The sequence below is a fragment of the Nocardiopsis sp. KDC1DS13DA1 genome, from assembly GCF_055632325.1.
In genome coordinates this window covers 171,140-218,178 of sequence record NZ_JBVMUY010000030.1, presented here as the reverse complement: position 1 = coordinate 218,178, position 47,039 = coordinate 171,140, and the positions used below count along the sequence as shown (strand labels likewise).

Annotated in this window: 43 protein-coding genes and 2 riboswitches (1 of these 45 cut by a window edge); of the genes, 11 read left to right on the top strand and 32 right to left on the bottom strand. The window is 73.4% G+C overall.

Annotated elements, in window-relative coordinates; genetic code table 11:
- Nucleotides 1-110 precede the first annotated feature (110 nt).
- The 4 genes from ACTVAJ_RS20370 to mraZ all read right to left on the bottom strand — a co-directional run bounded on the left by ACTVAJ_RS20370 (nt 111) and on the right by mraZ (nt 4,269).
- Nucleotides 111-2,069, bottom strand: coding sequence for a peptidoglycan D,D-transpeptidase FtsI family protein (locus ACTVAJ_RS20370; RefSeq protein ID WP_470389784.1), 1,959 nt, complete (start codon nt 2,067-2,069; stop codon nt 111-113).
- Nucleotides 2,066-2,503 (bottom strand): cell division protein FtsL, encoded by a 438-nt coding sequence (gene ftsL, locus ACTVAJ_RS20365; protein ID WP_470389783.1) that lies wholly within the window; start codon nt 2,501-2,503, stop codon nt 2,066-2,068. Before ftsL ends, ACTVAJ_RS20370 begins: the two co-directional genes overlap by 4 nt.
- 16 nt (nt 2,504-2,519) lie before the next feature.
- Entirely contained in the window at nt 2,520-3,557 is a 1,038-nt protein-coding gene (gene rsmH / locus ACTVAJ_RS20360; protein WP_470389801.1) for a 16S rRNA (cytosine(1402)-N(4))-methyltransferase RsmH, read from the bottom strand.
- Nucleotides 3,558-3,837: 280 nt separating this feature from the next.
- On the bottom strand, nt 3,838-4,269 hold the full coding sequence (mraZ, locus tag ACTVAJ_RS20355) for a division/cell wall cluster transcriptional repressor MraZ (RefSeq protein ID WP_470389782.1): 432 nt from the start codon (nt 4,267-4,269) through the stop codon (nt 3,838-3,840).
- Between the two features lie 408 nt (nt 4,270-4,677).
- On the opposite strand from mraZ, the gene ACTVAJ_RS20350 reads away from it, so the two are divergent.
- The 3 genes from ACTVAJ_RS20350 to ACTVAJ_RS20340 all read left to right on the top strand — a co-directional run bounded on the left by ACTVAJ_RS20350 (nt 4,678) and on the right by ACTVAJ_RS20340 (nt 9,304).
- Nucleotides 4,678-5,670, top strand: a complete 993-nt coding sequence (locus tag ACTVAJ_RS20350) for an AAA family ATPase (RefSeq protein WP_470389781.1) — start codon at nt 4,678-4,680, stop codon at nt 5,668-5,670.
- 65 nt (nt 5,671-5,735) lie between these two features.
- A complete protein-coding gene (locus ACTVAJ_RS20345; protein WP_470389780.1) occupies nt 5,736-6,938 on the top strand; it encodes a DUF58 domain-containing protein in 1,203 nt (400 codons plus the stop codon).
- A 17-nt stretch (nt 6,939-6,955) separates the two neighbouring features.
- On the top strand, nt 6,956-9,304 hold the full coding sequence (locus ACTVAJ_RS20340; protein ID WP_470389800.1) for a transglutaminase TgpA family protein: 2,349 nt from the start codon (nt 6,956-6,958) through the stop codon (nt 9,302-9,304).
- 260 nt (nt 9,305-9,564) lie between these two features.
- On the opposite strand, the gene ACTVAJ_RS20335 is transcribed toward ACTVAJ_RS20340, so the two are convergent.
- The 11 genes from ACTVAJ_RS20335 to ACTVAJ_RS20285 all read right to left on the bottom strand — a co-directional run bounded on the left by ACTVAJ_RS20335 (nt 9,565) and on the right by ACTVAJ_RS20285 (nt 18,787).
- On the bottom strand, nt 9,565-9,969 hold the full coding sequence (locus ACTVAJ_RS20335) for a DUF3040 domain-containing protein (protein WP_470389779.1): 405 nt from the start codon (nt 9,967-9,969) through the stop codon (nt 9,565-9,567).
- Between the two features lie 243 nt (nt 9,970-10,212).
- Nucleotides 10,213-11,499 carry a DNA polymerase IV gene (gene dinB, locus ACTVAJ_RS20330; protein WP_470389778.1) on the bottom strand — a complete coding sequence of 429 codons (1,287 nt, stop codon included), beginning with the start codon at nt 11,497-11,499 and terminating at the stop codon, nt 10,213-10,215.
- 37 nt (nt 11,500-11,536) lie between these two features.
- Entirely contained in the window at nt 11,537-12,328 is a 792-nt protein-coding gene (locus tag ACTVAJ_RS20325; RefSeq protein WP_470389777.1) for a methyltransferase domain-containing protein, read from the bottom strand.
- Between the two features lie 54 nt (nt 12,329-12,382).
- Nucleotides 12,383-12,796, bottom strand: a complete 414-nt coding sequence (gene nusB / locus ACTVAJ_RS20320; protein ID WP_470389776.1) for a transcription antitermination factor NusB — start codon at nt 12,794-12,796, stop codon at nt 12,383-12,385.
- Nucleotides 12,796-13,356: an elongation factor P gene (gene efp / locus ACTVAJ_RS20315; protein ID WP_470389775.1), complete on the bottom strand. Its 561-nt coding sequence runs from the start codon at nt 13,354-13,356 to the stop codon at nt 12,796-12,798. Before efp ends, nusB begins: the two co-directional genes overlap by 1 nt.
- A gap of 168 nt (nt 13,357-13,524) precedes the next feature.
- Nucleotides 13,525-14,607 carry a 3-dehydroquinate synthase gene (gene aroB / locus ACTVAJ_RS20310; RefSeq protein ID WP_470389774.1) on the bottom strand — a complete coding sequence of 361 codons (1,083 nt, stop codon included), beginning with the start codon at nt 14,605-14,607 and terminating at the stop codon, nt 13,525-13,527.
- Complete coding sequence (locus ACTVAJ_RS20305; RefSeq protein ID WP_470389799.1) at nt 14,604-15,119, bottom strand: shikimate kinase; 516 nt, start codon at nt 15,117-15,119, stop codon at nt 14,604-14,606. The genes aroB and ACTVAJ_RS20305 overlap by 4 nt, the downstream gene beginning before the upstream one ends.
- Nucleotides 15,120-15,330: 211 nt before the next feature.
- On the bottom strand, nt 15,331-16,512 hold the full coding sequence (aroC, locus tag ACTVAJ_RS20300) for a chorismate synthase (RefSeq protein ID WP_470389773.1): 1,182 nt from the start codon (nt 16,510-16,512) through the stop codon (nt 15,331-15,333).
- Between the two features lie 45 nt (nt 16,513-16,557).
- Nucleotides 16,558-17,484: a prepilin peptidase gene (locus tag ACTVAJ_RS20295; RefSeq protein WP_470389772.1), complete on the bottom strand. Its 927-nt coding sequence runs from the start codon at nt 17,482-17,484 to the stop codon at nt 16,558-16,560.
- Between the two features lie 72 nt (nt 17,485-17,556).
- Nucleotides 17,557-18,264, bottom strand: a complete 708-nt coding sequence (locus ACTVAJ_RS20290) for an SseB family protein (RefSeq protein WP_470389771.1) — start codon at nt 18,262-18,264, stop codon at nt 17,557-17,559.
- 43 nt (nt 18,265-18,307) lie between these two features.
- A complete protein-coding gene (locus ACTVAJ_RS20285) occupies nt 18,308-18,787 on the bottom strand; it encodes a MarR family winged helix-turn-helix transcriptional regulator (protein ID WP_470389770.1) in 480 nt (159 codons plus the stop codon).
- Nucleotides 18,788-18,930: 143 nt separating this feature from the next.
- Here ACTVAJ_RS20285 and ACTVAJ_RS20280 point away from each other — a divergent pair, with 143 nt between their 5' ends.
- The 3 genes from ACTVAJ_RS20280 (at nt 18,931) to ACTVAJ_RS20270 (ending at nt 22,871) form a co-directional block, all read left to right on the top strand.
- A complete protein-coding gene (locus ACTVAJ_RS20280) occupies nt 18,931-19,473 on the top strand; it encodes a YceI family protein (RefSeq protein WP_470389769.1) in 543 nt (180 codons plus the stop codon).
- A 245-nt stretch (nt 19,474-19,718) separates the two neighbouring features.
- A complete protein-coding gene (locus ACTVAJ_RS20275; protein ID WP_470389798.1) occupies nt 19,719-19,973 on the top strand; it encodes a DUF2470 domain-containing protein in 255 nt (84 codons plus the stop codon).
- Nucleotides 19,974-20,174: 201 nt separating this feature from the next.
- Nucleotides 20,175-22,871, top strand: a complete 2,697-nt coding sequence (locus ACTVAJ_RS20270) for a protein kinase domain-containing protein (RefSeq protein ID WP_470389768.1) — start codon at nt 20,175-20,177, stop codon at nt 22,869-22,871.
- 85 nt (nt 22,872-22,956) lie between these two features.
- Here the strand turns inward: ACTVAJ_RS20270 and ACTVAJ_RS20265 are convergent, their stop codons facing one another.
- The 10 genes from ACTVAJ_RS20265 to fmt all read right to left on the bottom strand — a co-directional run bounded on the left by ACTVAJ_RS20265 (nt 22,957) and on the right by fmt (nt 32,980).
- Nucleotides 22,957-23,529: a nucleotidyltransferase family protein gene (locus ACTVAJ_RS20265; RefSeq protein WP_470389797.1), complete on the bottom strand. Its 573-nt coding sequence runs from the start codon at nt 23,527-23,529 to the stop codon at nt 22,957-22,959.
- Nucleotides 23,530-23,702: 173 nt separating this feature from the next.
- Nucleotides 23,703-24,863, bottom strand: a complete 1,161-nt coding sequence (locus ACTVAJ_RS20260) for an XdhC family protein (RefSeq protein ID WP_470389767.1) — start codon at nt 24,861-24,863, stop codon at nt 23,703-23,705.
- Between the two features lie 114 nt (nt 24,864-24,977).
- Nucleotides 24,978-25,439 (bottom strand): PH domain-containing protein, encoded by a 462-nt coding sequence (locus tag ACTVAJ_RS20255; protein ID WP_470389766.1) that lies wholly within the window; start codon nt 25,437-25,439, stop codon nt 24,978-24,980.
- Between the two features lie 110 nt (nt 25,440-25,549).
- Nucleotides 25,550-26,023 carry a 6,7-dimethyl-8-ribityllumazine synthase gene (gene ribH / locus ACTVAJ_RS20250; RefSeq protein WP_470389765.1) on the bottom strand — a complete coding sequence of 158 codons (474 nt, stop codon included), beginning with the start codon at nt 26,021-26,023 and terminating at the stop codon, nt 25,550-25,552.
- A gap of 92 nt (nt 26,024-26,115) precedes the next feature.
- On the bottom strand, nt 26,116-27,408 hold the full coding sequence (locus ACTVAJ_RS20245; RefSeq protein WP_470389764.1) for a bifunctional 3,4-dihydroxy-2-butanone-4-phosphate synthase/GTP cyclohydrolase II: 1,293 nt from the start codon (nt 27,406-27,408) through the stop codon (nt 26,116-26,118).
- Nucleotides 27,409-27,487: 79 nt separating this feature from the next.
- Nucleotides 27,488-28,120 carry a riboflavin synthase gene (locus ACTVAJ_RS20240; RefSeq protein WP_470389763.1) on the bottom strand — a complete coding sequence of 211 codons (633 nt, stop codon included), beginning with the start codon at nt 28,118-28,120 and terminating at the stop codon, nt 27,488-27,490.
- Between the two features lie 111 nt (nt 28,121-28,231).
- Nucleotides 28,232-28,362: riboswitch (FMN riboswitch) on the bottom strand.
- A gap of 76 nt (nt 28,363-28,438) precedes the next feature.
- Nucleotides 28,439-29,479 carry a phosphatase PAP2 family protein gene (locus tag ACTVAJ_RS20235; protein ID WP_470389762.1) on the bottom strand — a complete coding sequence of 347 codons (1,041 nt, stop codon included), beginning with the start codon at nt 29,477-29,479 and terminating at the stop codon, nt 28,439-28,441.
- A gap of 177 nt (nt 29,480-29,656) precedes the next feature.
- A complete protein-coding gene (gene rpe / locus ACTVAJ_RS20230) occupies nt 29,657-30,328 on the bottom strand; it encodes a ribulose-phosphate 3-epimerase (RefSeq protein WP_470389761.1) in 672 nt (223 codons plus the stop codon).
- Nucleotides 30,329-30,492: 164 nt separating this feature from the next.
- Nucleotides 30,493-31,959 carry an RsmB/NOP family class I SAM-dependent RNA methyltransferase gene (locus ACTVAJ_RS20225; protein ID WP_470389760.1) on the bottom strand — a complete coding sequence of 489 codons (1,467 nt, stop codon included), beginning with the start codon at nt 31,957-31,959 and terminating at the stop codon, nt 30,493-30,495.
- 85 nt (nt 31,960-32,044) lie between these two features.
- A complete protein-coding gene (gene fmt / locus ACTVAJ_RS20220; protein ID WP_470389759.1) occupies nt 32,045-32,980 on the bottom strand; it encodes a methionyl-tRNA formyltransferase in 936 nt (311 codons plus the stop codon).
- Nucleotides 32,981-33,159: 179 nt separating this feature from the next.
- On the opposite strand from fmt, the gene ACTVAJ_RS20215 reads away from it, so the two are divergent.
- Nucleotides 33,160-35,253: a primosomal protein N' gene (locus tag ACTVAJ_RS20215; RefSeq protein WP_470389758.1), complete on the top strand. Its 2,094-nt coding sequence runs from the start codon at nt 33,160-33,162 to the stop codon at nt 35,251-35,253.
- 35 nt (nt 35,254-35,288) lie between these two features.
- On the opposite strand, the gene ACTVAJ_RS20210 is transcribed toward ACTVAJ_RS20215, so the two are convergent.
- The 3 genes from ACTVAJ_RS20210 to ACTVAJ_RS20200 form a co-directional block, all read right to left on the bottom strand.
- Nucleotides 35,289-35,831 carry a DinB family protein gene (locus tag ACTVAJ_RS20210; protein WP_470389757.1) on the bottom strand — a complete coding sequence of 181 codons (543 nt, stop codon included), beginning with the start codon at nt 35,829-35,831 and terminating at the stop codon, nt 35,289-35,291.
- Nucleotides 35,831-36,532, bottom strand: coding sequence for an SAM-dependent methyltransferase (locus ACTVAJ_RS20205; protein ID WP_470389756.1), 702 nt, complete (start codon nt 36,530-36,532; stop codon nt 35,831-35,833). The genes ACTVAJ_RS20210 and ACTVAJ_RS20205 overlap by 1 nt, the downstream gene beginning before the upstream one ends.
- Nucleotides 36,533-36,750: 218 nt before the next feature.
- On the bottom strand, nt 36,751-38,088 hold the full coding sequence (locus ACTVAJ_RS20200; protein WP_470389755.1) for an aminotransferase class V-fold PLP-dependent enzyme: 1,338 nt from the start codon (nt 38,086-38,088) through the stop codon (nt 36,751-36,753).
- Between the two features lie 58 nt (nt 38,089-38,146).
- Nucleotides 38,147-38,261: riboswitch (SAM riboswitch) on the bottom strand.
- 216 nt (nt 38,262-38,477) lie between these two features.
- Here ACTVAJ_RS20200 and ACTVAJ_RS20195 point away from each other — a divergent pair.
- The 4 genes from ACTVAJ_RS20195 to ACTVAJ_RS20180 all read left to right on the top strand — a co-directional run bounded on the left by ACTVAJ_RS20195 (nt 38,478) and on the right by ACTVAJ_RS20180 (nt 41,935).
- Nucleotides 38,478-38,861 (top strand): DUF3870 domain-containing protein, encoded by a 384-nt coding sequence (locus tag ACTVAJ_RS20195; RefSeq protein WP_470389754.1) that lies wholly within the window; start codon nt 38,478-38,480, stop codon nt 38,859-38,861.
- Nucleotides 38,862-38,869: 8 nt separating this feature from the next.
- Entirely contained in the window at nt 38,870-40,117 is a 1,248-nt protein-coding gene (locus tag ACTVAJ_RS20190; protein WP_470389753.1) for a CaiB/BaiF CoA transferase family protein, read from the top strand.
- A 76-nt stretch (nt 40,118-40,193) separates the two neighbouring features.
- A complete protein-coding gene (locus ACTVAJ_RS20185; protein WP_470389752.1) occupies nt 40,194-41,387 on the top strand; it encodes an acyl-CoA dehydrogenase family protein in 1,194 nt (397 codons plus the stop codon).
- An 80-nt stretch (nt 41,388-41,467) separates the two neighbouring features.
- On the top strand, nt 41,468-41,935 hold the full coding sequence (locus ACTVAJ_RS20180; RefSeq protein WP_470389751.1) for a nitroreductase/quinone reductase family protein: 468 nt from the start codon (nt 41,468-41,470) through the stop codon (nt 41,933-41,935).
- A gap of 57 nt (nt 41,936-41,992) precedes the next feature.
- On the opposite strand, the gene ACTVAJ_RS20175 is transcribed toward ACTVAJ_RS20180, so the two are convergent.
- From ACTVAJ_RS20175 to ruvB, 4 genes are all read right to left on the bottom strand, one after another.
- Entirely contained in the window at nt 41,993-44,170 is a 2,178-nt protein-coding gene (locus ACTVAJ_RS20175) for a RelA/SpoT family protein (protein WP_470389750.1), read from the bottom strand.
- A gap of 638 nt (nt 44,171-44,808) precedes the next feature.
- Entirely contained in the window at nt 44,809-45,363 is a 555-nt protein-coding gene (locus ACTVAJ_RS20170) for an adenine phosphoribosyltransferase (RefSeq protein ID WP_470389749.1), read from the bottom strand.
- Between the two features lie 94 nt (nt 45,364-45,457).
- Nucleotides 45,458-45,823 (bottom strand): preprotein translocase subunit YajC, encoded by a 366-nt coding sequence (yajC, locus tag ACTVAJ_RS20165; RefSeq protein ID WP_470389748.1) that lies wholly within the window; start codon nt 45,821-45,823, stop codon nt 45,458-45,460.
- 287 nt (nt 45,824-46,110) lie between these two features.
- On the bottom strand, nt 46,111-47,039 hold the 3' portion of the coding sequence (gene ruvB, locus ACTVAJ_RS20160) for a Holliday junction branch migration DNA helicase RuvB (protein ID WP_470389747.1). The gene runs 139 nt beyond the window's last position; only the last 929 of its 1,068 coding nucleotides appear in the window; its start codon lies off the right edge, out of view; its stop codon occupies nt 46,111-46,113.

Sequence of the window (47,039 nt, the reverse complement as noted above, 5' to 3'; positions counted from 1 at the left end):
CCGTCAGGCGTCCGTTGAGGGCGGTGGCGGGCGACGGGCGGGCAGCACCCCTGCCCTGAGGACACCCGAACCCGGTCCGAAGCGCAGCGCGGAACCAGAACAGGCGCACCCTAGCCCTCCTCGTCACCGAAGAGGCGGATGGCGGGCGGTTCGGTGTCCGTGGGCGGGACGCGCATCGACCGCAGCGCGAAGGACATGATGTCGTTGAAGACGGGTCCGGCCGCCTCGCCGCCGTAGTAGGACTCCTGCGGGTTGTGCAGGACCACCTGGACGACCAACGAGGGATCGTCGGCGGGGGCGAACCCGGCGAACGTCGCGGTGTAGGCGCCGCGCTGGTAGCGGCCGGTCTCGGGGTCGATCCGGTTGGCGGTACCGGTCTTGCCGGCCACGCGGTAACCGTCGATGCGGGCCTGGGGCGCTGTGCCCTCGTCGCTGGTGACCGCCTCCAGCATGAGCGCGAGCTGTTCCGCGGTCTCCTCGCTGACCACACGGCGCTGTTCACCCTGTTCGGACGGGGTGAACTCACCCTCGCTGTCCACGGTTCCGGCCACGACGCGCGGCTCGGCCCGAACCCCGCCGTTGGCGATGGTCGCGTAGACCGAGGCCATCTGCGCGGCGTTCACGGACAGGCCGTGGCCGATGGACACCGACGGCAGCTGGGTGCCCCACCAGTCCTCGGGATCGGTGAGGATGCCCGCCTCCTCTCCCGGCAGGGCGAGCCCGGTGGGCTGGCCGAGCCCGAAGGTCTCCAGATACGAGTGCAGGACCCCGGCGGTGACCTGGTCGGCGATCTGGATGGTGCCCACGTTGCTGGACTGGGCCATGATGCCGTTGACGGTGAGCCGCTGGGTTCCGTGGTTGCTGGAGTTACGGAAGGTCCGGTCGTAGTACTGGATGGAGTAGGGCACGGTGTAGACGGTGTCGGGGGTGGTGAGCCCCTCCTCCAGGGCCGCGCCCATCGTGATGACCTTGTTGGTGCTGCCCGGCTCGAAGGTCTCGTGGACCGCCCCGTTGGCCCACTCCTCCGGCCCGCTGGAGGAGATGTCCTCCTGGGAGTAGGTGGGGTAGTCGGCCATCGCGAGGATCTCACCGTCGGGCCGCATGACGATGGCGCTGCCGCCCTCGGCCTCCAGCTCCTCCACCCGCTCGGCCAGAACCCGGGCGGTGTACCACTGGAGGTCGCGGTCCAGGGTCAGGCGCACGTCCTGGCCGGGGACGGGCTCGCGGACCAGGCCGCCCGCCATGGGGATCTGTGTTCCGTCACTGCCCACCTCGACCTGGCGCTTGCCCTGCTGCCCCGCGAGGGTGGAGTCGAGGTAGCCCTCCAGGCCCTCCAGGCCGTGGCCCTCGGAGCCCACGAAGCCCACCAGGTCGGCGGCACCGGTCTCCTCGGGGTAGACGCGCCGGTAGTCGACCTCGGCGCCCACACCGGACAGCCCCAGGTCGCCCAGTTCCTCCCAGTCGCGGGGCAGGACGTCCTCGGCCACGACCTGGTACCTGCTGGGGCGGGCGTCCACACGCGCGGCGACCTCGTCCTCGTCCAGGTCGAAACGGGTGACCAGCTCGTCGACGAGCCGGTCCCGCTCGTCCTCCTCGACCTCCTCCGGGTCGACGAAGACCCTGCGCACCTCCACCGACAGCGCGAACGGGCTGCCGTCGGCGTCGGTGATCTGGCCGCGCAGCGTGGGGATGTCGATGGTCTGGAGGCGCAGGTTGGACGCCGCCTCGGCGTAGGTCTCGGCGTCCAGACCCTGGATCTGGGTCAGTCGCCCGGCGAAGAGCAGCAGCACCACGACGATCAGTACGCCGCCGAACCTGATCCGCTTGTGCGGGTCGCCCCTGGTGAAGGTACGCCTGAGCAACGGCGGAGGCGGAGGCTCGGCGCGCCCGCGCTCCCGGCCGGAGCCGCGGGTCGGGTGTCCCCCCGAGCGCGCGGCGGCACTGGGCCGGGTGCCGCCCGCGGGACGGCTCGACGGCTTTCGGGGGCGTTTGTCCGGCCGCGACCCCGAGCGCCCGGCCGCCCCGGGGCGTTTCGGACCGCGGGGGCGGCGGTCCCCCGGAGAGCTCACTCCTCGCCCCCGGTACCGCCGAGGACCTCACCGCTGTCCCGGTCCAGGAAGCGCGGCCCCTCCTCGGACTGCTCCATGCCCAGCTCCTCGGCCTCGTCCGCGATGCGTTGGGAGCTCTCCAGATGCGCGATCCGGTCGCGCCACTGCTGCTGGGCGTAGGCGAGTTCGCGGTTCTCGGCCTGGAGGCGGGTGATGGTGAAGGCCTCCTGGGCGATGACACTGCGCAGCACGAGGAGGCTGACCAGTGCACCGCCGAGCAGACAGAGGATGAGCAGGACGAACGGGATACGCGGGGCACGGCTCTGTCCGGCCGTGTCCCGGACGGTACCCGCCTTGGCCGACGCCCGTGCCCGCGCACCGGAGCGGGCCGACCGCGCCCGTCCGGCGGCCTCGCCGCGGTCGGGTGCGCGGCGTGTGTCCGTACTCGAACTCATCTGCTCTCCTACCGCTCTACCGCGATGCCCGGCGTACCCGCTCGGCCGCGCGGAGACGGGCCGACTGCGCACGCGGGTTGCCTTCGGTCTCTGCCTCCGTGGGGAGTTCCGCGCCCCGGGTGAGCAGCCGCAGCTCCGGCTGCCGGTCGGGGAGCGGGACGGGGAGGTCGGCGGGGGTGGTGTCGGTGGCCAGCGCGGCCAGGGACCGCTTGGTGATCCTGTCCTCCAGGGAGTGGTAGGACAGCACCGCGATCCGCCCGCCGACCGCGAGGCGGGACACCGCGGCGGGCAGGGCGCGTTCGAGGATGGACAGCTCGGCGTTGACCTCGATGCGCAGGCCCTGGAAGGTGCGCTTGGCGGGGTGCCCTCCCGTGCGGCGGGTGGCGGCGGGGATGGCGTCGCGGACGAGCTCGGCCAGCTCGCGGGTGGAGGAGATGGGGGCCGTGGCGCGTCGGCGCTCGATCGCGCGGGCGACCCGGGAGGCGAAGCGCTCCTCGCCGTAGGTGCGCAGGATCCGGGTGAGCTCGGCGACGGGGTAGGTGTTGACGACGTCCGCCGCGGTGAGGTCCTGGGTGCGGTCCATGCGCATGTCCAGGGGGGCGTCGTGGGCGTAGGCGAAGCCGCGTTCGGTCTCGTCGAGCTGGGGTGAGGACACTCCCAGGTCGAGCAGGACGGCGTCGGCCTCCGCGGCGCCCGCCTCGTCCAGGGCGCGCGGGATGTCGGAGTAGACCGCGTGCACGAAGTGGGTGCGGTCGGCGTAGGGAGCCAGCCGCTTCGCGCTGCGTTCCAGCGCGGTGGTGTCCCGGTCCACCCCGACCAGGCGGGCGTTGGGGCACGCCTTCAGCAGGGCCTCGGAGTGGCCGCCCAGGCCGAGGGTTCCGTCGACGAACACGGCGCCGGGGTGGCTGAGCGCCGGCGCGAGCAGTTCCACGATCCGGTCGAGCATGACGGGCACGTGCAGGGGATCGAGCCCCGCCCGTGCGGCGGCGATCCGGGCCGCGATGTCGTCCGCGCCGCCCCCGTTCGGCCCCTCGTTCCGCCGGGTGTCCCCCATGCCGTGCCGTTCCTCCACGCTGTCGCCCTCTCCCCCTGAGTGTCCGCGCGGGCGCACGGATGTGTGCGCCACGCGGTGTCCTTGGCGTGGTCCGACCGGGTTCCGGCCGGACCTCGTCCGGACACGGCCGCCATTGTCCACCTTTCGGCGGACGCGCGTTGACGACCTGGCACCGGGGAAGTCGCGCCAGCTCGTCCCTGCCGTGTCCGCGGGCCCGGCCGGACCCCGGCTTGCGAGGGTGTGGACTGTCGTGCTGGTCACACCGGCGGCACCGCCGGTGTCACAGCACCCCGGGCAGCACCTCCTCCGAGAGTCGCGCGAAGGCCTGCTCCTGCTCGGCCTCGTAGTCCGACCAGGCCTGGGCCGCCCAGATCTCCAGCCGCGTGTTGGCGCCGATGACGACGCACTCGCGGTCCAGGCCGGCGTAGTCGCGCAGTTTCGGCGGGATGGTGATCCTGCCCTGCTTGTCGCAGGACTCGTCGGACGCGCTGGCGAAGAGGACCCGACCGTAGTCGCGAACCGCCTTGGCGGTGACCGGGGCTGAGCTGAGCGCGTCGGTGACGCGCCGGAACTCCTCTACCGGAAAGACGTAGAGGCAGTGCTCCTGACCCTTGGTGATCACCAGCCCCCCCGACAGTTCGTCGCGGTACTTCGCCGGAAGGAACAGTCGCCCCTTCTGGTCCAGGCGAGGCGTGTGAGTGCCGAGGAACACGGCGCCACCTCCCTCACCCCGTCGCGGGGACCTCGTTCCCCCACGATGCCCCACCTTACTCCACTCTCCCCCACCGTCAACAGCTCCAAGCCGTGTCCACGCGCGGATTCCGGCTCGAAATCGCAGGTCAAAGGCGTGCCGTTCAGGTGGGGTACTGGACCCGCCCCCCGGCGGGTCGGATGCGTCCCGCCTGCCCGGGCCTTCCCTGCGCGCGCCCGCGCGCGGAGTACGGAAGAAAGGGGAGGGCGGGCAACGGCTTTTCGGAGGGTTTTGACCCGACTCTCACGTCCACCCCGCCGACCAGGCCGGACGGCGGCCTATTCCGGCATTTTGGTTTGCAATCACTCCGATTGGGCCTAGCCTCGGAGCGACACCGACACACAGAGCCAGGACGAGCGGGAGGGTCTCGTGTCACTCGGCACACACCACGGCGGTCACGGGGGCGGCGTCCAGGAGGACGTCGGCGAGATCGCCGCCGTCGCCGACCGCATCCACGGCGCGATCGGGACCGTCATCGAGGGCAAACCGGAGGTTCTGCGCGTCGCGCTGACGGTCCTGCTCGCCGAGGGCCACCTCCTCATCGAGGACGTCCCCGGTGTCGGCAAGACGATGCTCGCCAAGGCCCTGGGCCGGGCGGTCGACTGCTCGGTGCAGCGGATCCAGTTCACCCCGGACCTGCTGCCCAGCGACATCACCGGCGTGAACGTCTACCACCAGGACCGGAACGAGTTCGAGTTCAACCCCGGCCCGGTGTTCGCCAACATCGTCCTGGGCGACGAGATCAACCGCGCCTCCCCCAAGACCCAGGCCGCCCTCCTGGAGTGCATGGCCGAGCGCCAGGTCAGCACCGACGGGCAGTCCCGCACGCTGGAGCGCCCCTTCATGGTGGTGGCCACACAGAACCCCTCGGACATGGAGGGCACCTACACCCTTCCCGAGGCGCAGCGGGACCGGTTCATGGCCCGTGTCTCCGTCGGTTACCCGGCGCCCCAGGCCGAACTGGACATGATCGACGCGCACAGCGCCCGCTCCCCCCTGGACGGCCTGGCACCGGTCACCAACGCGGCGCACGTGCGCGACCTCGCCGACCGGGTGTGTTCGGTACACGTGGCGCCCGGAATGCGCCGCTACATCGTCGACCTGGTGAACTCCACGCGGACCAGTCCCGAACTGCGGCTGGGCGCCTCCCCCCGCGCGACGCTGCACCTGGTGCGCGCGGCCCGCGCCTACGCCGCCCTGGACGGTCGGCACTACGTCGTCCCCGACGACATCCAGGCGCTGGCGGTTCCGGTCCTGGCGCACCGGCTGCTGCCCAGCCCCGAGGCCGGGATGGAGCGCCTGACCGCCGAGCAGATCGTCGCCACGCTGGTCTCCCGCCTGCCCGTCCCCGGCCCGCAGTGACCGGACAGCCGACACCCCCGGCACCGTCCCGGACCAGGCGGACCCTCACCGTCCGCGGCGGCCTCATGCTCTTCTTCGGTCTCCTCGCCCTCACCGCCGGGCTCGTCGTGGGCCAGCGCGAGATCGTGGGTCTGGGCGTCCTGCTGACCGCCGTTCCCTCGCTCGCCGCGCTCAGTCTGCTCGGCACGGCGTCGCGGATCGCGCACAGCCGGTCCCTCGCCCCGGCCCGGGTCCCGGCCGGGCACGACGCGCGCGTGCTGGTACAGATCGGCAACGTCTCCTCCGTCTGGCCCGCCACGTCGGTGTTCGTGCAGGACGGACTGCCCGTCCCGCTGGGCGCCCAGCCGCGCTTCACCCTCGGATACCTGGGTGCGCGCTCCGTCCGGGACGTGTCCTACCTCGTGCGCCCCGCCGCCCGCGGGAGCTACGCCGTCGGCCCGCTGATGGTGGGGATGACCGATCCGCTCGGATGCGTGCGCGTCACCCGCGTGGTCGGCTCCCCCTCGCACCTGCTCGTCACACCGCCGACCGTGCCGCTGTCCCCCCTCGGTGCGGTCGACGGTGCGCGGGGCGAGGAGTCGTCGCGGCGGTCGGTGACCGGTGTCGGTGAGCAGGACCCGGTTCCCCGCGAGTACCAGTACGGCGACGAGCTGCGCAGGGTGCACTGGCGGTCCACCGCCAAGCACGGCGAGCTCATGGTGCGCCGCGACGAGCAGCACTGGCGCGAGCACAGCGCGGTCCTGCTGGACACCCGGCTGCGGGCCCACCTCGACGAGGGGCGGGGCGGTTCGCTGGAGACCGCGGTGTCCCTCGCCGCCTCGGTCGCGGTGCACCTGATCGACAGCGGCCACGAACTGCGGCTGTACACCGAGCGCGGCCGTGTGGACACCGCCTCCTCCGCCGGGGTCCTGGACAGCCTGGCCGTGGCCGCGCCCTCCGACGCCCCGGAGCTGCTCGCCGGTATCGACATGCTCGGCTCGCAGCGGGGCGGATCCCCCAGCCTGGTGGTGGCGGTCCTGGGCGCGATCGGCCCCGAGGAGGTCGGCGCGCTGTCGGGGATGCGCGGCGGCACGCGCCTGGCCGTACTGTGCGCCCGGGCCGCCTGGCCCTCCGCCGACGCCCTGAACCGCGCCGGTGCGGTCCTGGCGTCCGCCGGGTGGCGGGTCATGACCGTCTCCACGCCCGGCGAACTGCCGCCCCTGTGGCAGCGGGCGGGTGCCCCCGCCCCGGCGGCCGGGCCGACCACCCCCCTGGAGGGTCTGCGTTGAGATCCCTACCTGCCCTGATGCCGGTGGCCACACTGGCCAGCCTCGTGGCGGCGGTCCCGTTGCTCGGCACGGTCGTGACGGGCTCGGGCTGGTGGTTCCCGGCCGTGCTGATGATGGCGGCCATGGCGGCGGCGTCGGCGCTGTACCGGCTGACCGGGTGGAGCGCCGTCGCGGTGCCCTTCCTCCAGATCCTCGTCATGGCGGTGCTGCTCACCCCGCTGTTCGCGGCGCACACCGCCGTCCTGGGGCTGGTCCCGACCTCCGACACCTTTCCCGAACTGGTGCGCGTGCTGGAGCGGGGCATCGACGCCATCGACACCAACCGCCCTCCGGTCACCGGGACCGCGGGGGTAGCGCTGATCATCGCGGTGGCCCTCGCCGTCATCGCGATGGCCGCGGACTTCCTGGCCGTGACCGCGCGCTGCCCGGGAATGGTCGGAGGTCTCCTGGTCGCGCTGCTGGCGGTCCCCCTGACGGTGGACGACGGCGGACTGTCCCCGGGCGGAGCGGTCAGCGCCTCGGTCGGGTTCCTCGTCCTGTTGGCCGTGGACATGTGGCTGCGCGGCCGGGAGTGGGGGATCCCCGTTCCCGACGGGCGCCACCTCTCGGCCCCCGACGGGCGCCATCCCCCGATGCGGTTCCTGGTCGGCCTGCGGCGCACGGCCGTCGCCGCCGTGTCCATCGCGGCGGCGGTGCTGCTGGCCCTCGCGGTCCCGTTGACGGTCCCGTCGCTGCGCAGCGACATCATCTACCAGGCAGCGGACGGCACCTACGTCGGCAGGCGGGCGAACGACATCAGCATCTCGGACCCGTTGGTCTCGCTGCGCAGCAACCTGGCCACGAGCTTCGACCGCACGGTGCTCACCTACACCACCGACGCCGAGGAACCCGAATACCTGCGCATCCACGTACTGGACGAGTTCGACGGCGTGAACTGGACGATGACGCCGGTCGAAACGGACCGCGGCTCCCGGGTCGGGGACGAGTTGCCGCTGCCGGCGGGCTGGTCCGGCGAGCCCGACGGGCCCACCGCGACCACGCGGATCTCCATGGACTCGGACGCACTCAGCCTGAACTTCCTGCCGATGCCGTACTGGCCGCGCTCGGTGGACGTGTCCGGTGAGTGGTACGCCGACCCCGAGAGCCTCGTGGTGTTCACCACCGACAGCCCGCCGACCGGTCTCAGTTACACCGTCGAGTCCGCTTCGGTCGCGACCTCGGCGGACGAACTGGTCGAGACGGGGCGACCGTGGTCGGTGCCGGGCTCCTTCTTCGCGCTGCCCGACGACGTGGACCCGCGCGTGGCGGAGTTGACCGAAACGGTGACCGAGGGCGCGGACTCGCCCTACGAACGGGCCGTCGCCCTCCAGGAGCACTTCGCCGACGGGGGCTTCCGCTACGACCTGAGTCCGCCCCCCGTCCCCGAGGGGGCCGACCCGCTGGTCCACTTCCTGGTGGAGGACCGGGTGGGGTACTGCGAGCAGTTCGCGGGCGCGATGGCGGTCATGGCGCGTCAGGCCGACATCCCCTCCCGCGTCGCGACCGGCTTCACCGCGGGCCAGCAGATGGGCGACGGCCGATGGTCGGTGTCGACGGGTGACGCGCACGCCTGGCCGGAGCTGTACTTCGAGGACGTGGGCTGGGTGCGGTTCGAACCGACCCCCGCCTCCTCCGACGGCCAGGGGTCGGCCACCGTGCCCGACTACGCCGACGGTGAGTACGAGGACGAGGAACCCGAGCACCCGGAGACCGACCCCACCGCCGACGACGAACCCGAGAGTGACGAGCCGACCGACGAGCCCGAGGAGAGCACGCCCCCCGAGGGCGAGGAGACGGACGGGGCGACCGCGGCCTCCGGCTCGGAGCCGGACCCGGGCGGCTGGACCGTCCCCGCCTGGCTGCCGGCCGTGGGCGCGGTCCTGGTCGGGCTGCTGCTGGCCGCCCTGCCCGCCCTCGTCCGGATCGCGGTGCGCGGATCACGCACGGCCGCGCTCACCGGCGGCTCCTCCACGGCGGCCGCGCACGCCGCGTGGCGGGAGCTGCGGGACACCTGCCTGGACCTGGGTGTGACCTGGGACCTGACGGAGAGCCCGAGGGCGGTGGCCGTCCGCCTCGCGGCGCGGGGGGCGGTCCCGGACCAGTTCGGGGCGGCGCTGTGGCGTCTGGCGCTGGGTGAGGAGTCCGCACGCTACGCCCCCGAACCGGCCGCCGCGCCGGGGTCCCGGGAGGACCTGCGCGCGGTGCGTGCCGGGCTGGCCGCGGCCAGTGGCCGGGGGGACAGGTTCCGGGCGGTGCTGCTGCCGCGGTCGCTGGCGCCGTGGCGGCGTCCGCGAGCCGCCGTGGGGATCGCGCCGACGATCGTCTGAGCGGACGGGAGCCCCCGGGCCGGTCCCCCGCACAAGAGGGACCGGCCCGGGGGCTCCGCTGTCCGTGCCACCGTGCGCCGGGGGCGGACCCGGGGTCCGGTGGAAACCCGGTCCGACCCCGAACGCGCAAAGCGGTGGGGTCCACGCGTCCACGTGGACCCCACCGCTTCCGTGCTCGCCGCTCCGTTACCCGGTGCACCGACGCGCCGCTCCGGGAGGTGGAGGCCGGAGCCCCCTCCGGTCCCGCCTCGGGGGAGGGACTACTCCTCGCCCTCCTGGCGGCGGCGCCAGCGCTCCTCGAACCGGTGCATCATGCCCGGGCGCGTACCCTTGCGCTTCTGTTTCGTGTCCGTGGCGGGCACCGATGCCTCGGCTCCCCCTCCGGCCGCCTTACGCCACGCGTTGGCACCCCAGAGGAAGCACGCCAGCATGACGATGAAGCCGAGGACACTGATGAGCACCTGCATGACCGGATTACCGATCAGGAGGCCCGCCAGCAGCAGTACGACGCCGATGACGAATCCGAGTACGGCCTTGATGATCCAGCGCTTGTAATGGACCGCGGGGTTCGTTTGCCGAACGGTGTTCGCGAACTTCGGGTCCTCGGCATACAGCGCCCGCTCGATCTGGTCGAGCATGCGCTGCTCGTGTTCAGAGAGCGGCACGGCGCCTCCCTACGACAGTCCCCGGTTGGGGTGACGGGTACTGATGAACAGTCTCTCGGTCAGTGGTATGCCCAGAATACGACGCGCTAGCGCCTGCTGGAAAGAAAAGCTGTGTGAACCCCTGACCCGCTTGGGCCACGGTACCCACACCCTGTATCGGAAACACCGGCTTCCATGCCTCTCTGCCTACCCTGACTCCGGTCCTACCCTGAGAACGCTCGGAGAGGTCCGGAAGTTGCGGAATCATACGTCGTTTTCGTCACGCTTGGCCAGCACCGCCGACTGTATCGCGCCTGGGCCGAAGCGGGCGGTGACCCTGTCCATCACGCGTTCGACATCACGCCAGCCGCTCTCCTCCTCGCCCAGGGCGAGCTGACGCGGCGCCTGGTCCGCGGGTACCACCCCCTCCACCCGTACACCGACCAGCCGCAACCTGACCCGCTCCAGGCCCGCCGCGGCGTACAGCTCGCGTGCCACGGTGCTGATCTCCCGGCCCACGTCCGTGGCCTCCGGAAGGGTGCGCGACCGGGTGATGGTGGAGAAGTCCGCCCTGCGCAGCTTCACGCTCACCGTGCGCCCCGCCTGTCCCGAGGCGCGCAGACGCCGCGCCACCTTCTCCGACAGCCGCAGCAGTTCGCGGTTGATCACCTCGGGATCGCCCACGTCCGCGTCGAAGGTCTCCTCGGCTCCGACGCTCTTGTCCGGGGTCTCCGGCACCACCGCCGTCCCGTCCACACCGCGCGCCAGCTCCGACAGGCGGGTGCCCGCCTTGGCGCCCAGCTCCGTCCGGAGCAGGTCGGGGTCGGTCCGGGCCAGGGCCCCGACCGTGCGCAGCCCCAGCCTCACCAGCGCCTGCTCGGTACGGTCCCCCACCCCGGGCAGCGCCCCCACCGGGAGCGGGTCCAGGAAGGAGCGCACGTGGTCGGTGGGGACCAGGAGCAGGCCGTCGGGCTTGCAGTGCGTGGAACCGAGCTTGGCGACGAACCTGGTGGCGGCCACACCCACCGAGCAGGTGAGCCGCTGCTCGCTCCGGACGCGTTCGCGGATCATCGCCGCGATGCGCACGGGCCCGCCGAGCCTCCTGCGCGCACCGGACACGTCCAGGAAGGCCTCGTCGAGGGAGAGCGGCTGCACGAGGGGGGTCACCGACCGCAGGATGTCCATGACCGACTCGGAGGCGGCACGGTAGGCGGCGCCGTCCGGGGGGAACACGACCGCCTCGGGGCACAGGCGCAGGGCCCGCACCATGGGCATCGCCGAGTGGACGCCCCTGGCCCGGGCGAGGTAGTCGGCGGAGGAGACCACCCCGCGCGGTCCGGTCCCGCCGACGATGACCGGCCGTCCCCTCGCCTCGGGGTTGCGCCGCTGCTCGACGCTGGCGAAGAACGCGTCCATGTCCAGGTGCAGGATGTCGCATCCGGTGTCGGGACCCGACCCGTCCGCGGGGAAGTCCGGTCCCAGCGCGACGATGCCCTCCGGGGTGACCACTCCGCGCAGCGCGGCACCGCGCTCCAGTTGGCGTCGGCTCATGGGCCCAGGTTACGCGCGCGCGGGACGGGCCGCGCCCTCAGTCGCGACGGGCGACCGCGTGCAGCTGCGTGGCGATACCGACCAGCTCCGGATGGTCGGCGGCGGCCTTCTCCAGCTCCAGCAGGTGCTGTCCGGCGTGGAGGTCGCCCTCCCAGGCGTGCCCGGGCAGGACGTCGGCGAACACGCGCACACCGCGGACCCGCTCACCGGTGAGGCCGGCCTCACCGATCAGCGCCAGGAGCTGCTGGCGGGTGAAGCGGCGCGGCATCGGGTCGGCCTCGCCCCAGCGCCCCTCGGGGTCGGCGAGCAGATGGGCGGCGTCGGCGACGTGCCCGGCCAGGGCCCGGTGCAGGGCCCCGGCGACGGCGTTGGTGACCAGCAGGCTCACCGCCCCGCCGGGACGGGTGACCCCGACGACGTCGTGCAGGGCGCGGGCCGGGTCCTCCACGTACTCCAGGACGTTGTGCACCAGGACGAGGTCGGCGCTGCCCGGGGCGAACAGCGAGGCCAGGTCGCTGGTCTCCCCCTGGACGCCGCGCACCGTGACACCGCGTTCGGCGGCACGGCGCTCCAGGGCGGCCAGGGAGTCGGGACTGGGCTCCACGACGGTCACCCGGTGGCCGAGTTCGGCGAGCGGGACGGCGGCGCCGCCGGTGCCGCCGCCCGCGTCGACGATCTCCAGGGGCCCCGGCCCGAGGCGGGCCAGCAGGTCCGCGAGAGCGTCCCACACCACGGCGGTGCGGGCCGCGCCCGCCGCCCGTCCCGGCCCGGTCGCGTCACCCGCGACGAAGCCGCTGGTGGTCGCGGTCGCGCTGGTCCTGTCAGTCACCTGGGTCCCCTCACTCCGGTGTCCCCGCCCGTGGCCGATCCCGAAAGGCCGCCGTCAGAGGGCGAGTTGTGCCTTGTTCTCCATCAAGCGTGACAGAAGTCCGCTGACGAAGTTCGGCGACTCGTCGGTGGACAGCTCCTTGGCCACACCGACGGCCTCGGCGATCGCCACACCGTCGGGGATGTCCTGGGCCCACAACAGCTCGTAGGCGCCCATCCGCAGGATGTTGCGGTCGACGACGGGCATCCGCTCCAGGGTCCAGCCGATCGCGTAGGTGTCCAGGAGTTCGTCGATGCGCGCGCGGCGCCCGTCGACCGCGCGGGCCAGGTTCTCGGTGAACTCGTTGATCGGCGGCTCGGGCTGGGCCCGGCGACGGGTGATGACGTCGTCGACCGAGATACCGCGGACCTCGGACTCGTAGAGGACCTCGACCGCGCGCCTCCGGGCCTTGCGCCGTGCTCCGCTCATCAGTTGACTCGCCCGAGGTAGTCACCCGTGCGGGTGTCGACCTTGACGCGCTCGCCGGTGGTGATGAACAGGGGCACCTGGATGGTGGCGCCGGTCTGGACGGTGGCGGGCTTGGTGCCGCCGGTGGAGCGGTCGCCCTGGACGCCGGGGTCGGTCTGGGTGATCTCCATCTCGACGGCGGCGGGCAGCTCGATGTAGAGCGGGTCGCCCTCGTGGGTGGCCACCGTGACCTTGGTGTTCTCCAGGAGGAAGTTGGCGTTGTCGCCGACGACCCCGGAACCGACCTCGAGCTGGTCGAAGGTGGTGGAGTCCATGAAGACGAAGTTCGTGCCGTCGTTGTACAGGTACTCCATGTCGCGGCGGTCGACGTCGGCGAACTCGACCTTGGCGCCGGCGTTGAAGGTCCTGTCGACGATCTTGCCCGTGAGGACGTTCTTCAGCTTGGTACGGACGAACGCGCCGCCCTTGCCCGGCTTGACGTGCTGGAACTCCAGGACGTTCCACAGAACGCCGTCGAGTCGCAGGGTCTTGCCGTTCTTGATGTCGTTCGTCGTGGCCACTTCGGTCGTCTCTCCAAGGGGTCTGACACGTCGGGGACCGGGCGCACTGCTCCGGTCGGTGGTCGGTGGTACGGGGCGCGGACGCGTGCGGCGCCACGTGCTCACCGGCGGCGCGGGGCCGCCGGGGCGCGCACCCCTCCTACGGGCAGTCTAGTGGCTTCGCGGGACTCAGGCGCCGCCGGTGACCGCGCGGTAGGCCGCGTCCAGCAGTTCGGGGGCGGGGGCGCTGAGGATGGTGGGGCTCGCGAGGCCGTCCAGCACAACGAAGCGCAGGGTGGCTCCGCGGGCCTTCTTGTCGACGCTCATCGCGGCCCGCAGCTCGGGCCAGGCCTCGGCCGCGTAGGAGACGGGCAGGCCGACCGAGGTCAGCAGGGAGCGGTGCCGTTCGACCAGTTGGGCGTCGATGCGGCCGTCGAGGCGGGCCAGTTCGGCGGCGAAGACCATGCCGATGGACACCGCGTAACCGTGCCGGAAGGTGTAGTTCTCGGCGCGTTCGATGGCGTGGCCGAGCGTGTGGCCGTAGTTGAGGATCTCCCTGCGGCCGCTCTCCCTGAGGTCGCCGGAGACGACGTCGGCCTTGACCCGGATGGCGCGCTCGATGAGCTCACGGGTGTGTTTGCCCTCGGGGAGGGTGGCTCCCTCGGGGTCGTCCTGGATCAGGTCGCAGATGACGGGGTCGTCGATGAAACCCGCCTTGACGACCTCGGCGAGGCCGCCCACGTAGTCCGCCCGGGGCAGACTCGGCAGGGTGGCCAGGTCGCACAGGACGCCCGCGGGCGGGTGGAAGGCGCCGACGAGGTTCTTGCCCTCGGAGGTGTTGATCCCGGTCTTGCCGCCCACGGCGGCGTCGACCATGCCGAGCAGGGTGGTGGGGACCAGGATCGAGCGGACCCCGCGCAGCCAGGTGGCGGCGACGAAGCCGGAGAGGTCCGTGGCGGCTCCGCCGCCGACCCCGACGATCGCGTCGGTGCGGGTGAAGTTGTGCCGACCGAGCCGGGACCACAGGTCGGTGGCCACCGCCGCGGTCTTGGCCGCCTCGCCGTCCGGCACCGGCATGGGCCGGACCGTGTACCCGGCGGCCTCCAGGGCACCGATGACGGGCCGGGCGATCTCGCCGAGGCCGCGGGGGTGGACGACGGCGACCTGGGCCGCGGAGCCGACCAACGAGGGCAGTTCGGCGAGGACGCCGCTGCCGACCACCACGTCGTAGCGGGCGGAGGGCTCACCGACGCCGATGCGGGTCACGGTCACTGCTGGGCCTTTCCGGTCGTCCCCGCGGCTCCGAGGGTGGGCAGGATGGCGTCGACGATCTCTTCGGGGTGCAGGTCCGTGGTGGGCACGGTGACGGTGGCCAGGCTCTCGTAGACGGGCAGGCGCTCGTCGAGGAGCTTGCGGAGCCGGGCGCGGGGGTTGCCCGAGAGCAGGGGGCGGGCGACGTCCATGCCCACGCGCCGGGCCGCCTCGGCGAACTCGACCTGGAGGTAGACCACGTGGTGGCCGGCGAGGTCGGCGCGGGTGTCCTCGTCCAGGACGGCGCCGCCGCCGACGGCGATCACCCCCTCCCAGGAGCGCAGCCCCTCGGCGACGACCTCGCGTTCCAGGGCGCGGAAGCGCGGCTCGCCGTCCTCGACGAAGATGTCGCCGATCGGCTTGCCCGCGCGCTTCTCGATCTCGGTGTCGGTGCACAGCAGGTCGGCGCCCAGGCGTTCGGCCAGGGCGCGCCCCACGGTCGACTTGCCCGACCCGGGGGATCCGATGAGCACCGCGATCGCTCTGGCCACACTCGCCTGCCTGTCCATCCCCGCGGGCGCGGGGAACCGCATGTCGTCCTCGTCCATCACTTGTCTAGCAGACCCGCGGCCCCGCACGCGGGCGGCGGTGGACCGCCACCGCCGCCGGCCGGGAAGACCGGGCCGTCCCCGCGTGCGGGAGAGTCCGGGAGCGGCGGCCCGGGTCCGGGCCACCGCCTCCGGTTCACCGAACGGTGAGCGAGTCCAGGTAGCCGCGCAGGTTGCGGGCGGTCTCGGCGACCGAGTCCCCGCCGAACTTCTCCACGGCGGCCTCGGCCAGGACCAGGGCGACCATGGACTCGGCGACCACGCCCGCGGCCGGGACCGCGGTGACGTCGCTGCGCTGGTGGTGGGCCTGGGCGGGCTCACCCGTGGCCGTGTCGATGGTGTCCAGCGCCTTGGGCACGGTGGCGATCGGCTTCATCGCGGCGCGCACGCGCAGCGGATCGCCGGTGCTCATGCCGCCCTCGACACCGCCCGCGCGGTTGGTACGGCGGCGCACGCCGTCGGGGCCGGGCTCGATCTCGTCGTGGGCCGCCGAGCCGCGACGCGCGGCGGTGCGGAAGCCGTCGCCGACCTCCACGCCCTTGATGGCCTGGATGCCCATGAGGGCCCCGGCCAGGCGGGCGTCCAGGCGGCGGTCCCAGTGGACGTGGCTGCCCAGGCCGGGCGGCAGGCCGTAGGCGAGCACCTCGACCACGCCGCCGAGGGTGTCACCGCTCTTCTTGGTGTCGTCGATCTCCTCGACCATGCGGGCGCTGGTCTGGGCGTCGAAACAGCGCACCGGGTCGGCGTCGACGGCGGCCAGGTCCTCGGGACGGGGCTCGGCGGAGCCCTCGGGAACCGCCACGGGCCCCATGGACACCACGTGGCTGAGGATCTCGATTCCCAGCGCCTGGCGGCAGAACTGCCGGGCGACCTCGCCGACGGCGACCCGGGCGGCGGTCTCACGGGCGCTGGCGCGCTCCAGGATCGGCCGCGACTCCTCGTGGCCGTACTTCTGCATGCCGACCAGGTCGGCGTGCCCGGGGCGGGGCCGGGTGAGCGGCGCGCCCCGCGCGATGTCGGCCAACTCCTCGGCGGGCACGGGGTCGGGCGACATCACCTTCTCCCATTTGGGCCACTCGGTGTTGCCCACCTCGATCGCGACCGGTCCCCCCTGGGTCCGGCCGTGGCGGATGCCTCCGATGACGGAGACCTGGTCCTGTTCGAACTTCATCCGGGCACCACGGCCGTACCCGGCGCGTCGGCGGAGCAGTGCGGCGGCGATGTCGTCAGAGGTGACGGACACACCGGCCGGAAGGCCCTCCAGAATCGCGACGAGTGCCGGTCCGTGGGACTCCCCCGCGGTCAGCCAACGCAACATGTATCCGATCCTCCCATGGATCGCCGCTGGACGCGGCATCGGATATCACCATCCGGACACCAGGGGCCGACCGGCCAGAACGGTGGCGAGGGTCGCGGCCAGGAGGAAGGGCCCCAGCGGGAACGGTTCGCGCCGCGTCACCCGGCGCAGGGCGAGCAGGGCCGCCACCACCAGGCAGAAGGCGGCGAAGGCCCAGAAGACCGCCACCAGGGCGCCCAGCGGGCCTGCGGCCCATCCGCAGTAGAGGCCGGTCAGGCCGGAGAGCTTGACGTCGCCGAAGCCCATACCCCGGGGGTTGACGCGCCACAGGAGCCAGAAGAGCACGGCGACGAGCACGGCACCGGCGAGGGCCCCCGCCGCCGCGTCGGAGTCGGGGCCGCCGGGCGCGGCCAGGACCGCACCGGCCAGGAGCAGGCCCGCCACGGGGTAGGCGGGGGCGACGAGGTCGTTGGGCAGCCGCATCACGCGCAGGTCGACGACGGCCAGCGGCACCCCGACCGCCACCAGCCAGAGGACGGCCAGGTGTCCGAAGGGGAACCAGGAGGCGTGGTGGACCGCCAGGGCGCCGGTGAGCGCGTACAGGACGGCGGTGGTGGCGACGACCCCGGGATGGGCGCCCACGACCTGTTCGCAGTGGGGGCACCTGCCCCGGCGCCGGAACCCGCGGTCGGCGACGGCGGGGAGCCCGCGGGCGAACCGGAGTTCGGCACGGCAGTGCGGGCAGCGCGGGGGCGGCGGTCCCCCGTCCTCGTCGGGGTCGGGGTCCGCGTCGGGCACGGAGGACCCCGTGTCGGCGGCGTGGACGGCGGCGCGTCCGCGTGAGCGGGCGTCCGGGCGGGCCGCCGCGAACAGGTAGACGAGTCGTCCGGTGGCGAGACCGACCAGCGCTCCGGACAGGCCGAGCAGAACCACGACGGCGCTGATGACCGGCCAGGGCTGGGAGGAGAGCACGAACAGGGAGGGGGTGGCCATGGTAGGAAATTTACCGGCGGAGGGCGCGCGGCGACAGTACCCGACCTCGCCCTGTGGACGACCCGCGCGCGGTCAGTCCGCGTCCCGGCGGGCACGCACCACCGCGCTGAGTTCGATGCCCCCGGGCAGGACGTGGCCGAGTTCGGCACGCAGGCGCTCGGCGACCCGGCGCAGGGCCTCGTCGTCGCGTTCGTCGAGTTCGAGGCGGATGCCGACCTCGGCGCGCTCGGAGTGGTGCACGCGTACGCGCTCGATCCCGAACTCGGCGTGCGTGACGCGGTAGACGAGCGCGAGGACCTGCGGATCGTCCTTGGGCTCGGGGACGTGCCCGTGCTCGGCGAGCAGACCGAGGAAGCGGCCCTGGACGGTGTACGGCTGGGGGCCGGCGACATCGATGACCAGGGCGTCGGCACCCTCCTCGACGGCGGCCCGGCACGCGTCCCGGGTGGTGAAGGGCACCGGACGGGCGTCGGGACGCCAACGGCGCACCGCGTCGACGGAGGTGAAGGCGAGCACACCGCGACGGCCGTCCTTGCCGGTCATGACGGGGACGGCGACCTCGCTCGACTTGTCCTTGGTGAGCCCGGCCGCGCCCGTCTCCGTCTCCGTGGCCACGGCCACGACGGGGATGAGTACGCGGGAGTCGGCGAGCGCGGACAGGACCTGGCGGTCCCCGACCCGGCCCGCCGCGTGGTCGCGCAGGCGCGCCTCGACCTCGGGGTCGGCGCTGCCGTCGTCGTCACGGAAGTTCTGGGCGCCGATGATGGATGGTCTGCTCACGGACCCCGACTCTACCGGGCGCGGGCGGAGCGGCGGGCGGCCGTCAGGCGGAGTTCCGGCCGGGCGCGACGGTGGTGCCGCCGCCTTCGAGCGCGGTGACCACCGAGCCGAGTTGGACGAGCTGCGCGGCGTCGAGCCGGTCGAACAGCAGTTCACGCACCTTCGTGGCGTGGCCGGGGGCGGCGCGTTCCAGGAGTTCGGCCCCCCTGTCTGTGAGAATGGCCCACAGGCCGCGGCGGTCGTCGTCGCAGTGCTGGCGGCGCACGTAGCCGTCGCGCTCGAGCCGGGCGACCTGGTGGGAGAGGCGGCTCTTGGACACGATGACGCTGTCGGCCAGCGCACGCATACGCAGCCGTCGCCCCTCGGCCTCGGAGAGGTGGACGAGGATGCCGTACTCCACGAGTGAGATGCCGCACCGGGAACGCAGGTCCCGTTCCAGCCCGTCGTAGAGCGCCGCGTTGACTCTCAGGATGCTCCGCCACACGTCTTGTTCGTTGGCGCTGAGCCACGTGGCCTTCTCCATACCGACCATCTTATCGGCGTTCCCTCCAGGTGAGCAGGGACACACGCACAATTACACTTCCCAGGAAGATACTTCTTAGGTACCTTGTTACCGGTAAGCACAAGGGCCCGCGCCAGGGTCCGGTCAGCGCGAGGAGACAGACCATGGCAGCGCAGGAACTCAAGGCAGGCACCTGGAGCATCGACCCCACCCACTCGGTGGTCGGCTTCTCCGTGCGCCACATGATGGTGAGCAAGGTCCGCGGACGCTTCGAGAAGTTCGAGGCCACCCTCACCGTCCCCGAGGACCCGACCGGGTCCTCGGTGGTCGCGACCATCGACGCCGCCTCGATCAACACCGACAACACCGACCGCGACAACCACGTCCGGTCCGCCGACTTCTTCCACGTCGACACGCACCCGGAGTTCTCCTTCCGCTCCACCGGCCTGGAGGCGAGGGGCGGGGAGTTCGTCCTCAGGGGCGACCTGACCGTCAAGGGCGTGACCAACCCGGTCGAGCTCGCGCTGGAGTTCAACGGCTCCACGCTCGACCCCTACGGCCTGGAGCGCGCCGGCTTCGCCGCCACCACGACGATCAGCCGCAAGCAGTTCGGCGTGGACATCGAGATGCCCATGGACGGCGGCGGCGTGGTCGTCGGCGACAAGATCACCATCGAGATCGACGCCGAGTTCACCCGCCAGGCCTGAGAACGGCCGGGGCACACGGCGCGCGGCGGGCCGCGGGGGGCGGACACCGAGGCGGCCCCGCACGCCCCGTGGCGGACACCCGCCACTGGTGACGACACACTGTCACGAACCTGTGGATCTCGGATATCGTCAGTGGGGGAGGGCGTGCGACGCCCTCCCCCACTCGTGTCCCCGACCCATCCACGGGAGCGCTCGTGCCCTCCAACCCCTTCTCCGACGAGGTCGTCACCGCCGTGACCGCGCACATGAACGGCGACCACCCGGAGGACACCCTGATCATCTGCCGCGCCCTGGGCGGCTGCCCCGAGGCCACCGCGGCCCGGATGACCGCCCTGGACGGCGACGGCGGCACCTACGCGGTCACGGTGGAGGGCGCCGAGCGCACCGTTCGCGTCCCCTGGGCGCGGCCGCTCACCGAGCGCGCACAGATCCGGACCGAGGTCGTGCGCATGTACCAGGAGGCCTGCGAGCGGCTCGGCGTGCTGCCCCGCGGGCACTGACCCCTCCTCGGGCGCGCGGGGCACGGCACCCCCGATCCGGAACTCCCGCGCTCCGCCGGGAGTCCAAGGAGACGGGAGTCAACGGCGGCCCGAACGCGCGACCCCACACGAGGGGTCGGGCGCGCGACCTAGTGTGGAAGGGTCCGCCGGTCCCCCGGAACCCGTACCCGACCAGCTAGCCGAAGGGTGGCTCCGACCTCGATGGTCACGCCCGAACCCGGTGACGAGAACGCGCCGACACGAAGGATCGAGCCCACCGCGCCGACCACGCGGAGCGGCCCCACCACCGGTGCCACGCGGTGGGTCACGCGTGTACTGCGCCCCGGCTCCGCACGCGCGGGCGACGACGCCCCCACCCGGGTGGCCGGGCCGGGCCACGTCCCGCCCGGCGGTACCCGTGTGGACTCCCCCGCTCCGCCGACCGCCCGACTGCGCGGCGGTGCCGCCGACGGCCGACGCGACGGCCGGGCCGCCGGCCGCGGCGGCACGTGGTGGCGGTCGCTCCTGGGCCCCGTGCTGGACTGGCTGACCCGCCTGGTCTCCCGCATGGTCGTCGGACCGGCCAACGACCTGGACTACGCGGTCCCCGCCGACCTGCGCCGCCGGTACCAGGTCCTCGGCCACCTGGGCTCGGGCGGTGAGGCCGTCGTCTACCTCGCCGAGCCCACCGACGAGCCCGGCCGCCGACTCGCGCTCAAGGTGTACCGGCCCGGGCACGACATCAACCGCGAACTCCTGGACCGGCTGCGCGCCCGGGGCACCTCATCGCCGCACACCCCGGCCGTCCAGGGCTACGGTTCCTCCTCCAGCTCCTGGGGCGAGGACCTGGCCTGGGAGGCCCAGGAGTACTTCGAGCGGGGCTCGCTGCGCACGCTCATGGACGAGGCTCCGCTGGACGACGACCGCGCCCGGGCGGTGGTCTTGGCCGTGGCCGAGTGCCTGCACCACTGGCAGCACGACCTCCAGCACAACCACACCGACGTCAAGCCCGAGAACCTGCTGCTGCGCTCCCTCGACCCCCCGGTCGTGGCCCTCACCGACTTCGGCGGGGCGGTCCGCGCCACGATGAGCCGCGTCTACGGCGGACTGGCCGTCACCGAGGACTACGCCGCGCCCGAGGTGATCGAGGGCCGCCGTGAGGCCCCGGCCGCCTGGTGGTCCCTGGGGGTCATGGTCCACGAACTGGTCACCGGGCGCCGCCCCGAACGCGGCGGCAACTGGCTCACCGCCCGCAACACCGAGGTGGACGTCTCCGCGGTCACCGACGAACGCTGGCGCCTGCTCGCGCGCGGCCTGCTCGCCCCCTCCCCCGCCGCCCGGTGGGGCCACGAGGAGGTCACCCAGTGGCTGGACGGGGAGCGGCCGCGGATCCGGACCGCGCGGCGCACCCGCCCCATCGTGTTCGCCGGGGCCAGCCACGAGGACCCGCCGAGCCTGGCCTTCGACCTGCTCGACCGGTCCGACACCGGGGCGATGTGGCTGCGCACCCACTGGCCGGAGCTGCGCTCCTGGCTGGACCGCGAGGTCAACGACTACACCTTCGACCGCTCCTACCTGACCGGGCTGGACGCCCGGCCGGAACTGGCGCACGTGGCGATCAGCGCCCTGGCCGCCCGCTACGTCCCGGGGATGCCGCCCCGTTTCCGCGGCCACGAGATCGGCGCGGACGGACTGATGGCGCTGGCGACCGGTGAGGCGAGCCGCCACGCCGTGGTCCGCGAGGCGGTGGAGTCCGGTGCGGTGGCACTGGCCGCCCAGCACTGGTGCCCGCACCCCTCCTGCCGTTCGGGCGGTTCGGGCCGGTGCGCGCTGCTCGAACGCGTCCAGCACGAGGTGCCGCTGGTGATGCGTCGCGTGGCCGAGACCGTCGACCGCGTGGTCGGATCGGGACCCGACGCGCCCCGCCGCCCGGAGAGGCACGAACTGGACAGCGCCTGGGCGCGTGCGGTCGAGCTGGTGCTGGACCCCGACACCGCCTCCGCCCACCGCTCCGTGCTGCGCCGCCAGTCCTGGCACCCGACCGAGCGCAGCGCCGCGCCGCACGCCCCCTGGTGGGTCGAGCAGCGGCGCCTGGCCCTGCGCGACGGCAGGGGCGGTGAGGCGGTCACCACGCGCGCCGCCCTGGTCTGCGCCACGATGCTGCTGCCCGAGGCGACCCGGGTCGGCGGTCTGATCACCGACCGCGAGCGCGCTGACGGCCGCGCTCGCAGGAAGGACCGGTGGGCGGCGCTGGCCGGATCCGTCCGGGAACGGTGGGACGGGGCCAAGGAGCGGTGGGAGGGCGCCCGCCGACGGCGCGCCGAGGCCGCCACGGCCCCGATCCGGCCGGACGGTCCCCCGAGGGTCGACGAGTTCGGCCGCCCGGTGCCACAGGGGCCGGAGGAGACGGCCAGGTCGCGGCGCGCCCAGGAACGGGCCAGGCGCCGCGTCGACCGGACGATGAACCAGATCCAGCGGGCGATGCGGGCGGGCCGGTGCCGCCGGTTCGCCTACCCCGCCGCCCTGCTCGGCCTGGTCGACGGCCTGGGGCGGGCGCTGCGGCCGGACGGCGGCTACTACCCGGAGAGCGCGTTCGTCACCCCGCTCTACAGCGGTCTGGTGGACTCCGCGCGCGACGGTGTCCTGGCCGGGCTCTCCCGGGCCGCGGGCGCCGTGACCGGTCTCCTGCCGGAGCCGGTGGAGACGGCGTGGTGGCTGCCGGTGGTGCTGTCGGTGGCCCTGGTGCTGCTCGGCCGGACGGCGGCCAACCAGCGCAACTCCTCCCGCGCCCGGCGCCGGCTCGCCGCCTTCCGACTGGCCGTGGCGGGCTCACTGTTCATGGTGCTGGTCCTGCTGTCCACGGGGCTGCTGGCGCTGGGTTCGGGGGTGCTCATCCCGCTGGACGGGTTGCTGGGCTGACCGTGTGTGCTCCGGTCCGCCGCCTGGCTCTGGACCGTGTCCGGGCGCCCCGGGGCCTCCGCCTCGCTTCGGGCGCCCGAACGGCTCAGGGGCCGTCGATCATGTCGCTGACCCGTACGAGGTCCTCGGCGGTGTCGATGTCCTCCGGGCTGGCGACGTCGTCGCACTCCACGGTGGTCACCAGGTGCGAGTAGGTGCGCAGGAAGGGACGCGCCCCCACGTCGCCCCCGGCCATGGCGTGCACCGCCGACCAGTGTTCGCGGCCCAGCAGGACCGGGTTGCGCGGGTTGCCCGCGTAGGTGGCCACGGCCGCGCGTGCGCCCTGGGCGTGGGCCGTGAGGAGGCGGCGCACGGCCTCGGGCGTGACCAGGGGCTGGTCCGCCAGTGCCACCAGGACGGCGTCCACCGTGTCGGGCAGGGCGTCGATCCCGGCCCGTACCGAGGACCCCATCCCGCTGGCCCAGTCGGGGTTGAGCACCGTGAGGGCGCCCGGCACGGAGGTGTCCGCCGCGCCCAACACCACCAGGACCGGCCCGCAGCCGCCGTCGGCCAGAGTGCGCACGCCGCGGTCGACCAGGCGTTCGCCCCCCACCTCGACCAGGGCCTTGGGGCGTCCGAGCCGACTCCCCGAACCCGCCGCCAGCAGCAGCCCCGCCACCGGTCCCGCCTGGTCGCTCCCCGAGTTCCCCGTGTCCCCAGTCACCATGTCGTGATGATGCCACGCGCCCGGCCGCCGCGTGGCGCCCGCGCGGTGGTCCGTACGCGCGGCTCCCGACCTCTGTTCTCCGACCCCTCCGTGACCAGGCACTTCACACGGGACCGGGTTTCGGTTCACTTGTGGGTGTGACCGAATCCGGCCGGAACGAGGGGACGCGTGTCGCGGTGGATACGGCCACTCGTCTCGCGCAGGGCGCGGCCGCTCCCGCCCCAGCGGGTCTGGACGAGTTCGGCCGCGATGGACACGGCGGTCTCCTCCGGAGTCCTGGCCCCCAGGTCGAGGCCGATCGGCGAGTGCAGGCGCGTCAGGCCCTCCTCGTCCACCCCGGCCTCGCGCAGGCGCTCCAGCCGGTCCTCGTGGGTGCGCCGCGATCCCATCGCGCCGATGTAGCCCGCACGGGTGGCCAGGGCCGCCTTGATGACGGGGACGTCGAACTTGGGGTCGTGGGTGAGCACGCACACGACCGTGCGCTCGTCGATCTGGTCGGCGATCTCGTCCAGGAACACGTGGGGCCACTTCACGACCACCTCGTCGGCGGTGGGGAAGCGCTTGGACGTGGCGAACACGGGTCGGGCGTCGCAGACCGTCACCCGGTAGCCGAGGTAGGAGCCCAGGTCCGCGACGGCGGCGGCGAAGTCGATCGCACCGAAGACCAGCATGCGCGGGGCGGGCGCGAAGGACTGGACGAAGACCTCCAGCGCGTCGCCGCGCCGTTGCCCGTCCACCCCGTAGCGCAGGAGGCCCGTACTGCCCTGGGCCAGCATCCCGCGCACGTCGTCGTCGAGGGCGTCGGTGAGGCGCCCGCCGGTGGGCCCCAGGTCGCCCTCGGCGCGGTCCGGCCACACGACGCGGCGGCGCCCCAGCCGACCGGAGTCGGAGGGGTCGGACACGACCGTGGCGACGGCGACCGGGCGGTGCTCGTCGACGGCCGCGAGCACCGCCTCCAGCTCGGGGAAGGTCGACCGGCTGACCGGCTCGACGAACACGTGCAGCGTGCCGCCGCAGGTGAGTCCGACGCTGAAAGCCTCCTCGTCGCTCACGCCGTAGGTGCGGCGGACCGGCCGACCCGTGCGGATGGCCTCCAGGGCCTCCTCGTAGACCGCGCCCTCCACACAGCCGCCGGAGACGGAGCCGACGACCTCGCCGGAGCCGCCCACGGCCATGGCGGCCCCGGGGTCCCGGGGCGCACTCTTGTCGGTGTCGATCACCGTGGCCAGTGCGAACGTCTCGCCGGTGGCGTGGAGACCGGCCACCTCCACTCGGATGTCGCGCACTCGGATACCCCTTCCGCGTTCCCCGACACGACCTTCGCTACCAACGTATGTGCCCCGGCGCACGCGAGGGGAGTCCCCGTTCCGCCAAGAAACGAGGACTCCCCTGGTAGATGTCTACGACGCGCCGGGTTCCGGTGCCTCACCGCGCTCGTGCAGCAGGGCGCGGAACTCCGCCAGGTCGCGGCGCGCCCGCTCCCCGTCGGCGCTCTGGATGCCCATCACGGCGAGGGTGGTGCCGTCGGACAGGTCCACCGACGGCCAGGGCTCCCCGACCGGCATGCGGATGTCGACGATCTCCGGCCAGGCCAGCACGTGCGTGCGGATGCCGTTGACCACGGTCACGTTGTGCTCGGCCGCGACGAGCCTGGGCCGGGCGAGCAGGTGCAGTCCCGCGGCGATCGCCAGTCCCAGCATGACCAGCAGCACCCGGTCCTGCAGCCGCCAGTCCGGGGGCAGGAGCACCGTCAGCACCACCATGGTGGCCACGACCAGCAGTCCCATCCCGTAGGCGACGAGCCGCACCGCCCTCGGCCGCCAGGTCCGCGGGAGTGCGGGAGTGCGCTCCGTCTCGTCCACCGGTCGTTCCCTCGTTCGCACCAACTGCTCCAGGCTCGGCCCCGCGGGGCTCACGTACTCGTCGGCCCCGGGGCCGACGCGTTCCGGTCGGGCCGACCGGAACGCGGGGTTCAGCGCCGCAGACCGCGCAGGGCCGCCGCCGTGTCCAGGGCGGCCAGGGCCGCCTCGGCGCCCTTGTCCTCGACGCTGCCGGGCAGGCCCGCGCGGTCGCGTGCCTGTTCCAGGGTGTCACAGGTGAGCACGCCGTTACCCACGGGGGTGGCCTCGCGCAGAGCGACCTCGGTGAGCCCGTGGGTCACCGACTGGCACACGTAGTCGAAGTGCGGGGTACCGCCGCGGATGACCGCCCCCAGGGCGATCACGGCGTCGTGCTTGCGGGCCAGCTCCTGGGCGACGACGGGGATCTCCACCGCGCCGGCCACGCGCACCACGACGGGGTCGGCCGCACCGGAGGCCTTGACCACGTCGAGCGCCCGGGCCAGCATCGGTTCGACGATCTGCGCGTTCCAGCGGGTGACGACGATGCCCACCGACATCCCCGAGGCGTCGACCTCCTGGGCGTCGGGGCGGCCTTCTCCACTCATGTGTTCTCCCTGTGTCGGTGCGGTGGGGTGCCGGTGCGGACGCACCCCGGCGGCGGGCGCGGCGTCGGCGGGACGGGACGGCGGATCGGATCCTACTGGGCCACGCCGTTCAGCTCGTGCCCCATCCGGTCGCGCTTGGTGCGCAGGTACGTGATGTTGTCCCGGGTGACGAAGGAGGGCATGGCCACCCGCTCCGCCACGCGGACGCCGTGCGCCGCCAGCCCCTCGGCCTTGGCCGGGTTGTTGGACAGCAGCCGGACCGAGGTGACGCCCAGGTCGGCGAGGATCTGGGCGCCCGCGCCGAACTCGCGCGCGTCGGCGGGCAGGCCCAGGCGCAGGTTGGCGTCGACGGTGTCCACACCCTGGTCCTGGAGGCTGTAGGCGCGCAGCTTGTGCAGCAGTCCGATCCCCCGCCCCTCGTGGCCGCCCAGGTAGACGACGACGCCGCGCCCCTCCTCGGCGATGTCGGCCATGGCCGCGTCGAGCTGGGCGCCGCAGTCGCAGCGGTGCGAGCCGAAGGCGTCGCCGGTCAGGCACTCCGAGTGCAGGCGCGCCAGGACGCCGGTGCCGTCGGTCAGGTCGCCGTAGACGAGCGCGACGTGCTCGGCGCCGTCGGCCGTCCCCTTGAACCCGATCGCGCGCCACTCGCCGTGCCCGTTGGGCATGCGGGTCTCCACCATGCGGGTGACCAGCGGCGGGGTGGCCTGGTCGGGGGTGAGGGTGTGGCCGAGGGCGGCGCGGTGGGCGGCCAGCTGTTCGACCGACACCAGCTTCAGGCCGTGCTCGTCGGCGAACTCGCGCAGGCGGGGCAGGCGCGCCATGGTGCCGTCGTCGTTGACCACCTCGGCCAGGACCCCGGCGGGACGCAGCCCGGCCAGGCGCGCGAAGTCGACGGAGGCCTCGGTGTGCCCCCGACGGGCGAGCACGCCGCCCGGGCGGGCGCGCAGCGGGAGGATGTGGCCGGGGCGGACGAAGTCGACGGGACGGCTGTCGGAGGAGGCCAGCAGGCGGATCGTACGGGCCCGGTCGGCGGCGGAGATGCCGGTGGTGACGCCCTCGCGCGCGTCGACGGTCACCGTGTAGGCGGTGCGCAGGCTCTCCTCGTTGCGGGCGGTCATCAGGGGGAGGTCGAGGCGGTCGAGGTCGCCGCCCTCCATGGGAACGCACACCACGCCGGAGGTGTAGCGGATCATGAACGCCAGGAGTTCGGGGGTGGCGAGTTCGGCGGCGAAGATGATGTCGCCCTCGTTCTCGCGGTCCTCGTCGTCCACGACCACGATCGCGCGTCCGGCGGCGAAGTCGGCGACCGCGTCGTCGATGGAGTCGAGGACCACGGCCGGTCCGGTGGTGTCCGCTGTACCCGGTGTGGTGTCGGTGACGGTCATGACGGCTCCCAGGAGATGACTGCTGGTGGTGTGGTGGGTGCGTGGCGGCCCGTCGGGGGTCCGCCCGCCGGAGGTCGGGTCAGCCGAGGGCGCGGGCCGCGGTGACGGCGGCGATGCGCTCGACGTACTTGGCGACGACGTCCACCTCGACGTTGACGGTGGCGCCGACGGCGAGCGCACCCAGGGTGGTCGCCCGCAGGGTCTCCGGAATGAGGCTGACCTCGAAGAACTCCTCGGAGGCGTCGGGGGCGCTGACGGCGGAGACGGTCAGGCTGGTGCCGTCCACGGTGATCGAACCCTTCTCGACCACGTACGGGGACAGCCCGGCGGACAGGTCGAACCGCAGGACGTCCCAGTTGTCTCCGGGGCTTCGGGAGAGCAGGCGCGCGGTGCCGTCGACGTGACCCTGCACGATGTGGCCGCCGAGGCGGCCGTCGGCACGGGCCGCCCGTTCGAGGTTGACGCGGGAGCCGGGGACGAGCGCGCCCAGGGAGGAGCGGTCGAGGGACTCCTTCATGACGTCGGCGGTGAAGGCGCCCTCCCCCTGTCCGACCACGGTCAGGCACACGCCGTTGACCGCGATGGAGTCGCCGTGGCCCGCGTCGGAGGAGACCAGCGGTCCGCGCACGGTGAGCAGGAGGGACTCGCCCGTGGTTCCGGCGGGTTCGACGGACACGACCTCGCCGAGTTCCTCCACGATTCCGGTGAACACCCTTGTCATCCCTTCGCCTCATGGCGCTCCGGGGTATGAGGGTGTGGAATCGGGTCCACGAGGGGTCGGGGTCGAGGGCGTACACCTGGTACGCCGACGGGACCCGCCCCAACGCGCGCTGCCTTCCATCCGGACTCTCACCGTCGGTACCGGAATTCCACCGGTTCAACCGGCCGATGGCTTCGGCCGGGTCGCGGACTGTCACCGCCGGTTCGGACTTTCACCGACCCCGGAGCACGCGTTCGACTGTCGTCGGTCCGGATCCTACCTGGTCGTAGCTCCGGGGCCTAGACGGTGTGAGACGACTCACGGGCCCGCTCAGGCGTCGGCGGATCCGTCCGCGGTCGCCCGCACGGGCTCGGGGCGGCGGGCCAGTCCGCTGCGGACGAAGGTCTCGGGCGCCCCGAAGGAGGCCCACAGCGCGATGAGGGCGTAGACGGCGAACCCGGACACGGCCTCGGCGAACCCGGTCAGACCGCCGAGGAGGAGGTCCTCGGCCACCTGGAGGAGCACCACGACCGAGATGCCGAGCACGAAGCGCGCGGCGCGGGCGGTGAGGGTCCCCTCGGCGCCGTACCAGCCGCGCCCGTGCAGCAGGGTGAAACCGACGAGACCGCCGAGCAGGGCGCCGCAGACGGTGAACAGCCCGGTGAGCGTCGTTCCGGCCGGGTCCACCGGGATCGCGCCCATCCACTCCTCGGGGGCCGTCCAGCCGGAGCGCACCAGGCCCTGCCACGCGGCCGCCAGCGCGCAGGGCAGGACGGAGACCGCCAGCGCACAGCCCGCCCAGGCGGCGGTGGACAGCCCCCGCCACCAGTGCAGGACGCGCTCCTCCCAGCGCAGGAACGCCCACAGGGCGGCGGCCCCGACGAGGAGACCGGCGAGGACGTCACTGAGGAAGTGCACACCGAGGTAGAGGCGGGAGAGGCAGACCAGCGCGACCAGGGCGGCGGCCGCCCCCAGCCAGGCGCGGCTGCCCGAGCGCAGACCCAGGTAGCCCCACAGGACGGTGGAGGCCTGGGCGTGCCCGGAGGGGATCCCGAAGCTGGACTCGGCGGCGTGCGCGCTCACCTGGTGGCTGAACCAGAAGGGGCGGGCCCCGTAGATCAGCCCCTTGAGCAGGTAGTTGACCGCGCCGGAGGCGACGACGGCCACGAAGAGCCGGGCGCCGGTCCCGGCGTTCACGCACCAGAAGACGAGGGTGAGCAGGAGGATGATGAAGGTCTGGGAGCCGAGTCCGGTGACGAGGCCGAGGGGTGCGGCCAGCCAGTCACCCCACCCCTGCACCCAGAGGATCGGGGTGGTCTCGGCCTCCCACAGGGCGTCCATGGCCAGGTGCTCGGGTGTCCAAGCGTTCAACGCGCACTCCACGGGTCCGCGCCTGGCAACGCGCTCACGCCGCGCCGCTCCCCCGTGGCGCGCGGGCGCGAGGGGAAGACGGAGCCGCGACCAAGCGGAATCAACGACTACGGACGGGAAGCATAGGGCGCGGGCCGCCCGCGTGACCAGAGCCGTACGGGCGGCGCGCCGGGATCGTTATGCGAGGGGGCTGGCCTTGGTCGCCAGGGCGCGCAGGGAGTCGACCGCCCCCGCGGGGTCCTGGGCGCCGTAGACGGCCGAGCCCGCGACGAAGACGTCGGCTCCGGCCTCGGCGGCGCGTTCGATGGTCTCGGCGCTGACACCGCCGTCGATCTGGAGCCAGACGGAGGACTGGCGGGTGTCGAGGATCTCGCGGGCCTTGCGGATCTTGGGCAGGACCACGTCGAGGAACCTCTGGCCGCCGAAACCGGGCTCGACCGTCATGAGCAGGAGCATGTCCATCTCGCCGATGAGGTCGGCGTAGGGCTCGACCGGCTCGGCGGGGTTGAGGGCCAGGCCCGCGCGGGCGCCCAGACGGCGGATCTCGCGCAGGGTGCGCACCGGGGCCCCCGCGGCCTTGGCGTGGATGGTGACGCTGCCCGCGCCCGCCTCGGCGTAGGCGGGGGCCCACCGGTCGGGGTCCTCGATCATCAGGTGGCAGTCCAGCGGCGTGGTGGCCGCCTTGCGCAGGGACTCCACGATCGGCAGGCCGAGCGTCAGGTTGGGGACGAAGTGGTTGTCCATGACGTCGACGTGGAGCCAGTCGGCGGAGGGGGACACGGCCGCCGCCTCGTCCGCGAGGTGGGCGAAGTCGGCGCTGAGGATGCTGGGTGAGATCTGGATTGCCACACCCGCAGTGTAGCCAGGAGCCATCGGGCCGGTGCTCCCACCCAGGTCAGCCGGGACCGCCCTGTCCGATCAGGGACATCAGCGGCGTCCGCGGGGCGGGACCCGCCGCCGCCCGGGCGCCGAGGACGGCCAGCGCCGGGACGCGGCGGGGCCGTGCGCCGCCGTCACACCTCGGACCTGCGCAGCAGCGCCAGGAACATGGCGTCGGTCCCGTGGACGTGCGGCCAGAACTGGACGTACCTGCCCTCGGGCCCCGCCGCCAGGTCGGGGATCCCGTCCAGGTAGTCGGCGGCGCGCAGCAGGGTGAGGTCGTCGCGCTCGTCGAGCACGCGGCGCACGATCCCGTCGGTCTCGTCCAGGTGCGGCGAGCACGTCACGTACGCCACCACACCGCCGGGGCGCACGGACTCGACCGCGCTGACGAGCAGGTCGTGCTGGAGCGGCGCCAGCGCGGCCACCGACTCCGGCGTGCGGCGCCAGCGCGACTCGGGACGGCGCCGCAGCGCGCCCAGGCCGCTGCAGGGCACGTCCACCAGCACGCGGTCGAAGGACCCCGGCCGCCACGCCGGGGCGGTGCCGTCTGCGACCACGACCCGACCGGCGTCGCGCGGGGCGCGGCGCACCGCCGTGGCCACCAGTCCGGCGCGCGCGGGTTGGACCTCCGACGCCAGCAGGCGTGCCTCGCGCTGCCCGGCCAGGGAGGCCAGCAGCCCGGCCTTGCCGCCGGGCCCGGCGCACATGTCCAGCCACCGGGCGTCGTCGCCGCGGGCGTCCACCCGGGTCAGCGCCAGCGCGACCAGCTGGCTGGCCTCGTCCTGCACGGCGGCCCGGTTCTGGCGGACCTCGCGGACGGCCGCGGGGTCGCCCTGGGGCAGGTAGGCGGCGAAGGGCGAGTAGCGCGCCTCCTCGGCGCCCGCCGCGACCAGGTCGGCGACCGTGGAGCGGCCGGGCTTGGCGACGAGGGTGACGCGGGGGCGCTCGTTGTGCGCGACGAGCAGGCGCTCGGTCTCGACCAGTCCGGTGGAGGAGCGCTCACCCAGCGCACGGGCCAGTTCCTTGACCACCCACCTCGGGTGGCTGTGCACGACGGACAGGTATCCGCTCGGGTCGGTGGCGCGGTCGGGCGCCACCACCTCGGTCCACGCCGGCAGGTCGCGCGCGGCCACCTTGCGCAGGACGGCGTTGACGAACCGCCCGCGGTGGTGGCCCACCACCTTCCTGGCCAGGTCGACGGTGGCGCTGACGGCCGCGTGCGAGGGGATCTTCGTCGACAGCAGTTGGTGGGCGCCCAGCCGCAGCACGGGCAGCACCTCGCGGTCCACGGAGGCCAGCGTGCGGTCCACGCAGGCCTCCAGGATCACGTCGTAGGTGCCCTGCAGGCGCAGCGTCCCGTAGGTGAGCTCGGTGGCCAGCGCGGCGTCGCGGCCGCTGATCCCCCGGTCGGTGAGCTGGGCGGGCAGCAGGAGGTTGGCGTAGGCGTCGCGCTGTTCGACGGCGAGCAGGACGTCGTAGGCGACGCGGCGGGCCGGGTCACGGGGCTGGGGCGGCCCGGAGGTGCCCCGCCCTCCACCCTGCGCGGGCTTCCCGCCCCGTCGGGGTCGGCGGTACGGGGATCGGGACTGCTCGCTCAACTGTGCTCTGCCTCAACGAACCGGGGATGGGACCTGCTGGCGGCGGTCCGGAGCGGACCGCGTGCCAGATCGAGCGTACGGCAGCTCAGCGGCCCAGGCGGTCATCTTCGGTGGGACGCACGCCACGGGCCCAGTCCACCGCCGCCATGGCGCGCTTGCCCTGGGGCTGCACCTCGGCCAGGAGCACCGGGTTGGTGCTGGTCCCCACGACCACGCGCCGCTTGTCGGCGTGCACCTGTCCGGGGTCGAGGGCGGGGGTGTCCGCGTCGGGCAGGGGGGTGACCGGGCCGACCTTGAGCCGGGTGCCGCGGAAGGTGGTCCACGCGCCGGGCGCGGGCGTGCAGGCGCGGGCGACGCGGTCCACGCGCTGGGCGGGGGCGGTGAAGTCGAGTTCGGCGTCCTCGGGGTTGAGCTTGGACGCGTAGGAGACGCCGCCCTCCTCCTGCGGTACCGCGGTGAGCTGACCGCTGGCGATGCCGTCGACCGTGCGCACGAGCAGCTCGGCCCCGGCCACGGACAGGCGGTCGAGGAGTTCACCGCTGGTGTCGGTGGGGCGCACGGTCTCGGTGAGGGTGCCGAAGACCGGGCCGGCGTCGAGCTCCTTGACGATCCGGAAGGTCGAGGCGCCCGTGACGTCGTCGCCGTGCATGACGGCGTGCTGGACCGGGGCGGCGCCGCGCCAGGCGGGCAGCAGCGAGAAGTGCAGGTTGACCCAGCCGTGCTCGGGGATGTCCAGGGCGCGCTGGGGCAGGAGGGCGCCGTAGGCCACCACGGGGCAGCAGTCCGGGCCGATCCGGGCGAGTCGCTCCAGGAACTCGGGGTCGCCCGCCCTGGCCGGTTTGAGGACCTCGATGCCCTGGCTGGCGGCCAGCTCCGCGACGGGGCTCTGCGACATCCTCCGGCCCCGCCCGGACCGCGCGTCGGGCCGCGTCACGACCGCGGCGACCTCGTGCTCGGAGTCGATCAACGCCCGTAGGGACGGCACCGCCACCTCGGGCGTTCCAGCAAAGACGAGCTTCATACAGGGGTCCCCTCCACCGCTGACGGAAACCGCCCCGAGCCGTCCCGCGCCCCCGGACGCCCGGACCGCGTGACACCCCCGTGCACGGTCTGTACGCGTCCCAGTTCTACCAGTCGCGCGGGCGGGACGGTGCCACGGACCACGGGCGCTGTCGGGGGCTTCTGGTAGACCAGTGGGTGATGAGAGAGCAGCCCGGCCCGCCCGACGGGGTCCTCTTCGACCTTCCCGAACAGGACCCGCCCAAGGCCGCGCCGGCGAAGGCGCGCCACGCGGCCAAGCGCAGGCCCGCCGAGCGCCTCCCCGTGGCGCGCGTGGTCGTGGACACCCCGCTCCCGCACCTGGACCGCTACTTCGACTACCGGGTGCCGGCCGACATGGACGAGGCCGCCGTGCCCGGCTGCCGGGTCAGGGTGCGCTTCAACAACCGGCAGCTGGGCGGGTTCCTCGTCGAGCGGGTGGAGACCTCCGAGTTCGCCGGGCGCCTGGCCTACCTGGAGTCGGTGGTCTCCCCCGAACCCGTCCTGACCCCGGAGGTCCTCGGTCTGGCCCGCGCCGTCGCCGACCGCTACGCGGGCACGCTGAGCGACGTCCTGCGCCTGGCCGTCCCCCCTCGGCACGCCCGCGTGGAGCGGGAGGAGGTCCCCGAGGAGGACCCCGGAGCACCCGGGGACGGGGCACCCGGCACGCCCGGGGACGGGGGCACCGCCCCCGGCCCGTGGGCCGACTACCCGGAGGGGCCCGCCTTCCTCCGCGCCCTGCGCGAGGGACGCGCCGCGCGCGCGGTGTGGAGCGCCCTGCCCGCCGCGGACTGGGCGGAGGCCGTGGCGGTGGCGGCCGGATCGACCCTGGAGGCGGGGCGCGGCACGGTGATCGTCGTACCCGACGGCCGGGACGTCGGGGCCGTCGACGCCGCGCTCACCCGCCATCTCGGCGAGGGCCGCCACGTCGCGCTCACCGCCGACCTCGGACCCGCCAAGCGCTACCGGCGCTGGCTGGCCGCCCTGCGCGGACGGGTCCGGATCGTCGTGGGCACGCGGGCGGCGGTCTTCGCCCCGGTGCGCGACCTGGGGCTGGTGGTGCTCTGGGACGACGGGGACGACGTCCACTCCGAACCGCACGCCCCCTATCCCCACGCCCGCACGGTCCTGGCGATGCGCGCGCACCGCGCCGAGGCCGGGGCGCTGATCGGCGGACACACGCGCACCACCGACGCCCAACTGCTGGTGGAGTCGGGGTGGGCGCGTCCGCTCGCGGCGGACCGGGCGACCCTGCGGCGGCACGCGCCGATCGTGCGGGCCGCCGGGGACGACCGCGAACTCGCCCGGGACGAGGCGGCGCGGTCGGCGCGGATGCCGAGTCTGGCCCTGCGCGCGGCACGGGAGGCGGCCCGGACCGGGCCCGTGCTCTTCCAGGTGCCCCGCCGCGGCTACCTCAACACGCTGGCCTGCGCCGGGTGCCGGGAACCCGCGCGGTGCGACGCCTGCCGGGGGCCGCTGGCCGTGCGCGGTTCGCACGCGATGCCCTCGTGCGGCTGGTGCGGCCGGGTGGCCGGGCAGTGGGCCTGCCCCGAGTGCGGCGTGACCCGCGTGCGCGCGGTCGTGGTGGGTGCCCGGCGCACGGCGGAGGAACTGGGCCGCGCCTTCCCCTCGCTGACGGTGCGCACGTCCGGGCGGGAGGAGGTCCTGTCCGCGGTCCCCGACCGGCCCTCGATCATCGTGGCCACGCCCGGTGCCGAACCCGCGGCCGAGAACGGGTACGCGGCGGCCGTGCTCCTGGACGGATGGGCACTGCTCAACCGGTTGGACCTGCGGGCGTCGGAGGAGGCGCTGCGGCGCTGGCTGAACGCGTCGGCCCTGGTGCGGCCGGGCGGCACGGTGGTGGTGTCGGCCGACGCCGCGCTGCCGGTGGTGCAGTCGCTCGTGCGCTGGGACCCGGCGGGGTTCGCCGAACGGGAGCTGGCCGACCGGCGTGAGCTGGGTTTCCCCCCCGCGGTCACGATGGCCTCGGTCACCGGAGCCCCCGAGCACGTCCGTGAGCTGCTCGACCAGGTGGAACTGCCCGAGGGGACCGAGCTCCTCGGGCCGGTGCCCGTGGGCGCTCCGGTGGAGGAGACCGCGGAGGGGGTCCACCAGACCGAGCGCGCCCTGCTCCGGGTCCCCCGGGGCGGTGTCGGGGCGCTGGCCCGGTCGCTGAAGGTGGCCGCCTCGGCCCGCAGCGCCCGCCGTGACGAGCACCTGGCCCAGGTGCGAGTGGATCCGCTGCACGTGGTCTGAGCGCGCGGCCGGGCCCTTCCGGGACCGGAGCCCCGTCAGCTCCGGCCGTACCCGGCCCGGTACAGGTCACGGAGCAGCGAGACCTCGGCGCCGTGGTGGAAGACCTCCCGGTTCAGGTGCAGCACCAGCGCCACCATGGGGAAGTCCGCCCACCGGGGTGACTCGGCACCGCCCACGGGCGCGGCCATCGCCTCGTCGTCGAGTTCCTGCAGATGCCCGGACCAGGCCCGGTAGGCAGCGTGCAGGCGTGCCCGGGCGTCGGCGGCGCTCCCGGGCCAGTCGATCGTGTCCCGGGTCGCCGTCCGGTCGCCGAAGTGCCAGTTCACCCGGGTCTCCAGCACGTCCACGACGATGTGCCCGAGACGCCAGGCGATCGTGGTCACCGGAGGCGGGTCCGGCTCCGGCCCGTCCCCGTCGGGTGCGTGGCGTCCGTCGGGGAGCCGGCGCACCGTCCAGGCCCCGGCGACGGGCTCCCAGAGGTACTCCTGGTCGGTGAGGCCCTCCAGCCTCGGCCACAGGGAGTAGTCCCAGTAGAACTGGAGCTGCGCCAGCGTCTCCCCCGTCCAGTTCACCGCCATCAGGGTGACCTCCTCGTCGGTGTCCGTGCCTGGGCCAGCCCGCCCAGGACTCCGCTCCCCTCGGCGGACACCTCCTCGTCCGGATAGGGCCACCAGGTGACGTCCGCGACGCCGGGGTCCAGGAGCCGGAACGGGGCGAAGGCGGCCTCGGTGTCCGTGCGGGGGGCGGAGGAGGCGAGGGCGAGGTAGCCGCCGCCGCGCATCAGGGAGTGCAGTCCGCCGATCCAGGCGCAGGGGGTGTCGGCGGTGAGGGGGCGGGTGAGGAGGACGGCGAGGGGACGGTCGAGCTCCACCTGGCCGGAGGTGCGCAGACGGCGCAGGAGCGTGGCGGGGTCGGCCCCGTCGCCGGAGAGGACGGCGGTGTCGGAGCTGGAGAGGACACCCGCCGTCCCGTAGGGGGCGACGTGCACGACCGCGGCGTCGGGTCTGCGCTCCCGGACGCGCGCCCCCGTCCCGGGCACGGCGCACCCCCAGTCGACGAACTGGTCGACCCCGGCGTCGGCGCACAGGTAGTCGATGATCCTGCCGAGGAAACGCTCGTACAGGCGCGCGTGTTCGCCGTGGCGTGGATCGGGGAGCCGTGCGTCCGCCCGGCGGCCGAGGCCGACGACGTGTGGCCGCCGTCCGGGGAGCGGTACGGGGTCCGGCCGCTGGGAGGCGGCCGTGAGCGGGCCTGCCTTCGATCCTCGGACGTCCGTCACGATCACGCTCCCCCAGCCGGTCCGCTCGCGGGAGGCACGGCGCACGGGCTCACCGATCGGGATCGTCCGCAACGCGCCGTACCGTCAGGGCCCGATGCTACCCCCGGCAACGTGATCCGCCACACAGGGTCGGGTGATTTACGCCCCGCTTCTCCGTCTGGGCGGTATCGCGGCGCGCCCCGCGGCGGAGGACCCGCCACGGCCGCCCCCGCACCGTCTCAGAGCACGTTGCGCGGGTCCGGGACCGGCGCCAGCCGACCGTCGCAGTCGGCGTACTCCCACCCGGGCCCGCGCGCCACCAGGTCGGCGACCGCCCCGACCAGACGGTCGACGTGCTCGGTCGTGGTCCCCACGCCCAGGCTCGCCCGGACGGCCTGCGCGTGCCCCTCGGGGAGCAGGTACCGGGTCAGGGGGTGCGCGCAGAACAGACCGTCGCGCACGCCGATCCCGTACTCGGCGGACAGGGCGGCGGCCAGCAGCTCCGCGGGCAGTCCGTCCACGGTGAAGGACACGATGCCCACGCGCGTGTGGTCGGCGCCCCACAGGGACAGCTCGCGGACCCCGTCGATCCCGCCCAGACCGGCGCGCAGGCGCTCCAGCAGCGCGGACTCGCGAACGTGCAGGAGTTCCTGGGTGGCGGGGGTGAGAGTGTCGCAGGCCGCGGCCAGGGCGACGGCGCCCAGCACGTTGGGGCTGCCCGCCTCGTGGCGCGCGGGCAGGTCGTTCCACCGGACGTCGTGGTCGGTCACCAGCCGTGTGGCCCCTCCTCCCGACAGGTAGGGGGTGGCCTCGCGCAGCCAGTCGGCGCGCCCGGCCAGCACACCGGAGCCGAAGGGGGCGTAGAGCTTGTGCCCGGACAGGGCCACGTAGTCGGCGCCGGTCGCGGCGAGGCTGAAGGGCAGGTGCGGCACGTACTGGGCCGCGTCGACCACCACGCGGGCGCCCTCGGCGTGGGCCACCCGGACCAGGTCCTCGACCGGCCAGATCTCGCCGGTGACGTTGGAGGCGGCGGTCACGCACAACAGGGTGGGCCCCTCGGGGGCCTCCTCCAGGGCCGTCCGGGCGGAGGCGACCGCCGCCTCGGGGGACTCGGGCAGGGGAAGGCGCACGACCCGGCCCGCCCGGGAGGCGGGGTGCTCCCAGGGCAGGAGGCTGGCGTGGTGCTCGGACTCGAAGACGACCACGGTGCACCCCTGGGGCACGGAGCGCGCCAGCAGGTTGAGGGCGTCGGTGGTGCCGCGCACGAACACCACCGCGTCGGCGGGCTCGGTGCGCGTGCCCAGGAAGCGGGCGACGCTGCGGCGGGCGCGCTCGTAGGCGTCCGTGCTCACCTGGGAGTGGTGGCCCGCGCCGCGGTGCACGCTGGCGTAGTAGGGCAGGGCCGCCGACAGGGCGTCGGCCACGGAGGTCAGGCACGGGGCGCTGGCCGCGTAGTCGAAGTTGGCGTAGTCGACGTGCTCACCGGTGACGAGGGGGACTCCGGCGTCGGCGGTGACGACCGCGCACTCGGCGGATGCGGGTGAGCGCAGGGAGTGGATGTGATGGACCGTGGTCAAGGTGCACCTCTCTCGTGGGTCGGGGGACCCACGGGGCGCCTCACGGCGACATCGGCGGGGTCCGCGCTTGTCAGACACGGTCGTGTCGGGACCTGGTCCTCACCCGGGGCACCCCACCGCGGAAGGAGGGTTGCCGGCCAGCAAGCCGGGGCTTGACGCTGGCACTCGTGACCTGGCCAGAAAGGTAGCACAGACCCGGCGGACCGCACACCGGCGCGTCCGTGTGGAGGCGACCACAGCCCCGCTTGACACCCGGCACGGAGGCTGGGACATACTGGTCCCGCCTGCCCTCACGCCGCGGGTGTCCGGCTTCCCCCGGCCGCCCTCCAGGCGCGAGACTCCAGAGCATCGGAGTTTTCGCATGCCCGCGAGCGAGAGGTGTGTTTGCCTTGCACGGCGACGACCGCGTCCAGCAGCTTTTCCGCAACCCCAGGGTTGTCCTGATCTCCGGCTACGCCCGCCTTCCCGACACGGTGGCGAGCCACTCCCAGTACCAGCGGCTCGGTGTCGTGCTCGCCGTGGACACCGCCGACGACCGGATCGTCGCGGCGGACACCACACTCCTCACCGACCTGGCCAAGCAGTTCTTCCGCGCCCTCGTCGAGGGCGCCTCGGTGACCGAGGACATCGCCGAGATCGTCCGGCGGGTCCAGACGCGGTACGCGGGCCAGTCCGGCGCCGCCCTCACCACCGCGCTCCGCCGCTGCCTGGAGACCTACTACCAGCTGCGGGACGGCGACCAGCTGCCCGGTGACGCCGACGCCAAGGAGTGAGTGCCCCCGTGCCCGACACCAACACCGAACCCACCGCTCCCCTGCCGTTGGCCGGGGTGCGCGTGGCGGACCTGTCCCGCGTCCTCGCGGGGCCCTACGCCACGATGCTCCTCGCCGACATGGGCGCCGAGGTGGTCAAGGTCGAGCAGCCCGGCCGCGGGGACGACACCCGCGCCTGGGGCCCGCCCTGGGCGGGCGCCTCCGGTGACTCACCCGGGGAGTCCGCCTACTTCCTGTCGGTGAACCGCAACAAGCGCAGCCTCGCGGTGGACCTGAAGGACCCTGACGGCCTGGCCGCCGTCCAGGACCTGTGCGCCTCCTCCGACGTGGTGATCCAGAACTTCCGCCCCGGGGTCATCGACCGTCTGGGCCTGGGCTACGCCGACGTGAGCGCCCGCAACCCGGCGGTCGTGTACTGCTCCGTCAGCGGGTTCGGGCCCGAGCACGAGCCCGCCACGCGCCCCGGGTTCGACATCGTCGTGCAGGCCGAGAGCGGGCTGATGGCCGCCACCGGCCCGGCGGAGGGGCCGGCGAGCAAGGTGGGGGTGGCGCTCACCGACGTCCTCACCGGCCTCAACGCCGCCGTGGGCATCCTGGGCGCGCTGATGCGCGCGCGGGCCACGGGCCGGGGCGAGAACATCAACGTCTCGCTCATCAACTCGACCCTGTCCGGTCTGGTCAACCTCACCCAGCAGGCGCTGGTCACGGGGGTCGAGCCCGCGCGGGCGGGCAACGCGCACACCACGATCGTGCCCTACCAGGTCTTCCCGACGGCCGACGCCGACATCGTGGTCGCGGCGGGCAACGACGCCCTGTACCGGCGGCTGTGCGACGCCCTGGAACGGCCCGACCTGGCCGGGGACGCCCGTTACGCCACCAACCCCGGGCGGGTGGAGCACCGGGAGGAGCTGGTGGAGGAGCTGTCGCGCACCCTGCGCTCCCGCCCCGCCGACCACTGGATGGACGCGCTCGTGGCGGCCGGTGTCCCGGCCGGGCGGGTGCGCGGTGTGCTGGACGCGCTGCGCACGGCCGACGCCAGCGGGGACGACGTCCTGCGCACGGTGGAGCACCCCGTGATCGGACCGCTCGAACAGGTCCGCGCGGGTTTCCGGCTGGAGGGCACGGCCGCACCGATGACCGCCCCTCCCCTGCTCGGCCAGCACTCCCGGAGCCTGCTCGCCGAACTGGGCCTGGACGGGGGGCTCATCGACGCGATGGTCAAGCGCGGCGCGGTCCAGCAGCCCGACCTGCCCTGACCCACCCCGGCACGGCGCCGAGCCGTGCCCGACCGACACCGGAAGCACACGGCACACCACGAAGGGACATCCGACCATGAGCCAGACCCAGCGCAAACCCGCCGCCCCGGACCCCCGCGACTTCCTCGCGGTGGACGCCACACTCTCCGACACCGAGCGGGACGTCCGCGACGCGGTCCGCGCCTTCGCCTCCCGCGAACTGCTGCCGAACGTGGCCGAGTGGTTCGACGCGGGCACCCTGCCCGACCCCCGGGGCCTGGCCAGGGCCTTCGGTGACCTGGGGGTGCTGGGCATGCACCTGGAGGGCTACGGCTGCGGGGGCTCCAGCGCCGTCGCCTACGGTCTGGCCTGCCGCGAGCTGGAGGCGGTCGACTCCGGGCTGCGCAGCTTCGTGTCCGTCCAGGGCTCCCTGGCCATGGCGGCCATCCACAAGTTCGGCTCCGAGGAGCACAAGAGCGCGTGGCTGCCGCCGATGGCGGCGGGCGAGGCCATCGGCTGCTTCGGTCTGACCGAACCCGACTCCGGTTCCGACCCCGGCTCGATGCGCACCCGCGCGCGGCGGGACGGGTCCGACTGGGTCCTGAACGGCACCAAGATGTGGATCACCAACGGTTCGGTGGCCGACGTGGCCGTGGTCTGGGCCGCCACCGACGACGGCATCCGCGGTTTCCTGGTGCCCACGGACACGCCCGGCTTCACCGCCAACGTCATCCACAGGAAGCTGTCCCTGCGCGCCTCGATCACCTCCGAGCTGGTGCTGGAGGACGTGCGGCTGCCCGCCGACGCGCTCCTGCCCGGGTCGGGCGGGCTGGGGTCGCCGCTGTCGTGCCTGAACGAGGCCCGCTACGGGATCGTGTGGGGCGCGGCCGGGGCCGCCCGGGCCTGCTACGAGGCGGCGTTGGAGTACGCGACCACCCGCGAGCAGTTCGGCCGTCCCATCGGCGGGTTCCAGCTCACCCAGCGCAAGCTCGCCGACATGGTCGTGGACGTCAACCACGCCAACCTGACGGCGCTGCGGATCGGCCGCCTCAAGGACGAGGGGAACTGCCACCACAACCACGTCAGCTTCGGCAAGCTCTCGTGTGTGGCGGCCGCCCAGCGGGTGGCGAGCGCCGCGCGCTCCGTCCACGGCGCCAACGGCATCACCCTGGAGTACCCGGTGATGCGGCACATGGTGAACCTGGAGACGGTCGCCACCTACGAGGGCACCGAGGAGATCCACGCGTTGAGCATCGGACAGGCCGTGACGGGGGTCTCGGCGTTCCGCTGACGCGCGGGGCGGTCTCCCTGGTGCCGACAGTCCCCCGCAACCACCACAATGGGGAGCATCCGACTGAGGGAGTTGCCGAGATGGTGAACGAGCCGACGAAGCGGTTCGAGATGACGCGGGTGCGGCGAACCGCCAACGCCTTCGTCAGCGGCTTCGTCAAGTACGGGGTGTGCCCGCCCGACATGCACCTGCTGACGACGCGCGGACGCGCGTCCGGCTTCCTGCGGACCACCCCGGTCAGTGTGCTGGACAGCGACCGGGGCCGGTTCCTGGTGGCGCCCTACGGGGCGGTCGACTGGGTGCGCAACCTGCGCAAGGACGGGTTCGCGACCCTGCGCCAGGGCGGGTGGATCGAGCTGGCCAGCGTGCGTGAGCTCGGACCCGAGGAGTCGGCCCCCGTGCTCCGCGAGTACCTGGACCACCCGCGCGCGTTCGTCGTGGGACCGTACTTCGAGGCCCCGCCGGAGGCTCCGGACGAGGCCTTCGCGGCCGAGGCCGACCGCCACCCGGTGTTCGAGATCGTGCGGTCGACCACGATCCGCATCTGAGCGCCCGGACCGCCGGGGACCCGGGCCCCCTCCAGGCGGAGGGGGCCCGGGTCCCCGTCAGTTCCGGACGCGGTACACGTCGTAGACGCCGTCGACGCCGCGCACCGAGCGCAGGACGCTGCCCAGGTGGGCCGGGTCGGCCATCTCGAAGGTGAACCGGCTCTGCGCCACCCGGTCACGGCTGGTCTGGACCGTCGCCGACAGGATGTTGACGTGCTGGTCGGACAGCACACGGGTGATGTCCGACAGCAGCCGCGACCGGTCCAGCGCCTCCACCTGCAACGCCACCAGGAACATGGAGTCCTCGGTGGGCGACCACTCCACCCGCACCATGCGGTCGGTGTCCAGGGTCGCGGCGTTCACGCAGTCCTCGCGGTGCACCGAGACCCCGTTGCCGCGCGTCACGAAGCCGACGATGTCGTCGCCCGGCACCGGTGTGCAGCACTTGGACAGCCGGGCCCACACGTCGGCGTCGCCCTCCACGACCACGCCCGGGTTTCCGGGGTGGCGGCGGCGGGTGACGGCCTTCGTGGGCAGGGCCGACTCGGCGATGTCCTCGGCGTGGCTCTCCAGGCCGCCCAGGGAGTCGACGAGTTTGCTGACCACGCTCTGGGCGCTGACCTGGTGCTCGCCGACCGCCGCGTAGAGCGCGTCCACGTCCGGGTACCGCAGGTCCCGGGCCAGGGCGATGATCGCCTCACCGCTGAACAGGCGCTTGACCGGCAGCTCCTGTTTGCGCATGACCTTGGCGATGTCGTCCTTGCCCCGCTCGATCGCGGCCTCGCGGCGCTCCTTGGTGAACCAGTGCCGGATCTTGTTGCGGGCGCGGGCGCTCTTGACGAAGTTGAGCCAGTCACGGCTGGGGCCGGCGTCGGGGTCCTTGGAGGTGAGGATCTCGACCGTCTCGCCGTTGTGCAGCTCGCTCTCCAGCGGGACGAGGCGGCCGTTGATCCGGGCGCCCACCGTGCGGTGGCCGACCTCGGTGTGGACGGCGTAGGAGAAGTCGACGGCGGTGGCGCCCTGGGGCAGGGAGATGACGTCGCCCTGCGGGGTGAAGACGAACACCTCCTGCACCGACAGGTCGAAGCGCAGCGACTCCAGGAACTCGCCCGGGTCCTTGGTCTCCTGCTGCCAGTCGATGAGCTGGCGCAGCCACTGCATGTCGGAGGTGCCCTTGGCCTTGGGCTCCCCGCCCGAGCCCCGGTCCTCCTTGTACTTCCAGTGCGCGGCGATGCCGTACTCGGCGCGGCGGTGCATCGCGCGGGTGCGGATCTGGAGTTCGACCGGGTTGCCCGAGGGACCGATGACCGTCGTGTGCAACGACTGGTACATGTTGAACTTGGGCATCGCGATGTAGTCCTTGAACCGCCCGGGCACCGGGTTCCACCGCGCGTGGATGGTCCCCAGGGCCGCGTAGCAGTCGCGGACGCTGTCCACCAGGACCCGCACGGCGATGAGGTCGTAGATCTCGTCGAAGCCGCAGTTACGGGCGATCATCTTCTGGTAGATCGAGTAGTAGTGCTTGGGGCGGCCGCGCACGGTCGCCTTGAGCTTGGCCTCCCGGAGGTCGCCCGAGACCGCCTCGATGACCTCCTGGAGGTAGACGTCGCGGCGGGGGGCGCGCTCGGAGACCAGGCGGGCGATCTCGTCGAAGCGCTTGGGATAGAGGGTGGCGAAGGCCAGGTCCTCCAGCTCCCACTTGATGGTGTTCATACCCAGCCGGTGGGCGAGCGGGGCGAAGATCTCCAGGGTCTCGCGGGCCTTCTTCTCCCGCTTGGCCCGGGACGGCAGGTAGCGCAGGGTGCGCATGTTGTGCAGGCGGTCGCACAGCTTGATGACCAGGACGCGGATGTCGCGGGCCATGGCCACGACCATCTTGCGGACCGTCTCGGCCTGGGTGGCCTCGCCGTACTTGACCTTGTCCAGCTTGGTGACGCCGTCGACGAGCTCGGCGATCTCGTCGCCGAAGTCGGCGCGCAGCTCGTCGAGGGAGTACTCGGTGTCCTCGACGGTGTCGTGCAGCAGGGCGGCGGCCAGGGTGGCCTCCTGCATGCCCAGCTCGGCGAGGATGGTCGCGACGGCGAGCGGATGGGTGATGTAGGGGTCGCCGCTCTTGCGTTTCTGGTCGCGGTGGTGGTGTGCGGCCACCTCGTAGGCGCGCTCGATGAGCCGCACGTCCACCTTCGGATGGGTGGCGCGCACGGTCTTGATCAGTGGTTCGAGCACCGGGTTCATCGTCACTCCCCGCTGGGCGCCGAGTCGGGCGAGCCTTCTGCGGACTCGCACGGTGGAGGGCGTGGCGGAGCCGGGTGGCCCCTGGGGGCCGCCTGGGCCCGCCCCGGAGACGTCGGAGGGCGCCGCTTCGGTCGCGGCGCCCTCCGGGCGGTCTCCCTGTGGTCTGTGCGCGGCCGACGTACCGTTGCCGTCCGCGTGCCCTCCCGGCATGCCGGGGCGCCGCTCGCCCGTGGCCTCCGGCCGCTCGCCGCGGTCCGGTACCGCCCCGGTCGAAACCACTTCGCTTGGCATGCCTACCTCCCGCGGATCCACCCGGTCGCGTGGACGCCGTCGCCGACGTTCGCCCGGTGCACGTGCGTGTTGTCAGGGCCGGTCACTGGACGTGGCCGCCGCGGTACCTCTCCCACCAGTCTAGTGTCCGTGGTCCCACGTGATCGGAGACGCGGTACGGCGTCACTCCCAGGGCCACGCACCCAGCGCGGCACGGGTGCGGGTATGCGAGGGCCGCCGAACGCGTCACGTCCGGCGGTGGCGTCCCCGTGCGGGCGAGGTGCGGTGCGGACTGGGTCCTTCCGTCAACGCGGAGGGATTCGTCGCGCATTCCCGTGCGGGCGGGCACGCGCGTCGGGATTCCCCGGTCAGACCGTCAGGAGGCTGTGCAGCTCCACATCCGGCAGCTTCTCGCGTCCCTGGAGCGCGGAGAGTTCCATCAGGACGGAGAATCCCACGACCGTACCACCCGCCTTGCGCACGAGTTCCACCGCGGCCCTGCCGGTGCCGCCGGTGGCGAGCACGTCGTCGACGATGAGCACACGGCTGCCCGCGGGGATCGCGTCGGCGTGGATCTCCACGGTCGCGGTGCCGTACTCCAGATCATAGGCCTGCCCGATGGTCCGCGAGGGCAGTTTCCCGGCTTTGCGCGCGGGAACGAAGCCCGCGTCCAGCGCGAGCGCGACCGGAGCACCGAAGATGAAGCCGCGCGCCTCCAGGCCGAGCACGTGGTCCACACCCTCCGCCGAGAAGGGGCCGGCGAGCCCGTGGACGGTGGCGCCGAACGCCTCCCGGTCGTTGAGCAGCGGCGTGATGTCCTTGAACAGCACCCCGGGCTGCGGGAAGTCGGGCACGTCGCGAACGTGCGACCGGATCATGCCGAGGAGCGGTCCGGCGTCGGCGGTCGCGGGGTCGTGGGGCATGGGTGGTGGGACCTTCTCGTGCGGGGGCCGAACACGCCGGTACCGGCCCTGGTCGGGGCCGGTACCGGAGAGCGTGGGGCCGGTGTGGCCGTGGTCAGCTGTTGGGCTTGTCGTCGTCGCCGAAGTCGGGGCGGTCCTCCACCGGCGTGTCGTCGGCGGCGGGGGTGATGACCTCACCCACACCGGCCTTGAGCATGCGGATGCGGGTGCCCGGGGAGATCTCCAGCAGGACGTCCTGCTCGTGGACCTCCACGACGGTGGCGAAGATGCCCGCCTTGGTCATGACCTCGACACCGGGGACGAGCGCGTTCACCATCTGCTGCTCCTGCTGGCGGCGCTTCTGGTTCGGCCGCCAGAACAGCAGCCAGAACACCAGGAGGATCAGCGCGAACGGCAGAATCATGTTCAGGAGGCCCCCGGTGGGCTCTCCTTCGGCGGCGAGAGTGTAAATGCCCTGCACTGGGGCGTCCTTCCTGACGTTTCGTCGTGTGGCCGACCGTTGTCGGCTCGCAACCGCGACGACCACCTTCATCGTGCCGACCCGGACGTCGCGTCACGGACCGCACCCGCAGTCCATAACGCTTCGGACCGCCCATGCGTTCCGCCCGTGTCGAACGACACGCGGAGCCGTGGCCCCGAACGGCTGGATGTCTCCAGCTTACGTGGCGCTGGTCACCGTGGTCCCACGGTCAGGGATCGGTGGCGCAACGGTCGGATCGGGCCGTTGCGAGGGCCGGACGGTCGCGGTCACGGCGATCCGTTCACCTGGGCGCCGCCGGAGGACCCGTCCGCGGCGGCCGCTCCGAACGCGGCGTCGGGCGGCGGCGTCAGCCCCATGTGCGCCCACGCCTGCGGGGTCGCCACCCGCCCGCGCGGGGTGCGGGCCAGGAAACCGGAGCGGACCAGGAAGGGTTCGGCGACCACCTCGACCGTCTCGGCCTCCTCCCCCACCGACACAGCCAGCGTCGACAGGCCCACCGGCCCGCCGCGGAACCGGCGCAGGAGCACGTCGAGGATGGCGCGGTCGAGGCGGTCCATACCGAGCGCGTCGACCTCGTACAGCTCCAGGGCCGACCGGGCGGTGTCCAGGGAGAGCGTGCCGTCCCCGCGGACCTCGGCGTAGTCGCGGACGCGGCGCAGGAGGCGGTTGGCGATCCGGGGTGTGCCGCGCGAGCGACGGGCGATCTCACGGGCGGCGTCCTCCGCCAGGGGGGCGCCGAGCAGGCCCGCCGAGCGGTGGAGGATGAGTTCGAGCTCGTCGGGGGTGTAGAAGTCCATGTGCGCGGTGAACCCGAAGCGGTCGCGCAGCGGCGCGGGCAGCATGCCCGCCCTGGTGGTGGCCCCGACCAGGGTGAACGGAGCGATGTCGATCGGAATCGCGGTGGCGCCGGGCCCCTTGCCCACGACGACGTCGACCCGGAAGTCCTCCATGGCGACGTAGAGCATCTCCTCGGCCGGGCGGGCCATGCGGTGGATCTCGTCCAGGAAGAGGACCTCGCCCTCCTGGAGGGTGGACAGGACGGCCGCGAGGTCGCCGGAGCGTTCGATGGCCGGTCCTGAGGTGATGCGCAGGGGGGCGCCCATCTCGGCGGCGATGATCATGGCGAGGGTGGTCTTGCCCAGGCCGGGGCCGCCGGACATGAGGATGTGGTCGGGGGCCCGGTTGCGCCGCTGGG

Coding starts and splice junctions, on each gene's coding strand:
- ACTVAJ_RS20340 (WP_470389800.1), top strand. CDS start 6,956: ATGCCGGTGGCCACACTGGCCAGCCTCGTGGCGGCGGTCCCGTTGCTC.
- ACTVAJ_RS20210 (WP_470389757.1), bottom strand. CDS start 35,831: ATGGCGGTGAACTGGACGGGGGAGACGCTGGCGCAGCTCCAGTTCTAC.
- ACTVAJ_RS20245 (WP_470389764.1), bottom strand. CDS start 27,408: ATGACCGTCACCGACACCACACCGGGTACAGCGGACACCACCGGACCG.
- ACTVAJ_RS20285 (WP_470389770.1), bottom strand. CDS start 18,787: ATGGAGAAGGCCACGTGGCTCAGCGCCAACGAACAAGACGTGTGGCGG.
- ACTVAJ_RS20215 (WP_470389758.1), top strand. CDS start 33,160: ATGAGAGAGCAGCCCGGCCCGCCCGACGGGGTCCTCTTCGACCTTCCC.
- ftsL (WP_470389783.1), bottom strand. CDS start 2,503: ATGAGTTCGAGTACGGACACACGCCGCGCACCCGACCGCGGCGAGGCC.
- ACTVAJ_RS20175 (WP_470389750.1), bottom strand. CDS start 44,170: ATGAACCCGGTGCTCGAACCACTGATCAAGACCGTGCGCGCCACCCAT.
- ACTVAJ_RS20180 (WP_470389751.1), top strand. CDS start 41,468: ATGGTGAACGAGCCGACGAAGCGGTTCGAGATGACGCGGGTGCGGCGA.
- rsmH (WP_470389801.1), bottom strand. CDS start 3,557: ATGGGGGACACCCGGCGGAACGAGGGGCCGAACGGGGGCGGCGCGGAC.
- ACTVAJ_RS20270 (WP_470389768.1), top strand. CDS start 20,175: ATGGTCACGCCCGAACCCGGTGACGAGAACGCGCCGACACGAAGGATC.
- aroC (WP_470389773.1), bottom strand. CDS start 16,512: ATGTTGCGTTGGCTGACCGCGGGGGAGTCCCACGGACCGGCACTCGTC.
- nusB (WP_470389776.1), bottom strand. CDS start 12,796: ATGAGCGGAGCACGGCGCAAGGCCCGGAGGCGCGCGGTCGAGGTCCTC.
- ACTVAJ_RS20280 (WP_470389769.1), top strand. CDS start 18,931: ATGGCAGCGCAGGAACTCAAGGCAGGCACCTGGAGCATCGACCCCACC.
- ACTVAJ_RS20345 (WP_470389780.1), top strand. CDS start 5,736: ATGCTCTTCTTCGGTCTCCTCGCCCTCACCGCCGGGCTCGTCGTGGGC.
- ribH (WP_470389765.1), bottom strand. CDS start 26,023: ATGAGTGGAGAAGGCCGCCCCGACGCCCAGGAGGTCGACGCCTCGGGG.
- ACTVAJ_RS20170 (WP_470389749.1), bottom strand. CDS start 45,363: ATGCCCCACGACCCCGCGACCGCCGACGCCGGACCGCTCCTCGGCATG.
- ACTVAJ_RS20275 (WP_470389798.1), top strand. CDS start 19,719: ATGAACGGCGACCACCCGGAGGACACCCTGATCATCTGCCGCGCCCTG.
- dinB (WP_470389778.1), bottom strand. CDS start 11,499: ATGAGCCGACGCCAACTGGAGCGCGGTGCCGCGCTGCGCGGAGTGGTC.
- ACTVAJ_RS20185 (WP_470389752.1), top strand. CDS start 40,194: ATGAGCCAGACCCAGCGCAAACCCGCCGCCCCGGACCCCCGCGACTTC.
- fmt (WP_470389759.1), bottom strand. CDS start 32,980: ATGAAGCTCGTCTTTGCTGGAACGCCCGAGGTGGCGGTGCCGTCCCTA.
- ACTVAJ_RS20295 (WP_470389772.1), bottom strand. CDS start 17,484: ATGGCCACCCCCTCCCTGTTCGTGCTCTCCTCCCAGCCCTGGCCGGTC.